Source organism: Mesorhizobium sp. B2-2-4, from assembly GCF_006442375.1.
In the GTDB taxonomy this organism is placed as follows: domain Bacteria; phylum Pseudomonadota; class Alphaproteobacteria; order Rhizobiales; family Rhizobiaceae; genus Mesorhizobium.
In genome coordinates this window covers 53,985-110,787 of the sequence record NZ_VFWB01000011.1, presented here as the reverse complement: position 1 = coordinate 110,787, position 56,803 = coordinate 53,985, and the positions used below count along the sequence as shown (strand labels likewise).

Annotated in this window: 53 protein-coding genes, 1 tRNA gene and 1 pseudogene (2 of these 55 only partly in view); 25 read left to right on the top strand and 30 right to left on the bottom strand. The window is 62.6% G+C overall.

Annotated features, from left to right (window positions below):
- On the bottom strand, positions 1–275 hold the 5' end (the start) of the coding sequence (locus FJ959_RS25445; protein WP_140632759.1) for a UbiH/UbiF family hydroxylase. 940 nt of this gene lie to the left of the window's left edge; only the first 275 of its 1,215 coding nucleotides appear in the window; the start codon lies at positions 273–275; its stop codon lies beyond the left edge, outside the window.
- A 112-nt stretch (positions 276–387) separates the two neighbouring features.
- Here FJ959_RS25445 and FJ959_RS25440 point away from each other — a divergent pair, with 112 nt between their 5' ends.
- The 8 genes from FJ959_RS25440 to FJ959_RS25405 all read left to right on the top strand — a co-directional run bounded on the left by FJ959_RS25440 (position 388) and on the right by FJ959_RS25405 (position 8,692).
- Positions 388–1,284 carry a DUF2182 domain-containing protein gene (locus tag FJ959_RS25440; RefSeq protein ID WP_181172001.1) on the top strand — a complete coding sequence of 299 codons (897 nt, stop codon included), beginning with the start codon at positions 388–390 and terminating at the stop codon, positions 1,282–1,284.
- A gap of 14 nt (positions 1,285–1,298) precedes the next feature.
- On the top strand, positions 1,299–1,913 hold the full coding sequence (locus FJ959_RS25435) for a DUF1326 domain-containing protein (protein ID WP_140515399.1): 615 nt from the start codon (positions 1,299–1,301) through the stop codon (positions 1,911–1,913).
- Entirely contained in the window at positions 1,910–2,728 is an 819-nt protein-coding gene (gene pcsA, locus FJ959_RS25430) for a phosphatidylcholine synthase (RefSeq protein ID WP_140498605.1), read from the top strand. The genes FJ959_RS25435 and pcsA overlap by 4 nt, the downstream gene beginning before the upstream one ends.
- A gap of 27 nt (positions 2,729–2,755) precedes the next feature.
- Entirely contained in the window at positions 2,756–3,733 is a 978-nt protein-coding gene (locus tag FJ959_RS25425) for a quinone oxidoreductase (RefSeq protein WP_140557210.1), read from the top strand.
- A gap of 215 nt (positions 3,734–3,948) precedes the next feature.
- The gene (locus FJ959_RS25420; RefSeq protein WP_181165345.1) at positions 3,949–5,526 is read left to right on the top strand and encodes an ABC transporter ATP-binding protein; all 1,578 of its coding nucleotides are present in this window, start codon (positions 3,949–3,951) and stop codon (positions 5,524–5,526) included.
- Positions 5,523–6,653 (top strand): ABC transporter permease, encoded by a 1,131-nt coding sequence (locus FJ959_RS25415; RefSeq protein WP_140632756.1) that lies wholly within the window; start codon positions 5,523–5,525, stop codon positions 6,651–6,653. The genes FJ959_RS25420 and FJ959_RS25415 overlap by 4 nt, the downstream gene beginning before the upstream one ends.
- Positions 6,653–7,573 carry an ABC transporter permease gene (locus FJ959_RS25410; RefSeq protein ID WP_140498601.1) on the top strand — a complete coding sequence of 307 codons (921 nt, stop codon included), beginning with the start codon at positions 6,653–6,655 and terminating at the stop codon, positions 7,571–7,573. Before FJ959_RS25415 ends, FJ959_RS25410 begins: the two co-directional genes overlap by 1 nt.
- Positions 7,574–7,624: 51 nt before the next feature.
- Complete coding sequence (locus FJ959_RS25405; protein ID WP_140498600.1) at positions 7,625–8,692, top strand: BMP family ABC transporter substrate-binding protein; 1,068 nt, start codon at positions 7,625–7,627, stop codon at positions 8,690–8,692.
- Between the two features lie 45 nt (positions 8,693–8,737).
- On the opposite strand, the gene FJ959_RS25400 is transcribed toward FJ959_RS25405, so the two are convergent.
- On the bottom strand, positions 8,738–9,844 hold the full coding sequence (locus FJ959_RS25400; RefSeq protein ID WP_140498599.1) for an acyltransferase: 1,107 nt from the start codon (positions 9,842–9,844) through the stop codon (positions 8,738–8,740).
- 98 nt (positions 9,845–9,942) lie between these two features.
- Positions 9,943–11,256 (bottom strand): 30S ribosomal protein S12 methylthiotransferase RimO, encoded by a 1,314-nt coding sequence (gene rimO / locus FJ959_RS25395; protein WP_140498598.1) that lies wholly within the window; start codon positions 11,254–11,256, stop codon positions 9,943–9,945.
- Positions 11,257–11,571: 315 nt separating this feature from the next.
- On the opposite strand from rimO, the gene FJ959_RS25390 reads away from it, so the two are divergent.
- On the top strand, positions 11,572–11,997 hold the full coding sequence (locus tag FJ959_RS25390) for a hypothetical protein (protein WP_140632753.1): 426 nt from the start codon (positions 11,572–11,574) through the stop codon (positions 11,995–11,997).
- Between the two features lie 29 nt (positions 11,998–12,026).
- On the opposite strand, the gene FJ959_RS25385 is transcribed toward FJ959_RS25390, so the two are convergent.
- From FJ959_RS25385 to FJ959_RS25370, 4 genes are all read right to left on the bottom strand, one after another.
- Entirely contained in the window at positions 12,027–12,713 is a 687-nt protein-coding gene (locus FJ959_RS25385) for a TerC family protein (protein ID WP_140498596.1), read from the bottom strand.
- A 185-nt stretch (positions 12,714–12,898) separates the two neighbouring features.
- Positions 12,899–13,306, bottom strand: a complete 408-nt coding sequence (locus FJ959_RS25380) for a DUF930 domain-containing protein (protein WP_140498595.1) — start codon at positions 13,304–13,306, stop codon at positions 12,899–12,901.
- A 45-nt stretch (positions 13,307–13,351) separates the two neighbouring features.
- Entirely contained in the window at positions 13,352–14,050 is a 699-nt protein-coding gene (locus FJ959_RS25375; RefSeq protein ID WP_140525192.1) for a DUF2161 family putative PD-(D/E)XK-type phosphodiesterase, read from the bottom strand.
- Positions 14,051–14,097: 47 nt separating this feature from the next.
- Entirely contained in the window at positions 14,098–15,654 is a 1,557-nt protein-coding gene (locus FJ959_RS25370; RefSeq protein WP_140632750.1) for an FAD-dependent monooxygenase, read from the bottom strand.
- Between the two features lie 655 nt (positions 15,655–16,309).
- On the opposite strand from FJ959_RS25370, the gene FJ959_RS25365 reads away from it, so the two are divergent.
- Together FJ959_RS25365 and FJ959_RS25355 are read left to right on the top strand one after the other, a co-directional pair.
- Positions 16,310–17,428: an acyltransferase gene (locus tag FJ959_RS25365; protein WP_140525191.1), complete on the top strand. Its 1,119-nt coding sequence runs from the start codon at positions 16,310–16,312 to the stop codon at positions 17,426–17,428.
- Positions 17,429–18,077: 649 nt separating this feature from the next.
- Entirely contained in the window at positions 18,078–18,464 is a 387-nt protein-coding gene (locus FJ959_RS25355) for a glycosyl hydrolase 108 family protein (protein WP_319023018.1), read from the top strand.
- 421 nt (positions 18,465–18,885) lie between these two features.
- On the opposite strand, the gene FJ959_RS25350 is transcribed toward FJ959_RS25355, so the two are convergent.
- Positions 18,886–18,975 (bottom strand) — tRNA-Ser (locus tag FJ959_RS25350).
- A gap of 328 nt (positions 18,976–19,303) precedes the next feature.
- On the opposite strand from FJ959_RS25350, the gene FJ959_RS25345 reads away from it, so the two are divergent.
- From FJ959_RS25345 to FJ959_RS25305, 9 genes and pseudogenes are all read left to right on the top strand, one after another.
- The gene (locus FJ959_RS25345) at positions 19,304–20,521 is read left to right on the top strand and encodes a septal ring lytic transglycosylase RlpA family protein (protein ID WP_140632747.1); all 1,218 of its coding nucleotides are present in this window, start codon (positions 19,304–19,306) and stop codon (positions 20,519–20,521) included.
- An 83-nt stretch (positions 20,522–20,604) separates the two neighbouring features.
- Positions 20,605–21,771, top strand: coding sequence for a D-alanyl-D-alanine carboxypeptidase family protein (locus FJ959_RS25340; protein WP_140557226.1), 1,167 nt, complete (start codon positions 20,605–20,607; stop codon positions 21,769–21,771).
- 183 nt (positions 21,772–21,954) lie between these two features.
- Positions 21,955–22,629: a dTMP kinase gene (gene tmk / locus FJ959_RS25335; protein WP_140561191.1), complete on the top strand. Its 675-nt coding sequence runs from the start codon at positions 21,955–21,957 to the stop codon at positions 22,627–22,629.
- A complete protein-coding gene (locus FJ959_RS25330) occupies positions 22,626–23,681 on the top strand; it encodes a DNA polymerase III subunit delta' (protein WP_140632745.1) in 1,056 nt (351 codons plus the stop codon). Before tmk ends, FJ959_RS25330 begins: the two co-directional genes overlap by 4 nt.
- An 83-nt stretch (positions 23,682–23,764) precedes the next feature.
- The gene (metG, locus tag FJ959_RS25325; RefSeq protein WP_140632743.1) at positions 23,765–25,318 is read left to right on the top strand and encodes a methionine--tRNA ligase; all 1,554 of its coding nucleotides are present in this window, start codon (positions 23,765–23,767) and stop codon (positions 25,316–25,318) included.
- Positions 25,318–26,118: a TatD family hydrolase gene (locus FJ959_RS25320; protein WP_140632740.1), complete on the top strand. Its 801-nt coding sequence runs from the start codon at positions 25,318–25,320 to the stop codon at positions 26,116–26,118. The genes metG and FJ959_RS25320 overlap by 1 nt, the downstream gene beginning before the upstream one ends.
- Positions 26,115–26,936, top strand: a complete 822-nt coding sequence (locus tag FJ959_RS25315; RefSeq protein WP_140632737.1) for an MBL fold metallo-hydrolase — start codon at positions 26,115–26,117, stop codon at positions 26,934–26,936. The genes FJ959_RS25320 and FJ959_RS25315 overlap by 4 nt, the downstream gene beginning before the upstream one ends.
- 28 nt (positions 26,937–26,964) lie before the next feature.
- Positions 26,965–27,153: pseudogene (locus FJ959_RS25310) on the top strand (heme-binding protein); the annotation flags it as partial.
- 279 nt (positions 27,154–27,432) lie between these two features.
- Positions 27,433–28,809 carry an ISNCY family transposase gene (locus FJ959_RS25305; protein ID WP_181172000.1) on the top strand — a complete coding sequence of 459 codons (1,377 nt, stop codon included), beginning with the start codon at positions 27,433–27,435 and terminating at the stop codon, positions 28,807–28,809.
- A 407-nt stretch (positions 28,810–29,216) separates the two neighbouring features.
- Here the strand turns inward: FJ959_RS25305 and FJ959_RS25300 are convergent, their stop codons facing one another.
- Positions 29,217–29,984 (bottom strand): putative nucleotide-diphospho-sugar transferase, encoded by a 768-nt coding sequence (locus FJ959_RS25300; RefSeq protein ID WP_210239544.1) that lies wholly within the window; start codon positions 29,982–29,984, stop codon positions 29,217–29,219.
- 358 nt (positions 29,985–30,342) lie between these two features.
- Entirely contained in the window at positions 30,343–30,603 is a 261-nt protein-coding gene (locus FJ959_RS25295; protein ID WP_181171999.1) for a DUF1127 domain-containing protein, read from the bottom strand.
- Positions 30,604–30,738: 135 nt separating this feature from the next.
- On the opposite strand from FJ959_RS25295, the gene FJ959_RS25290 reads away from it, so the two are divergent.
- Entirely contained in the window at positions 30,739–32,256 is a 1,518-nt protein-coding gene (locus tag FJ959_RS25290) for a winged helix-turn-helix domain-containing tetratricopeptide repeat protein (protein WP_181171998.1), read from the top strand.
- Between the two features lie 48 nt (positions 32,257–32,304).
- Here the strand turns inward: FJ959_RS25290 and FJ959_RS25285 are convergent, their stop codons facing one another.
- The 5 genes from FJ959_RS25285 to FJ959_RS25265 form a co-directional block, all read right to left on the bottom strand.
- A complete protein-coding gene (locus FJ959_RS25285; RefSeq protein ID WP_140498579.1) occupies positions 32,305–32,697 on the bottom strand; it encodes a GFA family protein in 393 nt (130 codons plus the stop codon).
- Positions 32,698–32,774: 77 nt separating this feature from the next.
- The gene (locus FJ959_RS25280) at positions 32,775–33,659 is read right to left on the bottom strand and encodes an aldose 1-epimerase family protein (protein WP_140584642.1); all 885 of its coding nucleotides are present in this window, start codon (positions 33,657–33,659) and stop codon (positions 32,775–32,777) included.
- A 205-nt stretch (positions 33,660–33,864) separates the two neighbouring features.
- Positions 33,865–34,581 carry a Bax inhibitor-1/YccA family protein gene (locus FJ959_RS25275; protein ID WP_140525179.1) on the bottom strand — a complete coding sequence of 239 codons (717 nt, stop codon included), beginning with the start codon at positions 34,579–34,581 and terminating at the stop codon, positions 33,865–33,867.
- A gap of 23 nt (positions 34,582–34,604) precedes the next feature.
- Positions 34,605–35,378, bottom strand: a complete 774-nt coding sequence (locus FJ959_RS25270; RefSeq protein ID WP_140632734.1) for an anti-sigma factor — start codon at positions 35,376–35,378, stop codon at positions 34,605–34,607.
- Positions 35,375–35,896 carry a sigma-70 family RNA polymerase sigma factor gene (locus tag FJ959_RS25265; RefSeq protein WP_246671044.1) on the bottom strand — a complete coding sequence of 174 codons (522 nt, stop codon included), beginning with the start codon at positions 35,894–35,896 and terminating at the stop codon, positions 35,375–35,377. The genes FJ959_RS25270 and FJ959_RS25265 overlap by 4 nt, the downstream gene beginning before the upstream one ends.
- Positions 35,897–36,101: 205 nt before the next feature.
- Between FJ959_RS25265 and FJ959_RS25260 the strand changes: the two genes are divergently transcribed.
- Together FJ959_RS25260 and mazG are read left to right on the top strand one after the other, a co-directional pair.
- On the top strand, positions 36,102–37,286 hold the full coding sequence (locus tag FJ959_RS25260; protein WP_140498574.1) for an amino acid aminotransferase: 1,185 nt from the start codon (positions 36,102–36,104) through the stop codon (positions 37,284–37,286).
- A gap of 89 nt (positions 37,287–37,375) precedes the next feature.
- Positions 37,376–38,200, top strand: a complete 825-nt coding sequence (mazG, locus tag FJ959_RS25255) for a nucleoside triphosphate pyrophosphohydrolase (protein ID WP_140625147.1) — start codon at positions 37,376–37,378, stop codon at positions 38,198–38,200.
- A gap of 6 nt (positions 38,201–38,206) precedes the next feature.
- Here mazG and hflX read toward each other — a convergent pair whose 3' ends face one another.
- The 8 genes from hflX to dusB all read right to left on the bottom strand — a co-directional run bounded on the left by hflX (position 38,207) and on the right by dusB (position 48,420).
- Complete coding sequence (hflX, locus tag FJ959_RS25250; RefSeq protein WP_140632731.1) at positions 38,207–39,595, bottom strand: GTPase HflX; 1,389 nt, start codon at positions 39,593–39,595, stop codon at positions 38,207–38,209.
- Entirely contained in the window at positions 39,596–39,841 is a 246-nt protein-coding gene (gene hfq, locus FJ959_RS25245; RefSeq protein ID WP_006202172.1) for an RNA chaperone Hfq, read from the bottom strand.
- Between the two features lie 145 nt (positions 39,842–39,986).
- Positions 39,987–40,850, bottom strand: a complete 864-nt coding sequence (locus FJ959_RS25240; RefSeq protein ID WP_140498570.1) for a D-amino-acid transaminase — start codon at positions 40,848–40,850, stop codon at positions 39,987–39,989.
- A gap of 184 nt (positions 40,851–41,034) precedes the next feature.
- Entirely contained in the window at positions 41,035–42,396 is a 1,362-nt protein-coding gene (locus FJ959_RS25235) for a sigma-54 dependent transcriptional regulator (RefSeq protein ID WP_140498569.1), read from the bottom strand.
- Positions 42,386–44,671 carry a PAS domain-containing sensor histidine kinase gene (locus FJ959_RS25230; RefSeq protein WP_181171997.1) on the bottom strand — a complete coding sequence of 762 codons (2,286 nt, stop codon included), beginning with the start codon at positions 44,669–44,671 and terminating at the stop codon, positions 42,386–42,388. The genes FJ959_RS25235 and FJ959_RS25230 overlap by 11 nt, the downstream gene beginning before the upstream one ends.
- Positions 44,672–44,801: 130 nt before the next feature.
- A complete protein-coding gene (gene ntrC / locus FJ959_RS25225; RefSeq protein ID WP_140515418.1) occupies positions 44,802–46,262 on the bottom strand; it encodes a nitrogen regulation protein NR(I) in 1,461 nt (486 codons plus the stop codon).
- Entirely contained in the window at positions 46,259–47,401 is a 1,143-nt protein-coding gene (locus FJ959_RS25220) for a nitrogen regulation protein NR(II) (RefSeq protein ID WP_140632728.1), read from the bottom strand. The genes ntrC and FJ959_RS25220 overlap by 4 nt, the downstream gene beginning before the upstream one ends.
- Complete coding sequence (gene dusB, locus FJ959_RS25215) at positions 47,398–48,420, bottom strand: tRNA dihydrouridine synthase DusB (RefSeq protein WP_140625150.1); 1,023 nt, start codon at positions 48,418–48,420, stop codon at positions 47,398–47,400. The genes FJ959_RS25220 and dusB overlap by 4 nt, the downstream gene beginning before the upstream one ends.
- Before the next feature lie 239 nt (positions 48,421–48,659).
- Between dusB and FJ959_RS25210 the strand changes: the two genes are divergently transcribed.
- Together FJ959_RS25210 and FJ959_RS25205 are read left to right on the top strand one after the other, a co-directional pair.
- A complete protein-coding gene (locus tag FJ959_RS25210) occupies positions 48,660–49,889 on the top strand; it encodes a bifunctional 2-C-methyl-D-erythritol 4-phosphate cytidylyltransferase/2-C-methyl-D-erythritol 2,4-cyclodiphosphate synthase (protein ID WP_140632725.1) in 1,230 nt (409 codons plus the stop codon).
- The gene (locus tag FJ959_RS25205; protein ID WP_140632722.1) at positions 49,886–50,392 is read left to right on the top strand and encodes a CinA family protein; all 507 of its coding nucleotides are present in this window, start codon (positions 49,886–49,888) and stop codon (positions 50,390–50,392) included. Before FJ959_RS25210 ends, FJ959_RS25205 begins: the two co-directional genes overlap by 4 nt.
- On the opposite strand, the gene FJ959_RS25200 is transcribed toward FJ959_RS25205, so the two are convergent.
- From FJ959_RS25200 to FJ959_RS25170, 7 genes are all read right to left on the bottom strand, one after another.
- Positions 50,371–50,826: a type II toxin-antitoxin system RatA family toxin gene (locus FJ959_RS25200; protein ID WP_140498563.1), complete on the bottom strand. Its 456-nt coding sequence runs from the start codon at positions 50,824–50,826 to the stop codon at positions 50,371–50,373. The genes FJ959_RS25205 and FJ959_RS25200 overlap by 22 nt on opposite strands.
- A 114-nt stretch (positions 50,827–50,940) precedes the next feature.
- The gene (gene lipA, locus FJ959_RS25195) at positions 50,941–51,906 is read right to left on the bottom strand and encodes a lipoyl synthase (RefSeq protein WP_140515424.1); all 966 of its coding nucleotides are present in this window, start codon (positions 51,904–51,906) and stop codon (positions 50,941–50,943) included.
- A gap of 135 nt (positions 51,907–52,041) precedes the next feature.
- Entirely contained in the window at positions 52,042–52,299 is a 258-nt protein-coding gene (locus FJ959_RS25190; protein WP_140498561.1) for a GlsB/YeaQ/YmgE family stress response membrane protein, read from the bottom strand.
- A 99-nt stretch (positions 52,300–52,398) separates the two neighbouring features.
- A complete protein-coding gene (gene lpdA / locus FJ959_RS25185; RefSeq protein WP_140625155.1) occupies positions 52,399–53,844 on the bottom strand; it encodes a dihydrolipoyl dehydrogenase in 1,446 nt (481 codons plus the stop codon).
- A gap of 15 nt (positions 53,845–53,859) precedes the next feature.
- Entirely contained in the window at positions 53,860–54,495 is a 636-nt protein-coding gene (locus tag FJ959_RS25180; RefSeq protein ID WP_140515426.1) for an SGNH/GDSL hydrolase family protein, read from the bottom strand.
- Positions 54,496–54,618: 123 nt separating this feature from the next.
- On the bottom strand, positions 54,619–56,013 hold the full coding sequence (locus FJ959_RS25175; RefSeq protein WP_140632719.1) for a pyruvate dehydrogenase complex dihydrolipoamide acetyltransferase: 1,395 nt from the start codon (positions 56,011–56,013) through the stop codon (positions 54,619–54,621).
- 18 nt (positions 56,014–56,031) lie between these two features.
- On the bottom strand, positions 56,032–56,803 hold the 3' portion of the coding sequence (locus tag FJ959_RS25170; RefSeq protein ID WP_140515428.1) for a pyruvate dehydrogenase complex E1 component subunit beta. Its footprint extends 620 nt past the window's final position; 772 of the gene's 1,392 nt are visible here — the last part of the coding sequence; the start codon falls outside the window, past its right edge — the gene reads right to left on this strand; its stop codon occupies positions 56,032–56,034.

The window sequence follows — 56,803 nt, the reverse complement described above, 5'->3', positions numbered from 1 at the left end:
GTGACGACCGGACTGCGGATCAACCGGTTGGTCGCGTCGACGATGCGCATCACCTTGAGGGGCGCGGCCTGCGGCTTGATGTCGGCGAGGACGCCCAGCCGCTCAAGCACCTTCAAGGCAGGGTTCATCAGTGCCGTCGTGCGGCCATCGGGAGCGGATGCCTCCGGCCCGACGAGCGTCACCGGAAAGCCGGCATTGGCGAAACCGAGCGCGGCGATCAGCCCTGCCGGCCCCGTGCCGGCGATGAGTATCCGTGTTGTTTTCTGATGCTCCAAGATCGGCTTCCGGCTTGCGATGCGGGGCAGCGCACGCGCCCCGCCACTCGATGAGCATATAGGTCAGGTCATACGGCTTGATCAACGGGGCGATTCGGCCCATTCGAAGGTCATGACCGGCCGCCAGGACGACTTCAGCCATCTCGACAGCGCAGGCCGTGCGACGGCCGATATCGCACGCAACCCGCGTTTGACGGTGAACCTCGTTGTCGGCGCCGGCATCCTGCTTGCCTGGCTGTCCCTGGCCGCAATGGCGGTCCGCGCCGCGGAGGGACGCGCCGCGGGTATCGGCGCGCCCGGCGACGCCTTGTTGAAAACCCTGCCGCAGCTGCCGTTGCCCGATTCGCTGGCCCGGTTCTTCGCCCTCTGCCTCTCGGCCGCGCCCCTGGACGGAGATATCGGCCCGCGCGTCGGTGCGCTGACGGCAATGTGGTTCCTGATGGCGACCGCGACGATGCTGCCCTCGGCGGCACCGATGATCCGAACCTATTGCGAGATCGCCGATACGGCCAGGATCAGGCATGAGCCGGTCGTCCATCCGCTGGTGCTGGTCGCCGGCTATCTCTCGACATGGCTGGCCGCGTCGGCTGGGTTTGCGGCGCTGACGCTCGCCATCGATGCGTTCGCCTCGTCAGGCCAGATGTTCGATCCGGTTCTGGGCATTGCCGGTACCGTCGCCTTGCTGGTCGCCGGCCTCTACCAGTTCAGCGGCCTGAAGGAGGCCTGCCTGAAGAAATGCAGGAACCCGTTCGCGATCCTGTTTGCCAACTGGAGCGCGCGGCCTGCAGCCATTTTTCGGCTCGGCGTCGCGCAAGGCATCTGGTGCCTTGGCTGTTGCTGGGCACTGATGCTGGTGATGTTCGCCGTGGGCGTGATGAACGTCTTCTGGATGGCGCTGATCGGCCTGTTCACCCTGATCGAAAAACAAGCCGCGGGCAGGCTTCCAACCCGGCTGGCCGGTGCGATACTGCTTGTCTGGGCAGCCGCGCTGCTAGTAGTCTCGCTATGAGTGGGGGAAACTCGATGACGGATCCGAGCTGGGCAATGAAGGGGGAGCTCGTACTCTCCTGCAATTGCACGGTTTTTTGCCCTTGCGTGCTGTCGCTGGGCAGCCATCCTCCGACCGAAGGCTATTGCCAGACCTGGGCAGGTTTCCGTATCGATGCCGGTCATTTCGGAGAGGTCGACCTGTCAGGGCTTAATCTCGGGCTGATCATGGAAATCCCCGGCTATATGAGCCGCGGCAACTGGACCGCCGGCCTGTTCATCGACGTCAGAGCCTCGATCTACGCCGTCAAGGCGTTGACGAAGATCTTCACCGGCAAGGCGGGCGGGACGACGTCGCTGCTTTCGATCCTCGTCGGCAAATTCCTCGGTGTCGAACAAGTGCCGATTACCTATGAGACACGCGACAAGACGCGTATCTTCCAGATACCGAAGATCATCGATGGGGCGGTCACGCCAATTGCCGGCAAGGACCGCGACAAGGACACGGTGATCAGCAATTCCGAATATTGGATCGCGCCGGAGATCATCGTGGCCAAGTCCGACAAGAGCAAGATGCGAGCCTTTGGTCGCAACTGGAATTTCGGCGGCCGTTCAGCCGAAATCTGCAAGCTGGACTGGCAGGGCCCGTGAGCAAGAACACAACGGCCAGGAAAGCCGCCAAGAAAATCGCCGACCGGATTCCGCGGCCGAAGAAGAAAGTCACCTGGCCGCAGGCGCGCGCCTTTTCGGTGCATCTCCTGACCGCCTCCGGTTCGTTCCTGGCCTTCCTGTCGCTGGTGGCGGCGAGCGAGGAGCGCTGGACGGCCATGTTCTGGTGGCTGGGGCTGGCGCTGTTCGTCGACGGCATAGACGGGCCGATCGCGCGCAAGCTCGAGGTCAAGGAGATCCTGCCAACATGGTCGGGAGAGCTCCTCGACAACATCATCGACTATGTCACCTATGTGCTGATCCCGGCCTTCGCGCTCTATCAGCGCGGCTTCATGGGCGAGGGCCTGTCGTTCCTGTCGGCGGCCATCATCGTAGTGTCCAGCGCGATCTACTATGCAGACACAGGCATGAAGACGAAGGAGAATTTCTTCAAGGGATTCCCCGTTGTCTGGAACATGGTGGTGTTCACGCTGTTCGTCATCGAGCCGGGACAATGGGTCTCGTTCGCGGTGGTCGTGGTGGCGGGCATCCTGACATTCGTTCCGATCAACTTCATCCATCCGGTTCGGGTGGTGCGGCTGCGGCGCATCAATCTCGCAATGACTCTTTTGTGGTGCGCTTTCGGCGCGCTTGCGCTTGCGCAAGCGGCACTCGCCGCCTTCTATGACCAGATCGGCGTGCTGGGCGCGCAGGTCAGCACCTTCATAAAGATTGGCATTACCGTTACCGGGCTCTATCTCGCCTGTATCGGCGGCATCATGCAGTTCTTTCCAAATCTCGGTGCCAAAAAAGCCTGATCGGCAAATTTCTCAAGGAAGCCCACCATGCCCAAAGCAGTCCGCATCCACGCCCATGGCGGTCCGGAAGTCCTGACCTATGAGGACACCGATCCCGGCCAACCGGGATCAGGGCAGATCCTGGTCAGGCACACGGCAATCGGCCTCAATTTCATCGACGTCTATCATCGCTCCGGTCTCTATCCGCCGCCCGGCGGGTTTCCGCTTATTCCCGGCAGCGAGGCCGCCGGTTTGGTCCTGACTGTGGGCGAGGGCGTTGACTGGCTGAAGCCCGGCGACCGGATCGCCTATGCCGTCACCACAGGCGCCTATGCGCAGGAGCGCGTCATCGATGCCAGCAAGGTCGTCAAGGTGCCGGACGGCATCAGCGACGAGCAGGCGGCAGCAATGATGCTGAAAGGCATGACCGCCGAATATCTCTTGCGCCGGACCTTCAAGGTCAAGGCAGGCGACACCATCCTGTTCCATGCGGCAGCCGGCGGCGTCGGGCTCATTCTCGGCCAATGGGCGAAGCATCTGGGCGCGACCGTCATCGGCACGGCAAGTTCGAGCGACAAGATCGAACTCGCAAAGGCACACGGCTTCGACCATGTCATCAACTACAAGGAGCAGGATTTCGTTGCCGGCGTCGCGGCCATCACCGGCGGCAAAAAATGCGACGTCGTCTACGACTCCGTCGGCAACGACACATTCCCGGCCTCGCTCGACTGCCTGAAGCCGCTCGGCATGTTCGTCAGCTTCGGCCAGTCGTCGGGACCGATCCCGCCATTCTCGATGTCGCTGCTGGCGCAGAAAGGCTCCTTGTTCGCTACAAGGCCGACGTTGTTCGTCTACAATGCAAAACGCGAGGATCTGGACGCCTCGGCCGCGGCCTTGTTCGAAGTCGTGCTTAGCGGCGCCGTCGAGATCAAGATCAACCAGCGTTATGCACTCAAGGACGCGGGCAAAGCCCATGCGGATCTTGAAGGCCGCCGGACCACGGGCACGACCATACTGGTTCCCTGACGGGAACTGCCCTGGTTTTGAGCTCTCTGCCGCAGGTGCGGGCACGGTTTGCGCGAAAAGGCGGCCCGCCGCGTGGTTGCGCGAAGAAGACTGATCTTTGCCCTTGAGTTTCCGCTGAAATTCTTGAAGCTCTTTCAAGTCGAGTGCTGCTTTCGCATGAGAGCTGGCCGCGCATACGATGCTTGCGGGAACACAGAACATATCCGGGAACCCGGATGGGAGGCACTGTGAGTGCAAATCATAACGGAGCGAATCTGCTTGAGGTTCGCGGCCTGACCAAGATTTTCGGCACGCTGACGGCGTGCGATCATGTCGACCTCGACATAGCCAAGGGTGAGATCCACGCGCTGCTCGGCGAGAACGGCGCCGGCAAATCGACGCTGGTCAAGATGCTGTTCGGCTCGCTGGAGCCCAATTCCGGCGAAATATTCTGGAATGGCCAGGCCGTCAGAATTACCAGCCCGGGCGTCGCGAAAAAGCTCGGCATCGGCATGGTGTTCCAGCACTTCTCGCTGTTCGAGGCGCTGACGGCGGCCGAGAACATCGCGCTTTCCCTGGATGACGGTTCGCCGATCAGCAGCATCGCGGCCAAGGCGAGGGCGCTTTCCTACAGCTACGGCCTGCCGCTCGATCCTGAATCGCTGGTAGGGGACCTGTCGGTGGGCGAGCGCCAGCGCATCGAGATCATCCGCTGCCTGCTGCAGACGCCGCAACTCATCATCCTGGACGAGCCGACCTCGGTGCTGACGCCGCAGGAGGCCGACAAGCTGTTCGAGACGCTCGAACGTCTGCGCTCGGAAGGCAAATCGATCCTGTACATCTCGCACCGGCTGGAGGAGGTCAAACGCATCTGCGACCGCGCCACCGTGCTGCGGCACGGCAAGGTGGTCGGCCACTGCAATCCGCGCGAGGAGACCGCCGCGTCCTTGGCCCGCATGATGGTCGGCAACGAAGTGCAGGCCGTGGTGCGCGCGCCGGTCGCGGGCATCGAAACGGCACAGTCCCTGCTCGAAATCCGCGGCCTCAGCCGCAAGCCGGCGACGCCGTTTTCGATCCCGCTCAAGAATATCAATCTCACCGTCCGCGCCGGCGAGGTGATCGGCATCGCCGGTGTCGCGGGCAACGGCCAGGGCGAGTTCTTCGAATCCGTTTCCGGTGAAGTCCTGCAGCCGGATGCCGCCTCGGTGCGCATTCGCGGCAAGGATGCGGGCAGCCTCAGCATCACCGGGCGCCGGCTGCTGGGTGCAGCCTTCGTGCCGGAGGAGCGCCTCGGCCATGGTGCCGCCCCGCGCATGCGGCTTTCGGAAAACCTGCTCCTGTCGCGCCATGCCACCGACGGCAAGACCTTCGTCGGGACGGGCGGAATGGTCAAGAGCGGCACCGTCTATGCCGCCGCCCAGCGCATCATCGAGGCGATGGACGTGCGCAAGAGCGCGCCCGATCCGGAGGCGGCAGCGCTGTCCGGCGGCAATCTGCAGAAATTCATCGTCGGCCGCGAACTCGACCGCAGGCCTGATGTCATGGTGGTCAACCAGCCGACCTGGGGTGTCGATGCAGGCGCAGCCGCCCATATCCGCCAGGCACTCATCGAACTGTCCCGCAGCGGATCGGCGGTGTTGGTCATCAGCCAGGATCTCGACGAGCTGTTCGAGATATCGGATGCGATCGCGGTGATGCACAATGGCGAACTGTCCAGGCCGCTGGCGATCGCCGAGGCGACCTTCGAAAAAATCGGCCTGCTGATGGGCGGCGCCGAACCAGGCCACGCCGAACACACGCTGGAGACGGCATGATGCGCCTCGAACTCGTCAAACGGCCGCAGCGCTCGGCGCTGTTTTCCATGCTGTCGCCATTCATCGCCTTCGCGCTGACGATCATCGCGGGCGGCATCATGTTCGCGCTGCTCGGGGTCAATCCGTTCAGCGCGTTCAACATCTATTTCATCGAGCCGGTCAGCCAGGTCTGGCAGTTGCACGAGCTGGCGATCAAGGCGGCGCCGCTGATCCTGATCGCGGTCGGCCTGTCGGTCTGCTACAAGGCCAACATCTGGAACATCGGCGCCGAAGGCCAGTTCATCTTCGGCGCCATCTTCGGCTCGGCCGTTCCGGTGCTGTTTCCTGGGTTCGAGGGCCCATTGGTGCTGCCGCTGATGCTTCTGCTGGGCATGGTCGGCGGTGCCGCCTACGCGGCTATCCCCGCATTTCTGAAAACCCGCTTCAGCACCAACGAGATCCTGACCAGCCTGATGCTGGTTTACGTCGCACAGCTCTTCCTCGACTGGCTGGTGCGCGGACCCTGGCGCGACCCGCAGGGCCATGGCTTCCCGCAGACCATCGAATTCGGCGATTCCGCCATCCTGCCGGAACTGATGCCGGATGCCGGCCGCGCCAATTGGGGCTTCGTGTTCGCGCTGGTCGCGGCGGTGCTGGTGTGGCTGATGATGAGCCGCATGCTCAAGGGTTTCGAGGTTCGCGTGCTCGGCTCCAGCCCGAGGGCAGGGCGCTTCGCCGGCTTCGGCCTCAACCGCATGGTCTTCTTCGCCTTCCTGTTGTCGGGCGCCTTGGCCGGGCTTGCCGGGATATCGGAAGTTTCCGGCGCCATCGGGCAACTTCAGCCCGTCATTTCGCCCGGCTACGGCTTCACCGCCATCATCGTGGCGTTCCTTGGCCGGCTCAATCCCCTCGGCATCGTCGCGGCGGGCCTGGTGCTGGCCCTGACCTATCTCGGCGGCGAGGCGGTGCAAAGCGCGCTCGGCATCTCCGACAAGGTGGCGCGCGTGTTCCAGGGCATGCTGCTGTTCTTCGTGCTCGGCTGCGACACGCTCATCCATTACCGCATCCGGTTGATCGGTCTGGCGCTGACCAAATCGGAGAGTGCCGCGAAGCTCGAGGCCGCGCCAAAGTTGAAGGAAGCCCGCTGATGGACATCACCGTCAACATCCTCCTGACCATCGCCACGGCGGCGACGCCGCTGCTCATTGCGGCGATCGGGGAACTGGTGGTCGAACGCTCCGGCGTGCTCAACCTTGGCGTCGAGGGCATGATGATCATGGGCGCCGTCGGCGGTTTCGGCGCAGGCTATCTGACCGGCTCGCCCTGGATCGGGCTCTTGGCGGCCATCGCCATGGGCGCGCTGTTCTCGCTGCTGTTTGCCGTCATGACGCTGTCGCTGGCCACCAACCAGGTGGCGACCGGCCTGTCGCTGACACTGCTCGGCCTCGGCCTCTCCGGCATGATGGGAACCAGTTTCGTCGGCCAGCCCGGCGTCAGGTTGCCCAATCTCGATATTCCCGGGCTCAGCTCCATCCCGGTGGTGGGCAGACTGCTGTTCGGCCAGGATCCGCTGTTCTACATCTCGATAGCGCTGACGGCGGCGGTGATGTGGTTCCTGTTCCGGACGCGCACCGGGCTGACGCTGCGCTCGATCGGCGACAGCCACGCCTCGGCGCATGCGCTCGGCATCAGGGTCATCCGCTACCGCTATCTCTCGGTGATCTTCGGCGGCGCCTGCGCCGGTCTTGCCGGCGGCCATCTCTCGCTGGTCTACACCCCGCAATGGGTCGAGAACATGAGCGCGGGCCGCGGCTGGATCGCGCTTGCGTTGGTGGTGTTCGCGTCCTGGCGGCCGTGGCGGGTGCTGGCGGGCGCCTATATCTTCGGCGCGGTGTGGATCGGCCAGCTTCATGCACAGGCTTTTGGCATTCCGGTGCCTTCGCAACTGCTTTCTTCGTTGCCCTATCTGGCGACGGTCGTGGTTCTCGTTCTAATCTCGCGCAACAAGCGTCTGACGATGATGAACACACCGGCTTCCTTGGGGCAGCCATTCGTTCCGGATCGTTGACAACAATAACAAGACGGGAAGCTCCAAGGCTTAACTCAGAGAGGTAACACGATGAAAAAACTGCTTATTGCCCTTATGACGACGACAGCGGCATTTTCGCTGGTCGCGTCCGCGGAGGCCGCCGACAAGCTGAAGGCATGCTGGGTCTATACCGGCCCTATCGGCGACTTCGGCTATTCCTACCAGCACGACCAGGGCCGCCTCGAAGTCGAAAAGGCGCTCGGCGACAAGGTCGAGACCGCCTATCTTGAAAACGTCTCCGAAGGCCCCGATGCCGACCGTGCTTTCGAGCGCTTGGCGCGCGAAGGCTGCAAGATCATCTTCGGCACGTCCTTCGGCTTCATGGACGCCGAAGTGAAGGTCGCCAAGAAGTTCCCCAAGGTGATGTTTGAGCACGCCACCGGCTACAAGACGGCGGACAATCTCGGCATCTACAATGCGCGCTTCTATGAAGGCCGCTATGTGCTCGGTCAGATCGCGGCCAAGGAATCGAAGTCCGGCGTCGCCGGCTACATCGTCTCCTTCCCGATCCCGGAAGTGGTGATGGGCATCAACTCCTTCATGCTCGGCGCGCAGTCGATCAATCCGAATTTCAAGGCCAAGATCGTCTGGGTGAATTCCTGGTTCGATCCGGGCAAGGAAGCCGATGCGGCCAAGGCCCTGTTCGACCAGGGAGCCGATATCATCGTCCAGCACACGGATTCGACCGCGGCCCTGCAGGTGGCCGAGGAGCGCAAGCTGCACGGCTTCGGCCAGTCCTCCGACATGATCAAGTTCGCGCCGAACGCGCAGTTGACTTCGCTGACCGACGAATGGGGACCCTATTACATCAGCCGGGTTCAGGCAGCCATCGACGGCACCTGGAAGCCCGACAATGTCTGGCTCGGCATCAAGGACGGCGCGGTGAAGCTCGCGCCCTACACCAATATGCCCGACGACGTGAAGGCGATGGCCGAGGCGACCGAGAAGAAGATCGCCGGCGGCTGGAACCCCTTCACCGGACCGATCGCCAAGCAGGACGGCTCGCCATGGCTGAAGGACGGCGAGGTCGCCGATGACGGCACGCTGCTCGGCATGAATTTCTACGTCAAGGGCGTCGACGACAAGCTGCCGCAATAAGCTCTACGTACGTTCGTCAGGGAAGGGCGCCGCGAGGCGCCCTTTTCATTCGGCGGCTTGCGCTACCGCCGGGACATGGCGAAACCGCACCAGGCCGGCGTCCACCACGAGGCTGAGCCGGATCCTGAGCCAACGCTGCACCGGCCGCTCGAAATAGCGCCAGATCGCCCACGACACCAAAACCATGAGCGCCACGCAGGTCCACGCTGCAACCCATTTGCCGGCCAGCGGCGTCAAGGCGCTGATGAAGAGATAGCCGGCATTCTGGTGAATGAGATAAAGCGGGTAAGTCAGCCCGCCGAGAGCCAGCGTGAACGCCGACGGCCTGATCCGGTGGCGCAGCAGGACAGCGCCGATCAGCGCCGCGTGCATCGCGAGGTTGGCGGCCACGAGATGGGCGGACGAGACCGCAATGCCATAATGCCCGATCATCCACTGTTGCGTCACCGATAGCGTATAGCTGGAGAGCACGAAGGCGGCCGCCAGCAACAGCAAGGCCGGCACTGAGCGACCATGCGCGTGGAGATGATGGACCAGCATGCCGGCGGCGAAGAACGGCCCGAACTCGGTGAGAAACAGAAGCCGCGCCGCGCCGCTGCCGAGGAAGAGTTCGTTGATGGCCGAGATCGCCAGCCAGCCGAGGATCAGCCCCAATTTCCATCGCTGGAAAACGCCGGCAATCAGGGCCAGCGTCACCCAGCCGTAGAAAACCACTTCAAGCACGACCGACCAGTAGACGCCGTCCATGAAAGGCTGACCGAAGGCCGGCGCGAACATTGTGAGATTGGCGAGATATTGGCTGAGAGAGGCCGGGAGCAGCGGCGTGCCGGAAAAGGCGATAACCGCGAAGCTTATCGTCATGCAGAGCAGAAAGCCCGGATATAGACGCGCGAAACGTGCGACGGCGAATTCTTCCCAGCCGCCGCCTTCCGCCGACCATGCGATGACGAAACCGCTGATCAGAAAGAAAAGATTGACGCCGAGATAGCCGTACAGAGCGAGTGGCGCGGCATGAGGATAGCCCGTCGTGAGAAAGCCGTCGGCAGCCGCGCCGCGGAAGAAATAGTGAAACAGCACAACGGCCAGCGCCGCCGCCAGCCTCAACAGGTCGAGCGTCGCGATATAATCCTGGCGGACAGGTCTGGGGTCCATCCTGAGTTCCTGCGTTTACGGTCCGGAAACCATAAGGCAGGCGGCGGCCAAACAGGGTAAATGGCCGGAACTATCGCGAAATGTGGTAAATCGCAGTCTCAGACGGCCGAGCCGTAGAGGTCATAGGCGTCGGCGCGATCGACCTTGACGGTGACGATGTCGCCGGCGCGCAGCGGGCGGCGCGACTGGATGTGGACGGAGCCATCAATCTCCGGCGCATCGTATTTGGTGCGGCCCTTGGCTGATGTGCCATGCGCTTCGTCGATCAGCACCGGCAGGCGCTTGCCGACCTTCTTGGCCAATTGCGTCGCCGAGATCTTCTGCTGGCGCTGCATGAAGCGGTGCCAGCGCGCCTCCTTGATTTCCTGCGGCACCTGCTCAAGGCCGAGTTCGTTGGAGCGCGCGCCCCGTACAGGTTCATATTTGAAGCAGCCGGCGCGATCGATCTTCGCTTCGTCCAGCCAGTCGAGCAGCATCTCGAAATCCTCGTCGGTCTCGCCGGGAAAGCCGACGATGAAGGTCGAGCGGATGGCGAGGTCGGGACACACATCGCGCCAGCCGCGAATGCGCTCGAGCGTCTTTTCGCCATGTGCCGGTCGGCGCATGTTCTTCAACACCTGCGGCGACGCATGCTGGAAGGGGATGTCGAGGTAGGGAAGGATTTTTCCCTCGGCCATCAGCGGGATGACGTCGGCCACGTGCGGGTAGGGGTAGACATAGTGCATGCGCACCCAGATGCCGAGCTTGCCCAGTTCCTCGGACAGATCGAGGAATTTCGCCCGCACTTCACGATCACCGAACATGCTGGCCTGGTATTTGATGTCGATGCCGTAGGCGCTGGTGTCCTGCGAGATGACGAGGAGTTCCTTGACGCCGGCCTTGGCCAGTTTCTCGGCTTCACGCAGCACATCGGCCGCTGGCCGCGAGACAAGGTCGCCGCGCAGCGCCGGGATGATGCAGAAGGTGCAGCGATTGTTGCAGCCTTCCGAAATCTTGAGATAGGCATAGTGGCGCGGCGTGAGCTTGACGCCTTGAGGCGGCAGCAGATCGATATAGGGATCATGGCTCGGCGGCGCAGCCTCGTGCACGGCCGCCATGACGCTCTCATAGGCCTGCGGACCGGTGATGGCGAGAACGTTGGGATGCTTCTCGCGAATGACATCGGGCTCGGCGCCCAGGCAGCCGGTGACGATGACCCTGCCGTTCTCCGAAAGCGCCGAACCAATGGCGTTGAGCGATTCATCACGGGCGGAATCGAGGAAGCCGCAGGTGTTGACCACGACGAGATCGGCACCGTCATGCTTGCGCGCGATCTCATAGCCCTCGGCGCGCAGGCGCGTGATGATGCGTTCGGAATCCACCAGGGCTTTGGGGCATCCGAGACTGACGAAGCTGACGCGCGGGGCGGACATGGGCAAGGTTCCAATGGACATGAACCGGAAACGCTGATCCGGCTCGAAGTCTCGACATATAACGGTTTGCACGGCTCTGGCGGGAGCTCAATTCGGGCGGCGCAATAGCACGGCTCGCCCGAACAGGCAAACAGGCAAGCTCTGCGACATCGGCGATCTCGTTGTGCGGATCGAAGCGAAGAAGCCGAAAGCCGTTGGTTCGCGGTTCTTACAAAAAGCGAATTGCCGGGTAATGGCAGCCAGTCAACGCGACTTTCAGCGCTATGATTAGGACTCACTAATATGCTATAGGCAGAATGGTGAGGGGCTAGTCCCATGAGACAGTTGCTAGGACATATTGCATTGGCGTGGCTTGTGCTGCCCGGCGATGCGGACGCACACGGTTGGTATACGGGCAAGACCGATCCCGTTCTTCACTATGACCGCTGCGGAAACAAGGATTGCCGCCCCATCGATTCCAACGATGTCAGGATGACCAAAGACGGCTATTTTGTCAGGCTGCACCCTACCTACTTGAATGAGCCACAAGAAGCAGAGTGGTTTATCCCGAGAGAACGTGTCCAGGCTGCGCCCGATGATCGATACCACATCTGCGAGCGTCTAATGACGTTTTATCGAACGATCATTCCCCATATGAAGTTTGATCCTTACCAGCGATATAGGTGGACGTGCTTCTTCGCGCCGATGGGCACCGGTTCAATTCCAATTAGAATGAACCACTATGCTGCAATTTCAAACTGACCAACATCGGCGGGCGCAAGGGCTCCAGCTCAGTGGCCGCTCGACCCGAACCATGGCGCCAGGAAAGCGAATTGGTCGGGAAACTGCTGCACGGCGCCATCGAGAAGCATCTTCACGGCGACGTAAAGGATGATCAGCAGGCCGATATAGGCGATCCAACGGTATTTGTGCAGCAGGCGCGCCACGAAGGACGCGGCGAAGCCCATCAGCGCAATCGACAGAGCGAGGCCGATGATCAGCACGGTCGGATGGTTCATGGCCGCTCCCGCCACGGCCAGGACATTGTCGAGCGACATGGAGACGTCGGCAATGACGATCTGCCAGGCGGCCTGCGAGAAGGTCTTGCGCGGCGACTTGCCGGCGATGGTCCCATCCTTGTCGAAATCGCCATTCGACAGCGCTTCGGTCGCGTCGCGCTCCTGCTCGTGGCTGACACCCAGCTCCCGCCACATCTTCCAGCACACCCAAAGTAGCAGCAGGCCGCCGGCGATGAGGAGCATGGGGCCAATTGTCAGCAGCCATTGCGTGATCAGGGCGAAGAAAATGCGAAGGACGGTGGCCGCGATGATGCCGACCAGAATGGCCCGTTTGCGCTGACTGGCCGGCAGGCCGGCCGCCGCAAGGCCGATGACGATGGCGTTGTCCCCAGCCAGCGCAAGATCGATCGCGATAACCTGAAAAAGGGCCGATAAGCCTGCGGCAGTAAATATTTCCATCGACCTGGAAGCCCTTGCCTGTTCGCCGAGTGTTCGTTGTCGATCACCCAGCCCGCCCTAAAGGCATGGTTCCTTGCCGTCAAGACATCGCTTCGGGCAACGCCGCAAAACCGCTTTCGTTGCAGCGGCGCCATTGAGGGGATTCGACAATCACGGGCAGACGAGCCGAAACGGCAATGAAAAACCTAATCGTAGAGATTGTATTTTGCCCAGTCGGTCTCCGGAATCTCGTCGCCGATGCGGTAGCGGAGCTGTAAGACCTCCATATGGTCCGGCGCCGTCTCGCACTTGAATTTCAGCCGGTACCATTGCCCCTTGCTGCGGAAGGCGGCTCCCGGGCTCTTAATGGCGTCGTCGCTCATGACCGGCGTGGCAAAGGCGTAAGCGACCACCCGATCCGCCTTGTACTTGCGGTCGTCATGGGTGATCCGGTCGAGGACTTCAGCATCACAGCGCTGTTCGAGGCGGGTTTGCGGGTCGAGTTTCAGGAGGCCTGCGCGCAAGGCGCTGTCCATGGCGTTGGCCGGAAAAGCCAGGGTCAAGAACGCCATGACCGTCGTGCAGAGTGTCTTCATGGGCGGGACAAGCAGCATATTTTGTCTGAAAAATCAACCAAAGGGCCGGGCGTTGTCCCGCGCTCAGGCACTCGGCGCGTTCAAAATCCCGTGTCGGGATTCATCGTGCGATGGCTGCGGCCAACGCATCAGCGAGGCACGGCCGGCGTCGGTCAGATCGTATACGCCGCGGTCGACGCGCGCGAACCAGCCATAGACATTGTGCAGCAGGATTTTCGGCGCAAGCGGCGTCAGCGCCTTGAGATCGCGCGGGCGCTTGGGCCCGTCGGCCAATGCCGCGGCGCAGGCGAGGGCGCTTTGGCGGTATGCTGTCATGATGGGATTGCGCGATCCCCCGCCCGCGACAGGATCGCCGCGGCGCCGGCGGTGCTCGTCGACCAGCCGCGAGCGGCGCCGTGGGTTCTTGCGCGGCGCGACGGTGACCGGACTCAGGAGCACCTCGACCCGGTCGCTCGCCGTCACGCCGAGCAGGCCGAAGCCAAGCCGGCGGCAAAGATTGCGGAACCGGGCGTCGCTCTCGCGTCCCTTGCCCCTGGCCGACATGCGCGCGGCCAGCCACACCTCGTCGCAGGCGGTCGCGCGGTCGACGCCTTGCAGCACCAGTTCGAGATTGAACGCCAGCTTCAACTCGCAAATGACGACGACGGGCGGCTCCCCCTCACGCAGCGCGACAATGTCGCAGCCGCCGATCTCGCCCTTAACGGCAAAATCCAGGCTTTCGAGAAACCGCTTCACCGGCGCGTAGAGTGAGGTTTCGTTCATAGGCCCAAGGCTTAGCCGATTCGGCACGAAAAGCCTCGGGAGCAGGCCTACATGCCTTTCCGGGGTTCGCCGAACCATCGTGATGCGGCTTGAGCGGCTTCCTCCGGGTTGGGGTCATCCCCAGCGGCCCAGGCCACGAAGCCATCGGGGCGCACGAGCACGGCGCTCAGGCCCAGTTGATCCCTGGCCTTACCGGCGACGTAGGTGATCCGGTCGCCCCAGCGGCCTGCAAGCGCTTCAAGCGATGGGCGAGCGTCAAAGTCAAGGAACAGGCCCTTGCCCGGGCTGAGGAGCCCGCCGATTTTTCTTCCTTGGATCAGCTCGAAATCGGGAACACTGCGCCCGACCAGCCGGTGGCCGCTGCCAGGATCGTAGCGAAGAGAAATACCCCATACCCGTTCGGCGAAGTATGTCGCGCCGTCGCGCGTGTCGATCAGGTCACGGATGATGGTTTCGAGCGCGCGCGTTGCCGGGCTTGGCCGCATGAGCGCGACCTGGGCGCGCGACCAGTCGAGGATTTGCGCCCCGACCGGATGGCGTTCGCTGACATAGCTGTCGAGCAGACCGTCCGGCGCGTCGCCGCGGATGGTGGCGGCCAGCTTCCAGCCAAGGTTCATCGCGTCGCCGAGCCCGAGGTTGAGACCCTGGCCGCCCAAGGGGGAATGGATATGCGCGGCGTCGCCGGCAAGCAGCACTCGTCCCTTGCGGTAGGTCGTTGCCTGATAGGCGCGATCCGTCCAGGTGGCGGCGAGTTTGAGGGCCGTCAGCGTGATGTCCGCGCCGGATACTCGGCGCAAAACCGCCTGCACGTGGTCGCAGGTGATTGGCCGGATTCGGTGGAAAGCCCCGCCATCGAACTCGACCATCGCGACGGTACCGGGTCTTTGATAAGTGTACATGCCGGTCGGCGTGTAGTGGCGGCCCGGCGTGAGCCTGTCCGGCTCGGCCATTTCGATCTGAACGGAATAGCCTGTGAATTCCGGATCGGTACCGACGAACGCGAAGTCGCCGGCCTTGCGCACCGTGCTGCGCCCGCCGTCACAGCCGACAAGCCAGCATCCCCGAAAAATCTCACCGCCGGCGCAAACGGTCACGCCTTTATGCGTCTGATCGAAATCCTCGACACCGAAGCCGCGCCTGATCTCGACTCCCATTGCGATTGCGCGCGCGGCCAAGACTGATTCGAGATGCGCCATTTCGACCGCGATTGCGGCGGTGGCCGAACCTGGCAGGCGGTAGGGCCATTTCGCGGCGTCGATGGCATCGTGGAAGAACTGGATACCTGCGAAATGGCCGCCCGGACGGCGCGGTTGATTCAGCCAGTGCGCGCCAGTCGCAGCGCCACCGTTGCCCGTCCCATCCCTCGCACTTTGTGGAGCGACGATGTCGTCCAGCAGACCGCGACGGTAGAGGGCTTCGATGGTGGGCACCGAGAGGCCGCGCAGCCCGAACGGAAGCTGCTTCAACGGGGAGTGCGGATCTTCGGCTTGCTCCAGCACCAGCACCGAGAGGTCGGCGAGGCGCAACTCACAAGCGAGGAACAGGCCGACAGGGCCTGCACCAGCAATTATTACGTCATGGGAATCCAGATGGCGGTTGTGCATGAACTGCTCCTTTGTCGATGTTCGACCGGAGCGTTCCTCGGATTTGAGAACCACGGACGAACGATTGGACGCGAGAGAAGCGTCCGATGTTCGTCGTGGGGATCTCCTGCAGGAGGCCAAAGACCAGAGCTTTCGTTACCGAAAGGACTTGGGCTTACCAAACCAAGTCTGCCTTTTCCGACACCGGCTCTATAGCGTTGCGGTGAGCGATCCGCAACAGACGGGGTTGCGGCCGACGCCGAACGGAATCATGGCCGCTCAGGCTAGAACCGATGAAACGCCCGATGTTGTCCGATTCGCTCGTCTCATGGCAATTTCGCCGTCGGTCGGCTTGAATGGAATGGCATTCCAGGCACCATTCCCGTGGCACAACCCTAAGGGCTTCCTGACGGCGGATGGCTTTCATCTTTGAGACGCCGGCAGAGCCGCCTGCTTTTGAACCTGGCACATCGGATACGGCAAGCTCCCACACAGGTACCGGGCGGCGTGGCTGTCGGTGCGCCTACTGGTGGCACGCCATCAGCCGGACTGATAAGCGTGTCAGCCGGGTTGCTGAAAAACAACATAGCCTACACAAACTCGTAAGAGTAGTGGCGTTTTTACTTGACCGCTTCCCAGTGCGGCGTGTCCATACTTCCAAGATTCGGGGAGCAAAATGGCAGATAGGAACGCGTCACTCGATGGGTTGCGAGGCATAGCAGCCGTTAGCGTGGTTTTCTATCATTCTATCCTGCATCATGAGGTGCTGGTTGGAACGACCCTGATCCAGCCTATACAGGGCATGACCACACTCAGGGACGTTCTGACCAAGATCATGCTTTCCATATTCAACGGGAACAACGCCGTTCTTTTGTTCTTTGTCTTGAGCGGCTTCGTCCTCTCCCTATCGCTGGAGAAGTCGACGGGGGCACCATTCGCAATCGTCTCGAAGTTCGTTGTGCGCCGGGTCTGCCGGCTCTACCCCGCTCTGTTTGGCTGCTTGGCGGCATATTACTTGCTGTCTCAGTTTTTTGCGCAAATGGGCTGGGCCGGCGTTCCCTCGCCTAATCTATGGCTGGCAACGCTGAATGCTTTGCTGGTTCAGATTACGTGGCACGGCCCGTCCACAACCATCCAAGCCGAAATGCTCGCGGTGCCGTTCGTCCTGGCGTTTTTCTTCTTCCAGAAGCGCTTCGGATCGGTGTCGGCTTTGGTTCTGTTTAGCTTGAGCGTGTTTGCCATGGCGCAGCCGGTTTTCGTCATGGGGGCTCCACACATGTCCGCGTGGATATCATCCTTTGCCATTGGCATGCTGATCGCGGACAGGCGCTTCCAGCCGTTCTTTTCCGGCGTGTCATCGCTGGCGCTTTGGCTGATAATCGCTGCGTTCGTGATCGTTCGAATGTTCGTTCCCTTCAACCCTGATGCCAGCACGCTTGGGCAAGTCATCTTGTGCGCCGCGCTCGTCGGGTCGGTCTATTACGGCGACCAGAGTTTGACAGCGACCACGATCCTCGCCAATCCGGTCTGCCGGTTCCTCGGCAAGATCAGCTACAGCTTTTACTTGATCAACGTTCTTTTCCTGCTCATCGTCTGGTCACTGGTCGACCCGCTTGGCATCTACCCGACACACGCACTTGAAACCGGGCTGCTGGTGGGGACGGTGGTCGTAACTCTGACGCTCCCTTTCGCGTATTTCTCGGAGAAGTGGCTGGAGCAGGGCGGGATCACGTTGGGGCGTCTGCTGACGACAGCGCGCACTGTACCGCAGACGATCCCCGCTCCTGCGGAGTAAATTTATCGGCCGCATCTCTGAGCGGCAGGCCTGTCGGGTTCCGAAACCGACCTAACTCGGCGTGCGCAGCACCTTTTAACGATCTGCCTCAAACCAAGTCGTCGTGATTCCGTCAGGGTGCGTTACCCTTATCCATTCGCCGGTCTGAGGTTCTTCCCGACACGATATCGTTATTGGTCCACGGCTCTTTGCGGCCTCGACAACGTTCTTGGCGCGAACCTCGATCCGCTCCGCCGCTTTGCCGTCGCGCATCAACTCGACGATGAAACACCGCATGGGCCGCGCATCAATCCAGGGTATCGAAAGGACGGCGCGGATCAGCCCTTTTCTGTGGCCTCTCTATATCGTCTCCACCAGCAAACATCAGATATGCTATCGCTAAGCCGCCTATTGCAGCGACCGTTGCGGACGCCCACACGAGCGCGCCCGTCCACCAAAACAAGCTATTCACAGTTTCTCCCCTAAGCCCGGCGGCTTTGTAGTACATTGTTCTGATTAGAGCAAATGTACCGGAAGCAGTCGGCCGAACGGAAAGTTGCTTCGGTCAGCACCCAGGCCCGCGTACTTCGTCCCTCTGGACCTTCGGGCGCGGGACATACTCAAAACCTAGAAAGCACAACCTGCCCGCTAGGGCGGAAAGGACAAACTCATGGACCGCAACTTCGCGCGGGCGCTTGCGCTCGTCTTGAAATCAGAAGGACTCTGGTCGGACAATCCGGCCGATCCGGGCGGCGCCACTATGAAGGGCGTCACCCTGGCTAACTTCCGCCGCTACGTCCAAGCCAAAGCGACCAAGGATGATCTGCGCCATATCACCGATGCGCAGGTCGCCACCGTCTTTCGCCGCTTCTACTGGGATGCCGTTGCCGGCGCCGAGCTGCCCGATGGGGTGGACTATGCCGTCTTCGATTTCGCGGTTAATTCCGGTCCCGGCCGCGCGGCCAAATACCTGCAAGGCGCTGTCGGCGTTGCGCAGGATGGGCGCATAGGCCCAGCCACGATCGCGGCAGTAAAGGCCAAGCCGGCAGGGGTGTGATCGATGCGCTGTGCGATGCCCGCATGGCCTTCCTGAAGCGCCTGCCGACATGGGGCGAGTTCGGTAAGGGCTGGACAAGCCGCGTGGCCTCTGTCCGCTCCCAAGCTCTGCTGATGAGCAAAGCGCCAGCACCCATCGTCATCCAGCCTGCCGCGCCTCCTGCTGCGCCTGCGCCTCCCAGCGTGGTCGTAGTGACCCAGCAGGGCAACCAGCCACAGGTTGTTACGCCGGTCTCTCCTGCACCATCCACGGCCCCAGCAGTGCCCAAGAGCAAGACAGGGTGGGGCTGCTCGGGATCATCATCGCCGCAATCGTTCGTTGAGCCTTTAGCTTCATCGTTTCGAAAGGTTAGGAACCAAGTTAGGAACCGAATAAGGCAAAGTCGAAAAGCACAGCTTTTTCAAGCCGATAGAAAGAAATCTGGCGGAGGGAGTGGGATTCGAACCCACGGTGAACTTGCGCCCACGCCGGTTTTCAAGACCGGTGCCTTAAACCGCTCGGCCATCCCTCCAGCGACATCTCTTCGCCCAACGTCACTCGATCAGATATTCGAGCCTGGCGGCGAATGAAGAGAGCCATCTCGCTGATGCTCTAGTGTGCCCGGCAAAGATCTGTCAACCGGCATGCGCGGACCGCATGTTTCCCGGCAGCCGACGCCGGGCAGGGTGGCGTCACAATCTTGCCCGGTTCCGGCCACAATCGATTAATAGCGTGATAAACAATTCCTGCGCACAAAGGACAGGGGTTCGAGGCGTCGTTGGTCTTAGTCAGGTAAGCTTTGGCTCCTGCGACGTTCAAGCCGCGGCGTTTTTGGTCGAGACTGTAGGGGACATCAGGAAATGCAAACTACGGCGCGCCCGCGTCTACGCCGTGCTTGCGCTTTCGCGCTATTCACCATGTCGGCAGCCTTGCTTGCCGCCTGCGCGTCGCAGCCTGAACCAAAAGGGATGGTCCACAAGAAGACCCGTTCCAAGGAATATTTCGCCGAAACCGAATATGGCGTGAAGGCCAGCCCTCGCGTCGCCTTCATGCGGCGTGGCGGCGGCCGCGATCAGCTTGGTAAACCCTACCAGGTTCGCGGCAAGTGGTACTATCCGAAGGAAGACAAGCACTATGCCAAGGTCGGCCTGGCGTCGTGGTACGGCGATGCCTTTCATGGACGGCTGACCGCCAACGGCGAAGTCTACGACATGAGCCATCTGACGGCGGCGCACCCGACCATGCCCCTGCCGAGCTACGCCCGCGTCACCAATCTCAAGACCGGCAGTTCGGTCATTGTGCGCGTCAATGATCGCGGTCCCTACCACCAGGGCCGCATCATCGATGTCTCGGAACGCGCCGCCCAGATGCTCGACTATGCCAATGTCGGCACGGCCGAGGTGAAGGTGGAATATGTTGGCCGCGCACCGCTCGACGGCAATGACGACCAGTATCTGATGGCCTCCTACCATCCAGGCAACAGGATACCGGATCCATCGGACGGCCTGCCGACCGGCGTCATGGTGGCCATGAACGGACCGTCGCCCAGCCTGCCGGTGGGTGCTGCCGCCGTGCCATTTCCGGGTCAGCTGACGAATTCCGATATGGTTCAGCAAGGGCAGGTGCCGGCACAATCGCCGGCGTTGGGTGACCTGGCGCTGCCCGACTTCGGTCCGATCGTGCCGGAGCGTCCGGATATCGGCCTGCCGCCGCAATCGCCGTTTTCGGTGGCCTCGCTCTCCTATGCCGACGAGCGCGTGCGGAGCGGCGATGTCTTTGCCGCACTTGACGACGACGGCATGTCGCCCGCCGACATCCTGCGCTCATGGAAGAGCGCCAACCCGCAGGCGCCGTCCCCGGCCTATGTCGCGGCCGGCACCTTTGATGACGCCACCGAGGCAAAACGCGTGGCCGCCGCGCTCGAGCCCTTCGGCAGGATCGAGATCCAGCGTTCCGAATTCAATGGCAAGGACTGGTATGCGGTGAACCTCTATCCGGACGGCCATGGCGGCGTCGACGATCTGCTGCAGGCGGCCTGGTCGCATGGTGCGCCGGACGCTCTGGCCGTGCGCAACTGATCTATTTTTCCCGCACGGTTGATCCTGCGGAAAAAACCCTGATAGCTTGGCTGCGCCAGAACCGGCAAACGGGTCGAGATTTCATGCAGTTGCGCGTCTTTCCGCCTTTGGCCGGATTTCTGGGATTGGCCCTGCTGCTGTTTTGCATCGCGCCCGCCAGCGCGCAGCTTTTCGAGACCAAGGCAGCCCAGGCCTTCATGATCGACGCCGACACAGGGACGGTGTTGTTTTCCAAGGACGCCGACAAGCCGATACAGCCGGCCTCGATGGCCAAGCTGATGACGATGGAAGTGGTGTTCAACGCCATCAAGTCCGGGCGCCTGACCCTCGACGACACGTTCGTGGTGAGTGAAAACGCCTGGCGCAAGGGCGGCGCCCCTTCGGGAACGTCGACGATGTTTGCCAAGCTCAAATCGGCGGTCCGGGTCGAGGACCTGATCCAGGGCGTGACGGTGCAGGCGGCCAATGACGGCTGTATCGTGCTGGCCGAAGGCTTGGCCGGGTCCGAGGACAATTTCGCCGCGCAGATGACCGAACGCGCCCGCCAGATCGGCCTGACCAAATCGACTTTCGTCAATTCGACCGGGCTGCCGGCGGAGGGCCAGCAGACGAGCGTGCGCGAGCTGGCAATGCTGGCTTTGCATCTGTGGCGCGAGTATCCGGACCTTTATCGCTACTACGGCCTGAAGGATTTTACCTGGAACAAGATTTCGCAGAGGAATCGCAACCCGCTGCTGGCGATGGACATCGGCGCCGACGGCCTGGCGGTCGGCAGCAGTGAGGTGTCCGGCTTTGGCATAGTCGGCTCGGTCGGCCACAATGGCGCGCGGGTGATCGCGGCGATGAGCGGGCTCGCCAGCGACAAGGAACGCGCCGAGGAGGCGCGCAAGCTGCTCGAATGGGGTGCCCGTTCCTTCGAGAAGACGCAAATCTTCGCCAAGGACGAGGTGGTGGGCCAAGCTCAGGTTTTCGGCGGCATTAAGGCCGGCGTGACGCTGAAGGCGAAAGGGCCGATCGCCATCTTCCTGCCGGTAGCCAACCGCGACAAACTGACGGCGAGCATCGTCTATGACGGACCGGTTGCCGCACCTGTGGAGGAGGGGCAGCCGGTAGGCGTGCTGCGGGTCTGGATCGGCGACACACTGAGCCAGGAGACGCCGCTTTTCGCCGCCGAATCGATCGGCATCGGCACGCTGCCGCAACGCGCCCTCGACGCCGTCAAGGAACTGGCCGTCGGCTGGCTCCGCTAAAGCGCGTCGCGCTGAACCGGATTCACGCTATGCGCTTTGGCGTCTTTGTTTATGCATGTCGTTCTCTCCAGCCGAGGTCACTTTTGAGCGGCATGCGATAACGCCGGCGGCATGGACGTTTCCCCGAACGCGGACTATCTAGAGCGCTAGAATCCATTCAAATAAGGGACAAAGGCCTTTCGATTGGCACGCGGATTTTTCATCACCTTCGAAGGCGGCGAAGGAGCAGGCAAGTCGACGCAGATCGAGCGGCTGGCGGGAAAGATGCGCGCCAAGAAGTACGACGTCCTCGTCACCCGGGAACCGGGCGGCTCGCCGGGCGCGGAAGCGGTCCGGCATGTGCTGCTCTCGGGCGCCGCCGAGCCGTTCGGGCCGAAGATGGAAGCGCTGCTTTTCGCGGCGGCGCGCTCCGACCATGTCGAGCAGGTCATCCGCCCGGCGGTCGAGCGCGGCTCCATTGTCCTATGCGACCGCTTCCTGGATTCCTCGCGCGTCTACCAGGGCGTCACCGGCGGCCTCGACCCGGTGTTCATGGAGACGCTGGAGCAGGTCGCCATCAATGGCATGATGCCCGACATGACGCTGATCTTCGACATCGATCCCACGGAAGGCCTGAGACGCGCAACAGTGCGTCGCGGCGCCGGCGCCGGCCCCGATCGCTTCGAAAAGGAAACGCTTGCCATCCACCAGGCGCGCCGCGAGGCGTTCCTGGCGATCGCCGCGGCCGAGCCGGAGCGCTGCGTTGTGATCGACGCATCCGCCGCTCCCGATGCGGTAGAAAATGTCGTCACCGCCACGGTGTTCGCGGCGCTGGAGGCGAGGGCGCCCATGCGCAACAGACAGACCGCACCCGCATGATCTTCGAACGCATCGCGCCGGAACAGCATGACACGCTGGACGGCGTCCCTGAACCGTCCGAAACGCCACGCCTGGTCGGGCACGGGCAGGCCGCCGCCATGCTCGCCGCCGCCTATCGCGCTGGAAAGCTGCCGCACGCGCTGATCTTCGCCGGACCGCTCGGCATCGGCAAGGCGACGCTCGCCTTCCATCTGGCGCATCACCTCCTGAAGCATCCGGCCTTCGAGCAGGCGCCGGAGACGCTCGCCGTTCCCGATCCGGCGTCCTCGCTGTTTCGCCAGATCGCCACCGGCGCGCATCCCGGCGTGCTGCATCTGACCCGTCCGCTGAACGACAAGACCAAGAACTTCAAGACGGTCGTCACCGTCGACGAGATCCGCAAGGTCAATCGCTTTCTGTCGCTGACTTCGCATGACGGCAGCTACCGGGTGGTGATCGTCGATCCGGCCGATGACATGAACACCAATGCAGCCAATGCCTTGCTGAAGAATCTCGAGGAGCCGCCGGCGCGAACGCTGTTCATCCTCATCGTCCATGCAGCGGGCAGCCTGTTGCCGACGATCCGCTCGCGCTGCCAATTGGTTCGGCTGTCGCCGCTCGATGCCGACGAGCTGATGGCGGTGCTGGAAACTGCCGAGCCGCCTCCGCCGGACGATCCGGCCGCGCGGACAGCCCTTGCCGCGCGGGCAGGGGGCAGCGCCCGCAATGCGATCCTCCTGACGCAGTATGGCGGGTTGGAGATCGCCGAAACGCTGGACGCCCTGGTGAGCGCCGGCAAGAGCGACATCGCCGGCGCCTATCGCCTTGCCGAGGTGGTGGCCGGGCGCGACCAGGCGATCCAGTTCGATATCTTCAACCGCCGCGCGCTCGACCTGTTGTCCGATGCGGCGAGCCGGGCGGCGCTGGCCGGCGATCTCGCACGAGCCAAAACGCTTTCGGACACTTGGCATGAGGCGCTGGACGCTATATCTGAGACTGACACCTACAATCTCGACAAGAAGCAGCACGCCTTGACCATGATCGACCGCCTGAAGTCTGCAATGCGAATGTGATGGTTCCCTCGGGATGGCAATCGCCACCCCGATGCGATATCCACCGCCACGCCTTCCATTCAGACATTCATGACGGTTCATTCATGTCACGCGATACATTCTACATCACGACCGCGATCTCTTACCCCAATGGCAAGCCGCATATCGGCCATGCCTACGAATTGATCGCCACCGATGCGCTGGCCCGCTTTCAGCGGCTCGACGGCAAGCAGGTCTTCTTTCTCACCGGCACCGACGAACACGGCATCAAGATGCTGCAGACGGCGAAGAAGGAAGACATTTCTGCGCGCGAACTGGCCGACCGCAATTCGGCTGAGTTCAAGCGCATGGCGACCGCGCTCAACGCCTCCAACGACGATTTCATCCGCACCACCGAAGAGCGGCACTACGCGGCCTCTCAGGCGATCTGGAAGGCGATGGCTGCCAATGGAGACATCTACAAGGGCGGCTATGCCGGCTGGTACTCGGTGCGTGACGAAGCTTATTACGGCGAGGAGGAAACCGAGGTTCGTCCCGACAATATCCGCTATGGCCCGCAAGGAACGCCGGTCGAATGGGTCGAGGAGGAAAGCTATTTCTTCCGGCTTTCGGCCTATCAGGACAAACTGCTGGCGCTCTACGAGGGCCAGCCGGATTTCATCGGCCCGGCCGAGCGGCGCAACGAAGTGATGAGCTTCGTCAGATCGGGACTGAAAGACCTGTCGATCTCGCGCACGACGTTCGACTGGGGCGTGCCGGTGCCCGGCGACGAAAAGCACGTGATGTATGTCTGGGTCGACGCGCTGACAAACTACATTACCGGCGTCGGCTATCCCGATGAAAACGCAGACAATTGGAAATTCTGGCCGGCCGATGCGCACATCATCGGCAAGGACATCGTGCGTTTCCACGCCGTCTACTGGCCGGCCTTCCTGATGTCGGCAGGCATTCCGCTGCCGAAGCGCGTCTTTGGCCACGGCTTCCTGTTCAACCGCGGCGAGAAGATGTCGAAATCGGTCGGCAACGTTATCGACCCCTTCACCATGATAGAGCATTACGGGCTCGACCAGGTGCGCTATTTCTTCCTGCGCGAGGTGCCGTTCGGCCAGGACGGCAGCTACAGCCACGAGGCGATCGTCAACCGCACCAATGCCGACCTCGCCAACGGCATCGGCAATCTGGCGCAGCGCTCGCTGTCGATGATCGCCAAGAACTGCGGCGGCGTGGTGCCGACGCGCGGCGAGCTGACGGATGCGGACAAGGCAATCCTCGATCAGGCGGCGGCCGCTCTTGCCGCCGCGCGCAAGGCAATGGCCGAGCAAGGCATCCATCTGGCGCTGGCATCGATCTTCGGCGTGGTGGCCGAAGCCGACCGGTATTTCGCCGGACAGGAACCCTGGGCGCTGAAGAAGACCAACCCCGAGCGCATGCAAACGGTATTGTGGACTACGGCCGAAGTGGTCCGGCGCGTGGCGATTCTGTGCCAGCCCTTCGCTCCAGGATCGGCCGCGAAGCTGCTTGACCTGCTGGCGGTGCCGGCAGACGAGCGCGATTTCGTGCATCTCCACGCCGACCATGCGCTTGTGCCGGGCAGAGCGTTGCCTGTGCCAGAAGGCGTATTTCCGCGTTATGTCGATCAGCCGGAAGCGAACGGCTGATGCTCGTCGACAGCCACTGCCATCTGGATTTTCCGGACTTCTCAGAGGAGCGGGCGTCCATCGTCGCTCGCGCCCTGGCCGCCGGGATCGGCCGCATGGTAACGATTTCGACGCGCGTGAAGCGATTTCAGCAAATACTTGAAATCGCAGACGCTTTCGACGAAGTATACTGCTCCGTCGGAACCCATCCGCACAATGCGGCCGAAGAGCTTGACGTGACGACGGCGGATCTCGTGCGCCTGTCCGCCCATCCCAAGGTGGTGGCGATCGGCGAAGCCGGGCTCGACTATTTCTATGACAAAGCGCCCCGCGATGCGCAGGCGCAGGGTTTGCGCAACCACATCGCCGCTGCTCGCGAGACGGGCCTGCCGCTGGTCATCCATTCGCGCGACGCCGACGACGACATGGCTCATATCCTTGAGGAAGAAACGGGGAAGGGCGCCTTCCCGTTCGTCCTGCACTGTTTTTCGTCGGGACGCAGGCTGGCCGAGGTCGGCGTCTCGCTGGGCGGCTATGTTTCGTTTTCCGGCATCCTGACCTTCAAGAATTCGGCCGAAATACGCGCCATAGCCGCCGACCTGCCGCACGACCGGCTGCTGGTGGAGACCGATGCGCCATATCTCGCGCCGATCCCATTTCGCGGCAAGCGCAACGAACCCGCTTATGTCGCGCACACGGCCAGGGTTCTGGCCGAGACGATCGGCGTCAGCGAAGGTGAAATCGCAGCTTTGACGACCGATAATTTCTTCCGGCTGTTCGGCAAGATGCCGCCCCCGCAGAGCAAAGCGCCTGAACGATGACAGACCGGCTGCGCCTCACCATTCTCGGCTGCGGCTCGTCACCGGGCACGCCGCGCATCACCGGCGACTGGGGCAATTGCGATCCGCAAAATCCGAAAAATCGGCGCATGCGCACGGCAGCCCTTGTCGAGCGGATTGCCGAGAGCGGCGCCCGCACCACCGTCGTCATCGACACAGGACCGGATTTCCGCCAGCAGATGCTGATGGCCTCGGTCAAACGCATCGATGCCGTCGTCTACACCCATCCACATGCCGACCACATCCACGGCATCGACGACCTGCGCGGCTTCGTGCTCGACCAGCGGCAGCGGATCGATATCCATGCCGATCAGCCAACGATGCTGCGGCTGCGCCAGGCCTTCGGCTACTGTTTCGAGACGCCGCCAGGCAGTTCCTATCCGCCGATCGTCGACGCCCATATCATCGATCACGCAAAGCCCGTCGTGATCGAAGGCGAGGGCGGTGCCCTCACCCTCGAGCCGCTGCCGCAGGTCCATGGCGACATCATATCGCTCGGCTTCCGTATCGGCGGACTAGCCTATTGCCCCGACATCAGCGATTTTCCGGCTGCCACTGCCGAACGGCTGCGTAATCTCGATGTCCTGATCATCGACGCGCTGCAGTACAGGACGCACCCGAGCCATCTGTCGCTTGGCGAGGCGCTTGAGTGGATCGAGCGGCTGGCCCCGAAACAGGCTGTGCTGACCCATATGCATGGGCCGCTGGACTACGCTACCGTGATGGCTGAGACTCCGGCAAATGTCGAGCCGGCATTTGATGGCATGGCGCTTGAAATTCCTTATAGATCAGACGGATAGAATATTCTCTTCATAGCTGATGGCACTGATCGCCTCCAAGCCGGCAAATGACGGCATGCGTGACATGGATCGTCGCATGGTGATCCAGGCTGGCGGCTTGCCGGTCAAGTTCGGCGATGCCTTGGTGGCCGGCATTGGCGTCGGCGGTGCTCCTTCGGGCGATATCGACGCCAAATGCGCCGCCGCCGGGCTCAAGGCGATCGGCGCCGCCGAGTAGACCTGCCTAGACCTGCCTAAGATGCCAACGCAGCCCGTCCAAGGCGGGCTGCTCTGTTGAACGGGGTTCAGTCTGTGAACCCTGTCTCCACACCGGAACCGGCGGACGTAAGATCGCATTCGACCGGCAACCGACGGCCGATCCTGAGACCCGAGCTGGAAGCTTAGTTCCATAATCTATCTTATGCGACTTTCGGCATATTGCCGCAAAATAGAAATGTCTTGATTCCGCAAAGTAGGAATGTCGCCCTGCTCGCCGATGAGCGAGGGAGACGGCGGGTTGGGACTGATCTTAATGAGCGAGCGCGAGCTGCAACGCATCGAGGTGCTGTCGAAGGTTTTGGAGCGGCGCATGACGGTTGTCTCGGCGGCGCATGTCCTGGATATGACAACGCGCCAGGTCCAGCGTCTGCTGAAGGCGTTCCGGACTGAAGGCGCCGCGGCACTTCGGCACAAGGCTCGAGGACGACCGTCGAACCATCGATATGTCGCCGGCATCGGTGAGTTGGCGGTTCGGCTGGTTCGGGAACACTATCTCGACTTCGGGCCGACCTTGGCGGCCGAGAAGTTGGCGGCGAACCACGGCCTGATCGTGTCGCGAGAGACGTTGCGCAAATGGATGGCGGAAGCCGGAATCTGGCTGTCGCGCAAGCAGCGCCGGACATTCCATCAGCCTCGTTTGCGTCGAGAATCTTATGGCGAGCTGGTGCAGATCGACGGCAGTGATCACCGTTGGTTCGAGGAGCGGGGCGATCCATGCACCCTGCTCGTCTTCATCGACGACGCCACGAGCAAGCTCCAGCAGCTTCGCTTTGTGAAGTCGGAGAGCACCTTCAGCTACTTCGAGGCGCTGGAACTCTATCTGAAGGCACACGGCTGCCCAGTCGCATTCTACTCCGATAAGCACACTGTGTTTCGTGTCGCCAAGAAGGATGCCAAGGCAGGCCGCGGCATGACCCAGTTCGGCCGCGCCTTGTCAGAACTCAACATTGAGATCCTGTGCGCCAATTCGAGCCAGGCCAAAGGCCGGGTCGAAAGGGTCAATCGGACGCTGCAGGACCGTCTTGTGAAGGAACTGCGCCTCGCCGGCATATCGGACATCGAGGCGGCCAATGCGTTCCTACCGGCGTTCATGGTCGACTTCAACGAGAGGTTCGCCAAGGTCTCTGCCCGACCGGACAATCTGCATCGCGCGTTGAATGTTGCGCCGGATCGGCTGCGTGACGTGCTGTGCAAGCGGGAGCAGCGCTATGTCGGCCAGCAATTGTCATTCTCCTACGAGCGCAGGCAAATCATGCTGGAGAAGAACGAGCTTTCGTGCGGACTGGTCGGCAAATACGTCGATATCTACGAGTTCGCCGACGGTCGGCTGGACGTTCGGTGGAGAGCGTGTTCCCTGCCCCACACCGTCTTCGACAAGGAGCAGCGCGTCACGCACACGGCGATCACCGAGAACAAGCGGCTCGGCGAAGTGCTGACCTGGATCAAGGCTCAGCAGGACGAGGCGCGGCCTCCGCCGAAGATCAAGACCAACAGCGAGCAGAGCGCCTACAAGAAGCGCGGAACGAGGCCGGGTCGCAGGACGGATTTCATGAACGATCCTGCTGTCATCGCGCGGCGAGAACAGGCACTGGCAAGGTTGGCCGCAGCCGAGTGAAGCGGCTCTCAAAGCCAAAGCCGAGGGGAACCTACTGGAACCGCACCCGATCGGGCTGCGCAACCCCGACCAGCTTACGCCCGATCGGGCGCTCCGTCGGCGCCAGGGTCCGCCTAATTGTCGCATCTCTAACTTGCTGCACCCTGCCCTTTGGAACGGCCAATGCGACATTTCTACTTTGCAGAACCGGCGACATTTCTACATCGCCGCCACATCGGCAAGGTAGGAATGTCGCTCCTGCTTGTGCGCAGCCAATCTCCCCACCTCAACTCTCCTGACACGGTTTTTGGTGCCCGTTCTGCTAAACTGGTGAATTGGAATGAACGCTTTGCAGATCACGGGCCACATGGCAGCCGCTTCGTCGCCGCCCGCGAGGGCATCGAAGCTGCAGCAATGGCTGTCGTCGGCTACCTGCGTAGCCGCTCTCTGTGTTCGTCAAGAATGCGCTCAATGGTCCGGACTCGGTCCTGCCGACGGTTGAGACCTCTGCGTGCTTTGCCGCGAGCGTGCCGCTCATAGATTTCCCGGCTCGCCTGGAGCTGCTCGATATACACCTTATCGGGCTTCCCATTCTCAAGGCGGTCGAACACCCAGCAGAACGGCGCCGGGAGCTGGCCTTCGCGATAGCGCGGGCTTGCCGAGGCCTGATCTTCGTCGAGGATTTCCTGCAGCACGACCTGATCCCAGACTTCCGGGTTTTCATCGCTGCGCTTCTTCCACAAGGCGAGGATCTCGCGAGCAGCCGGCGTATCGTTGATGAGGATGGTTCCAGCCATCAGCCGGCCACTTTCGCGATAGACCGCGATGTCGCAATCAAAACCGGCGAGCTCCGGCCAGGGATCATGATGGAAGACCGTGTCGACGTCCACATACAGCAGCGGTCCCTGAAGCCTCCTACGCATATTGACAAGGAATGTCGGCTTCAGGCTCGCGTTGCGCACCCAGGATCCAGCGTCGGCGAATGGCCGGGCTTGGACAGAAAGGCCAAGACGCCACGCTGACGCGGTCATGCGAGCGGCTTCTGTCTCATAGAAGGAGTTGATCGTAAAGAACGCCACGATTTCACCGGCCTTGTCCGGGTTGCCGGACGGCTGTGGGTTTATCGGGAAGGGAGCGAGCATTTCCCGGTGCCTGTGTTTGGTGGCCCGGAACAAATCAAGAACGTGGGTGAGCAACGCGAAGCCTTATTAGGATATGAATATTTAGACGCCAAGCATATAGCAATAAGTCCGAATAGCCTCGCAATGCGATAAAGTCATCGGTAGCGGCGCAGAAAACATTGGGCCACAACCATTTTGTTGACGAGGGGCGCCAGCTGGGCCGAGGCCGCGGTCTGGAACTCCTGTCCTTGCGCTCAACCAGATCATTTCGCCGGCCATGATGCAGCCGTAAGAATCCACCTGGTCGATGACCTCGGCGAGTTCGTGCTTTGGATCTGGCGACGCGCTGCTGGTTTGCCCCCGGCTTCTCGAGGCAACCTCCCTACCCCAGAACTTTCAATGAGCTCCGCTCGCTCTGGTTGCAGCATTCGGCCTACCGTTCCCAAAAAGGCTTTGCCAGCTCCGCCTCGACCTGTTGTCTCGTCAATCCGATGTCGTCGATCAGATGGGGATTGTCCTTCGACATTCGCTCAAGCTCCCAGCGAAAGCGTATCCGCTCGCGCCAGGTCCGATCGTGCCAGGCCGCGACAATGCTTCGCAGGGTCGCCAAGTGCCGACGCGACGCTTCCGCCAGCACTACAGGCATTCTCGGCCGCACCGTCTGACACCGCGTCGATGCAAGGGTATCGTTCATGGCAACCTCCTATGGTTTGAGGGTGGGTCCTCGACTTGGGACCTCGACCTGAAAGAGGTTGAATTGTGCCGGATGCGAACAGCGCCGTAATTAAGCCCTCCCAAATAGTTCTCAAAAGTTCCAAACGGGCTATAGATGCGCCTTATGCAGGGATCGCGCTTTGCCTTCGGTCCGTTCGTGCTTGATCCGGATGCGGGAACGCTGCTTCGGAACGATGATCCTGTTGCCGTCGGCTACCGCGGGCTGAAGCTGTTGGCGGCGCTCGTCGGGCGGCCTGGCGAAATCCTCGACAAGGCCAAGCTGATGGATGCGGCGTGGCCGGGTACGGCCGTCGAGGAAGGCAATCTCACCGTCCAGATCGCGCAGCTGCGCAAGCTGCTTGGTCCGTCCGCCGACGGCGGTGAATGGATCACCACTGTTCCGCGCGTCGGCTACCGCTTCACGGGGATCGTCGAACCCCTCGATGGCGCGAACCGAAAAGCTTTGCCGCTGCCCGACAAACCGTCGATAGCCGTGCTCCCCTTCGTCAATCTCAGCAACGACCCCGAACAAGAGCCTTTCGCCGACGGATTGACCGAAGACCTGATCACCGACCTGTCCAGGGCCTCGGGCTTGTTCGTCATCGCGCGCAATTCGACCTTCGCCTACAAGGGAAAGGCGGCGGACGTGCGCGAGATCGCCCGGGAGCTTGGCGTGCGCTACCTCCTGGAGGGCAGCGCAAGACGTGCCGCGGGGCGCGTGCGCATCAACGCCCAGCTGGTCGACGCGGCGAGCGGCGATCACCTGTGGGCGGAACGCTTCGATCGCGGCCTGGACGATATCTTTGCCGTTCAGGACGAGGTGACGGCCAAGATCGTGGAGGCGCTGCTTGGCCGGCTGCGCGCGCCGCCGCCGCGCAATCGGCCCAAGACTCTCGAGGCCTACGATCTGTGCGTGCGGGCGCGCAAGCTGATCGACGATTCGCCGCAGACCGCGCGGGAGGCGCATCTGATGCTGACGCGCGCGGTCGCGCTCGATCCGGACTATGCCGAGGCCTATCGCTGGCTTGCCATGAACCACTGGATGGGATGGGTGCATTGGGGCGAGCCGGTGGAACCCAACCGCCGTATTGCCCTGGAGCTGGCGCGCAAGGCGGTGGCGATCGATCCCAACGACGCCGGCTGCCGCTGGGTGCTCGGCAACCTGCTTGCCTATGAGCGCGACTTCGCCGAAGCGGATGCCGAGTTCGCCAGGGCGTTCGAGCTCGACCCCAACGAGGCCGATGCCTGGGCGACACTGTCTGACATCTCCGTGCTGGCCGGGCGGGTCGAGGAAGGACTCGAACAGATCCGCAAGGCGTTCCGGCTCAACCCGTTTCCGGCAAGCTGGTACTATCTGACGCTCGGCGCGGCGCAATATGCGGCGCGCGACTACGAAGCCGCCGTCAAGACACTGCGCCGGGACGAGACTTACCGCACCAGCTCACGCCGCTTCCTGGCGGCCAGCCTCGCGCAGCTCGGCCGGCTCGACGAGGCGCGCGCGGAAGTCGAACTGTTCCTCGTCGGCAATCCGCATTTCACCACCAGCCACTGGGTCTGGACGGAGCCCTTCCGCGATCCGGCGATGCTCGACCATTTCGTCGATGGCTTCCGCACGGCCGGCCTTCCGGATTGAAGCGCCGCCGGTCCCTTGGTCATGGCGCCTTCCCGCCGTTCGTGCCGCCTACTCTTCGAACCGACCCGTGGCGTCACGATCGCGCTCATATCGTCTCGTGAGCGGAAACGGCGGCAACCAGGTTTCGCGACGGACGATCCAGCTTTCGTACGTTGGCGTCAGTTGGTCCGGGGCATCCAGGGATCCCAGGTTCACTTCGATTTCGTCGGCGGTGCGACCAAAAATGGTCGAGCCGCAACGGGGACAGAAGAACCGCCCGGCGTAGTCACGGGTTTCGCCATCGATCGTCACCGCATCCTGAGGGAAAATCGCGGAAGCATGAAAAAGCGCCCCGTGATGCTTGCGGCAGTCGAGACAGTGACAAAGGCCCACCCGGTATGGGCGTCCAGTCGCCACAATTCGGACGTTGCCGCACAGGCAACCGCCGGTGAATCGGTCCATGCTGCATTCCTCCAAATCAAGCGAGTTGGATGTTTACGACAACTCCACCATCCATGAACGCGGCGCCAGCCTTTCAGCTAATGCGCCTGCGGTTGAAGTTCGATCCGATAGCCGAGTACGCGCCTTCCGGCCGGCTCGATCAGCATCACTCCTGGCTTGTCGGCGAATTCGCCATCGAAATCCACCGGGCTGGCGAGGCCGTGCCAGGGTTCGATGCAGAGGAATGGCGCGCCGCCCGGCTTTGACCAGACGCCCAATTCCCGGAATCCGTTCCAATGCATCTCGATCGCCGGACCACGATCGGCACCGTAACGCACAGCGGTGCTGGAAGGCTGGTCCAGGATCAAGGCATCCTCGTCAAACAGTCGATCCGACAAAGCGAGAATGTTGCCCTCGATGGGCGTCGGCTGCCTTGCCGCCAGCAGTAACCCGTCCTTGAGACGGCGGATCGGCGCATGCTCGGGCTTTGCAAAGGTCAGGCGGTAGGCCTCCTTGGGCAGGTCCGGCAGCAGCGGCCAGTTGAATGCCGGGTGCGCCCCGATCGACGCCGGTAGCGGCTCGTCGCCGGTGTTGGTGATCTCGAACGTGACGCCAAGCTGCCGGCCGTCGAGAGTGTAGGTTACCGCCAGACGGAAGGCGAAGGGGTAGTGCGTTCGGGTCTCCGCGTCGTCGGTGAGCACCAGCATGCAGGACCGAGAACCCCTCTCCGCCCAGGCAAACGACTTATCGCGGGCGAAGCCGTGCTGCGTCATCGGATAGGTCTGGCCGCGATGGCGCAGTTGGTCGCCCTTCAGCCGGCCGACGATCGGAAACAACACCGGGGAATGACGGCGCCAGGCCGGTCCGGCCTGCCACACAAGCTCCAGCCCATCCGCATCCCGCAGCGAGACCAGTTCGGCCCCCTGCCCGACTATAACGGCCGAGATGTCGTCGCCATGAAGTGTCTGGCTGTCCTGTGCCATATGTTCTCGCGGTTTGTCTTTGCTTGGCCGGCAGGCTAGCAAATGGCCAGGCGTGAACTCAAGGCGGCGGTTTGCATTGCGTTTCACACAGTCACGATGAACGTGCGATGGCACAAGCGGGCAAGGCGCCGTCTCAAATGAAGAGTGGCCGGAGATTTCCCTCCGGCCACGGCAAGATGCAAGGTGTTGCCTGCTACAGTTCGGACTATTCCCGCTCGCCGGTGAAGTTCAGCAACAGCTGGAAGATGTTGACGAAGTTGAGGTAGAGCGAGAAGGCGCCGAAAACGGCCAGCTTCTGCCGCGACTCCGCGTCGAAGTTCTCCGCATACTGTTCCTTGATCGACTGCGTGTCCCAGGCAGTCAGGCCGATGAACACGGCGATGCCGATCACCGAGATGGCGAACTGCAAAGCGGTCGAGCCGAGAAAGATGTTGACGATGCTGGCAATCACCACGCCGATCAGGCCCATGATCAGAAAGGACGAGAACTGGGTCAGGTCACGCCGGGTCGTGTAGCCGTAGAGGCTGGTGGCGCCGAACATGGTGGCGGCGATGAAGAAGGTGCGTGCGATGCTGGTTCCGGTGAAAACCAGGAAGACCGAGGCCAGCGACAGACCCATGACCGCACAGAAGGCCCAGAACATCGCCTGCGCGCTTGCCGCGGACATCGTCTGCATCTTGAACGAGAACAGCAGGACGAAGGCGAGCGGCGCCAGCATCACCACCCATTTCAGCGGGCTGGAAAAGATTGGCACGTAGAGCGCGGGCGTCGACGACACCATGAACGCGATGAGGCCGGTGACCACGAGGCCGAGGCCCATATAGTTGTAGACGCGCAGCATGTGCTGGCGCAGGCCCTCGTCGTAGAGGGCGCCGCTTTGGGCGCCGGTGCCGACGCGGTATCCCAGGTTGGGCGTGTTCATTTGCATTCTCCTTTGTGAACGGATCAGTAAAGCGTTCTCGCAAGGGTCTCGGCGGCGCGGTCGAGGTCGCGGACCTGGCTTTGCGCGACCACCGCATAAGCGACCTCGCCGATCTGGAAATAGGCCGAGGAAATGTCGCCCGAGGGCGCGACGGTCGGCTTGACCACGTCGAAGGTTCCCGGCCGTATCGCGAACAGCGACACCAGGCCCATCTCCTTGGTCTCGACCGCCATCTCGACGCTGGGGCCGAAGCGCGATGGATAGACCTGCACGTCGCGGACCTTCCAGTCATTGGGCAAGGACGGCATGACGATGGCCGTCGCCGCGCGGATTTCGCCGGCATTGTAATTTGGCGCCTCGGCCTGCGAAGACATGCTTTCGCGCACAAGGGTCGTCCTGTGCGCGCGCACCGCCTCGTCGACATAGGCGGGCGGCTGCGGCGAGGCGACGACCCTGGTCACAGACATCGGCCCGACAATGCCGTTGGCCAGCCAGCCGGCGGCGACGAAAGCGGCCACCGCCGCGGCACGCTGCAACACGCCGAAGATGCGGCCCCGGGCAAGTCCCCTCTCCAGGCGCCGCGCGGCATCGGTCGTCGTCGGCCTCGCCATGCCGCCCGATCCGGCCAGCGCTACGCGCAGTTCGTCCCGCATCCTGAGATCCGACATCACACGCGCGGCCGCTTCCGGCCGGGCGGAGAGGAAGGCCTCGACTTCGATACGGCGCGAGACGTCGAGCTGATCGTCGACATAGGCGTCGAGATCAGCGTCCGTCACGGGGTCGATAGTTCCTGTCATGACGGGCCTCCAACAATCCTGAGGTGATTTTTCGCCTTCGTCGGAGCCCCCTCCTCCATCTTCCGAAGCGCGGCGCGCGCCCTACCGATGCGCGACATCAGTGTTCCGAGTGGCACGCCGCTGGCATCGGCCGCCTGGCTATAGGAAAGGCCCTCAATGGCGACGAGATGCAGGGCCGAGCGCTGTTCTTCGGGCAGGCTGAAAAAAGCATCGCGCACCTGGCCCAGGCGCACCGAATGCTCCTGCGGCGCCGGCGCGCTGCCATCCGCAAGGTATCCAGCCTGTTCGATGCGCGCTGCTTCAGAGCGTCGCGAGCGCATGCGGTCGACGAACGTGTTGTGGACGATGGACAGCAGCCAGGCGCGCAAATTTCCGCCCGAGCGGAAGGTGCCGCGCCGCTCATAGGCGCGCACAAGAGCGTCATGCACGAGATCCTCGGCATCGGCACCGTCGCGCGTCAGCGAGCGCGCGTAACGCCTGAGCGAACCGAGTTGTCCGACGATATCGAAGCGTGGCATCGAGCGTTTCATGCCCTGTTTACGGAACATGTGGGGGTTTTAATCCCGGCCCTGCAGATTTTTTCGCGAAACGCCGCAGATATGCAGCCGCGGAGGTAGCTCGCAGCGATGCCAGGCCATGCGATTCAGGCTGGCGCGAGTTAAAACCGCTGGTGCAAGGGGTTCGATTTGCGTATCACTCCGCCGCGCCAACGGAACCATGCAGATGTTTGAAAACCTTCAGCCGGCTGCCGCCGACAAGATCCTTGCCCTGATCGGCCTCTATCGTGCCGATCCTCGACCCGACAAGGTCGACCTCGGTGTCGGCGTCTACAAGGATCGCGACGGCAAGACGCCGGTCATGCGGGCCGTGCGCGAGGCGGAGAAGCGGCTGCTGCAGGGTCAGGACACCAAGACTTATCTCGGCCTCGCCGGCGACACCGGGTTCAATACCGTGATGGCCAGGCTCGCCTTCGGTGCGGACGCAGACATGACGCGGATCCGTGCCGCGCAGGCGCCGGGCGGCTCCGGCGCGTTGCGGCTGGTGGCCGAGCTTTTGAAGCGAACCCGCGCCGATGCGACGGTCTGGTTGTCCGATCCCACCTGGCCGAACCACATGCCAGTGATGCGCGCCGCCGGGCTGCAAATCCGTGAATATCCCTATTTCGACGCGACATCGGGCGCCGTTCGCTTCGACGACATGCTGGCAGCACTGCGCACGGCGAAGGGCGGCGACGTGGTGCTGCTGCATGGCTGCTGCCACAACCCGACCGGCGCCAATCTGGACATCGCGCAGTGGGCCGCTGTCACCGATCTCGTCGTCGAGCGCGGCCTGCTGCCGTTTGTCGACATTGCCTATCAGGGCTTTGGCGATGGCCTCGAGGCCGATGCCGGCGGACTGCGGCTGCTGGCCGAAAAAGTTCCGGAAATGGTCGTCGCGTCCAGCTGCTCGAAGAACTTCGCCGTCTACCGCGACCGTGTCGGCGCGGCGATGATCCTGGCCAGGGACAGCGCGCAGGCCGACGTGGCGCTGGGCCAGATGCTGTCGGCGGCTCGTGCCATGTATTCGATGCCGCCGGACCACGGCGCAGCGGCAGTGCGCATCGTGCTCGAGGACGCGGTCTTGCGCGCGGACTGGGAAGCCGAGCTCGAGGAGATGCGCCTGCGCATGCTGAGACTTCGGGTGCAATTCGCTGAGGCGCTGCGCCGGCAGTCCAATTCCGACCGCTTCGATTTCGTCGCCAGCCATCGCGGCATGTTTTCCCGGCTTGGGCTCACGGAAGCGCAGGTCGAACGGCTGCGCGCGGAATATGGCGTCTACATGGTCGGCGACAGCCGCATCAATGTCGCCGGCCTGCCGGAAGACGGCATGGACAAGCTCGCCAAGGCGATCGTTTCCGTGCTCGACTGACTGGACTTGTCCGGCGCAGTTGTGGACAAGCCCGCTTCGCCCGCCGACAGCATTGGCCGCGCGGCGGACCGCGCGATAGCATCCGCCGCATGAAGCCATCGAAAGACATTTCGCGCCTGATCGAAATCATGGCGGCGCTGCGTGCGCCAAAGACCGGCTGTCCCTGGGATATCGAACAGGATTTCTCGACCATCGCGCCTTACACGATCGAGGAGGCCTATGAGGTGGCCGACGCCATCGCGCGCGGCGATCTCGACGATCTGCGCGACGAACTCGGCGATCTCCTTTTGCAGGTCGTGTACCACGCGCGGATGGCTGAGGAAGCCGGCGAGTTCGCTTTCGGCGACGTGGTCCAGGCCATCACCACGAAGATGATCCGCCGCCATCCACACGTCTTCGGCGACGAACAGGCCCGCAGTGCCGGCATGGCCAAGGGCATGTGGGAGAAGATCAAGGCACAAGAGAAGACCGAGAAGCGTAGCGCCCGTCTCGCGCGCGGACTCGACCCGGAAGACAACGGCAAGGGGTTTCTGGACAGCGTGCCGGTCGCCCTGCCCGCACTGACGCGGGCATTGAAGCTTCAGGAGAAGGCCGCCCGCGTCGGTTTCGACTGGAGCGAGGCAGCCCCCATCCTCGACAAGATCGAGGAAGAGATCCGCGAATTGCGCGAGGCGCTGGCCAAAGGCCAAACCGCGGAGATCAAGGATGAATTCGGCGATATGCTGTTTGCCGTCGTGAATCTCGGCCGTCACCTGAAGCTCGATTCGGAAGCAGCGCTAAGCGGCACCAACGAGAAATTCCGTTCGCGCTTCCACTATGTCGAGCAGGCCCTGGAGAATTCCGGCAGCTCGCTGGAAAAGGCTGATCTGGACGAAATGGAAGCGCTCTGGCAGGAAGCGAAGAGCGCGAAATAACTGGCGTTAGCCGTTATTCTTGCGACGCAATCTGCTTTCGATCTCATCGCGGGCACTTTGCGTGGCCTTGAGGGAGATGGTGGCGCTGCCGTCGTCATTGTCGGTTCGCGAAACAACATCGCCATTGCGGTAAAGCCAGTCGACAAGGCCGAACTGCGCCGGCCCGATCGTCACCGTCAGATCTTCAAGTTCGCCGGACATACGTGTCTCGATGATCGCGTTCAGCGCGTCGATGCCTTCGCCCGTGACAGCCGATATGGCGACGGGAGGCGCCTTGGCATCCGTACTCTCGGCAAGCAGCCGTGCGCGATTGCCTTCATCGAGCAGGTCGACCTTGTTCCAGACCTCGATGACCCGCTTGGTATCGCCGGCGTCGACGCCGAGATCGGCCAGGATGCGCTCGACGTCCTCGGCCTGGGCGGATGTGTCAGGATCGGAGATGTCGCGCAAATGGATGATGAGATCCGCCTCGACCACCTCTTCAAGCGTGGCGCGGAAAGCCGCGATGAGATGCGTCGGCAGGTCCGAGATGAAGCCGACCGTGTCCGAGAGGATGATCGGCGTGCCGTGCGGCAGCCGCACGCGGCGCAGCGTCGGATCGAGCGTGGCGAACAGCATGTCCTGCGCCAGCACCCCTGCCCCGGTCAGCTTGTTGAACAGCGTCGACTTGCCGGCATTGGTGTAGCCGACGATGGCCACCACCGGAAACGGCACCTTCTTGCGCTTGGCACGATGCAGGTCGCGGGTGCGGCGTACCGTCTCCAGCTCGTGCTTCAGCTTGACGATCTTGTCCTGCAGGACGCGCCGGTCCGATTCGATCTGGGTTTCACCGGGGCCGCCGAGGAAGCCGGCGCCGCCGCGCTGGCGCTCGAGGTGGGTCCAACTGCGCACCAGCCGGCCCTTCTGGTAGTTGAGATGGGCAAGCTCGACCTGCAGCGTGCCTTCCTTGGTGCGGGCGCGCTCGCCGAAGATCTCGAGGATCAGCCCGGTGCGGTCCAGCACCTTGGCGTTGAATTCCTTCTCGAGGTTGCGCTGCTGCACCGGCGTCAGCGGATGATCGACGATGACCACCTCCGCATGCCCTTCCTTGACGATCTCCGCCAACTCCTCGACCTTGCCGCTGCCGAGCAAGGTCGCCGGACGTGGATCGTTGACGGTAACCACGGCCGTGTGGATCAGATCGAGATCGATGGCGCGGGCAAGACCGACCGCCTCGTCGTGACGGGCCTCGGCTGAGCGCGTCAGCCGCGGACGGTTGGTGTCGTCCTCGCCGCGCGGCTGGCGGGTAAACACCGGCACGATGACAACTGCCCGGGTCGGACCCTCGGCCTCCGTCCCCGGCTGATGTGCTGATTTTCCGCGAACGCTGCGGTCCGGGTCCTTCTCACGTGCCAATCAGGCGCCCTGGCTTTCCTCGCCATCGAACATCTGAACCGGCTGGCTCGGCATGATCGTGGAAATGGCGTGCTTGTAGACGAGCTGGGAGTGGCCGTCGCGGCGCAGCAGGACGCAGAAATTGTCGAATGAAGTGACGACGCCGGTCAGCTTCACGCCGTTGATGAGAAAGATGGTGAGCGGGTTCTTGCTCTTGCGAACAGAGTTCAGGAACAGGTCCTGAAGGTTTTGCGATCGTTCCGCCATTGTTCTTGTCTTTCGCCGATCCCCTTCGGTTTGCAGGCCAATGCGCCAAATTAACCAGCACATGTCAAGCGCGCAAACACCGTCTTGTCGTCAGTAACGACAAGCAGAACGAGATATATTGATGTTCATTCCACCTGTGCGGTTATCAGGCTGGACTTTTTTCCGCAATGTCAAAAAAGGCTTGCCGCAACGAAAGTGTTATCGAGCCGGGGTGGCCGTTGGCGATCGGGTCGCCGTCTATGGCCACGACCGGCATGGCGATCGTGGTCGCGGAACTGATGAAAGCCTCCCTCGCCGCCTTGGCCTCGGCGACGGAAAAACCGCGTTCCTCGATCTTGAGTCCGAGCTTGGCCGCCACTTCAAACATGGTGGTGCGGGTTATGCCGCGCAGAATACCGTGCTCGGCGGGCCTGGTGACCAGAACGCCGTCCCTGGTGACGATCCAGGCATTCGACGACCCGCCTTCCTTGACGTTGCCGTCCGTATCCACGAACCAGGCTTCCTGCGCGCCAGCTTCCTTGGCCTTCTGCTTGGCTAACACATTGGCTAGCAGGCCGGTGCTCTTGATGTCGACGCGATCCCAGCGATTCTCGGGCACGGTGATGACGGCGATACCGGTCTCGGCCCGCTTGGCTCCAGCAGCGGGATCCAGCTTCCTGGCGGTGATCACCAGCGACGGCCTGGTATCAGCCGAGGGGAAGGCGAAGTCGCGGCTGGCGACGCCGCGTGTGACCTGGACGTAAACCAGGCCGTTGACGACATGGTTGCGATTGACCACTTCGCGCATGATGAGCGGCAGGACGCCTGGGGTGACCGGCCAGCCGATCGACAGCTCGCTCAGCGAACGGTTCAGCCGGGCGAGGTGACGCGGCATGTCCACGATGAAGCCGCGCGCCACTTCGCAGACCTCGTAAACGCCGTCGGCGAACTGGTAGCCACGGTCTTCGATATGCACAGCGGCATCGGCATGAGCGGTGTAGCGCCCGTTCACATAGGCAATACGCGGCATTTGTCACCTCGGGGGATCTGCTTCGGCTTGTTTAGGCGATTCCGCCTCAACAGTGATGGATAATCGCGTGGGCCACTGAAGCAACTCCAGAAAGCGTGTAACGATTTTCCGGCCGGAACTGCTTGAGCAAGGTATCGAACCGGGCCGGCAATGCATCAAACGTCGAACCGCTCAAGATATCAGGTCAGACGCCGAGCGACTTCAGCTTGCGGTGCAGCGCGGAACGCTCCATGCCGATGAACTCGGCCGTTTTCGAGATGTTGCCGCCGAACCGGTTGATCTGGGCGATCAGATAGTCCTTCTCGAATTGTTCGCGCGCCTCGCGCAGCGGCAGCGCCATGATGTGCTGGTCCGACTGGTTCGGCGTGCGGGGCATGACATCGCCGATTTCGGACGGCAACAGGTCGGCGGTGATCGGCGCATCGACATTGTCGCCGCGCGCCAGGATCATCAGCCGTTCGACATTGTTGCGCAATTGGCGAACATTGCCTGGCCAATTGTGCGCCTGCAGCACCGCCATGGCGTCATCGCCGATACGGCGCGGCTTGATGCCGGCCTGACGGGCGATCTGCTTCATGAAATTGTCAACGAGATAAGGAATGTCCTCGCGCCGCTCGGCAAGTCCCGGCACCGTGACCGGTACCACCGCAAGGCGATGGTAAAGATCCTCGCGGAAACGGCCATCGGCGATCATCGCCTCCAGATTCTGCGACGTCGAGGAGATGATGCGGACATCGACCTTGACCCGTTTGGTGCCGCCGACGCGCTCGAACTGCTGTTCGACCAGCACACGCAGGATCTTGTTCTGCGTCTCGCGCGGCATGTCGGCCACCTCATCGATGTAGAGGATGCCGCGATGGGCTTCCTCCAGGGCGCCGACCTTGCGCTCGACGCCGTTCGATTCGGTGCCGAACAGTTCGATCTCCATGCGTTCGGGCGTGATGTTGGCGGCGCTCAGCGTCACGAAAGGCGCGCTCTTGCGTGCCGACAGCGTGTGGATGGCGCGCGCGGCCAGCTCCTTGCCAGATCCGGAGGGCCCAATGATCATGACGCGGCTGTTGGTCGGCGCGACGCGCTCGATGGTCTGGCGCAACTGGCTCATCGCCGACGACATGCCGATCAGGTCGAAGGTCTCGCCGCTGCGCAGCTTGAGATCGGAAACCTCGCGCCTCAGCTTGGAGGTTTCCAGCGCACGCTCGGCAATCAGAATCAGCCTGTCCGCCTTAAAGGGCTTCTCGATGAAGTCATAGGCGCCGCGTCTGATGGCGGAGACCGCGGTCTCGATGTTGCCATGGCCCGAAATCATTACCACCGGCAGGTTGGGGTGCATGGTCTTGATCTCGTCCAGCAAAGCCAGGCCGTCCAGGCGCGAACCCTGCAACCAGATGTCGAGAAAAATCAGCCGCGGCGCTCGGTCGGCGATGGCCGCCAGCGCGGTGTCGGCATCGGATGCCGTGCGGGTTTCGTGACCTTCGTCGCTCAGTATGCCTGCGACGAGCTCACGGATGTCTTCCTCGTCATCGACGATCAGAATATCAGACGCCATTACCGACCTTTTCAGTTTCTCTTTCGTGTTCCATCCTGCTTTCGCCGCGCGCTGGCGCCACGGCCGCAGGTGGCAGGATGATGCTGATCATCGCGCCGCGCCCGCCATGGAAATCCGCAGGCGCATCGTGGAGCTCCAGCCTGCCGCCATGGTCCTCCACGATCTTCTTGACGATGGCGAGACCAAGGCCCGTGCCCTTCTCACGTGTGGTCATGTAGGGCTCCAGCAGCCGCTGACGATTCTCCCGCGGCAGGCCTTTGCCATTGTCGATGACATCGATGCGAATCGCGCCATTCTGACGTCCGGCTTGAATCCGGATTATGCCGTGCGAACCGTCCTTCTGTTCCAGCCCGTCGATCGCTTCGGCAGCGTTCTTGATCACGTTGCCGAAAGCCTGCGCCAACAGGCGGCTGTCGAAAGTACCCTTGAGCGGTTCGTTGCCGAATATGCGCTCGAACGTGATGTCGGAACGGCTCACCTCGACCAGGAAGGATGCCTCGCGCAGGGATTCACGCAGGTCTATGGACTTCATCTCGGGCTTCGGCATGCGCGCGAAAGCGGAGAATTCGTCGACCATGCGACCAATATCCTCGACCTGCCGGATGATGGTGTCGGTGCACTGGTCGAACACCTCGCGGTCCTCAGTGATGACCTTGCCGTAGCGGCGCTTGATGCGCTCGGCTGAAAGCTGGATCGGCGTCAGCGGGTTTTTGATCTCATGGGCGATGCGGCGCGCCACATCGGCCCAGGCAGAGGAGCGCTGCGCCTGGACCAGATCGGTGATGTCATCGACCGTCACGACGTAGGATTTCTCCTCCGTGCCGTTATCGCCGGCCTCGATGGTGATCTGCACGTTGAAAGTCCGCTCCGTGCCGGCGCGGAAAAACGTCACCTGCTCGCGATAGACGGGCTTGCCCGATTGGCGGCCGATCTCGAAGACGCGGCCGACATGCGGCAGAATGGCGGAAAGGTTCTGCCCGAGCGCCGCACTGGCCGAAATGGCCAGCATGGACTCGGCCGAGCGGTTCACGATGGTGACGATGCCACAAGGATCGACGCCGATGACGCCGGCGGTGACACCGGCCAGCACCGCTTCCGAAAAGCGCCGTCGCTCGTCGATCAGATCCTTGGCTGACAGGATCTCGTTGCGCTGCGATTTCAATTCCTGAAGCATCTTGTTGAAAGTGTTGCCGAGCGAGGCAACGTCGCCGTCGGACGGGCGCACCGGCACGGCGACGTCGAGATTGCCGGTCGCGACCTCGTCGGCAGCGCCGATGAGCTGACGAATCGGCCGCACCAGCCGGTCGGCCACGGCAATGCCGGTCCAGATTGCCGACAGGATGATAATCAAAGTCAACGACAGATAAGGCAACGCGAAAGCCACCTGCGAAGTGCGCCTGTTGTCTTCGAGATTGCGATATTCGTCGGTGTTCGATCTGACGATCTGGCGCGCCTTTATCACCTCGGGATCGACCAGCCGGATCGTGTAGAGGTAGAGCCCCTCGATCTCACGCAGCTTGACGATGGCGCCCATGATGTTGCGCGTGCGCGGCTCGATCAGAACCGGCTTGCCGTCGGTGGCGCTGGCGACCGCTCCCTCCGGCGGTTCCGGCATGGCGAAGTCGGCATCGGTCTTGGCGCTCATCACGAAGGAGCCGTCGGGCTTGATCAGCGCGGCATGCGCCAGCGAGCGGCCCACCGCCTCCTTGCTCATTAGATCGAGGAAGCCAGTTCGGTCGAGGCCGTAAAGCGTGCGCGACGCGTCGAGGTCATAGGCCATCGACAGCGTCGTGCCCTGCAGGTTGCGCGCGTTTTCCTGCACATAGGCATCGGCGATGGAAAGCGACGAATTGACGATCGTCTTGGTGCGAATCTCAAACCAGCGGTCGAGACCGATATCGAGCGTGATCGACGCAATGATCGCCACCATGATGGCGGGGATGGCGGCGACGAGCGCGAACATGGCCACGATGCGCACATGCAGCCGCGAGGCTGCCTTGCCATGCCGGCGCGCCATGACGATGCGATGCACCTCCCGGCCGATCAGTGCGATCAGCAACAGAACGAAGATGGCGTTGAGCGCGATCAACGCCCAGGTTGTCCTGGCGTCGGGCGCAATCGGCGTCGCGCCGACCAGGATCGCGAACGAAATGGCCGCCATGACCAGCGCACCGACGACCGCCACCACGCCGGGCAGCGCCAGCAGCCGGCGCCCGTCACGCGTGCCGGGGTCGTTGAAAAGCGGTTCGTTCGGTGTCGGAGCCTGCGAAGCCATGTCGCCGTCTAGAGCCAGTGATTGCGTCGGATCTATGCAACGCATTGTGGCGATTATGCAACAAGTGTGGCCTGGACGGAAATCTTTCGCGGACAGTCCCCCGGAAAAAGCGCTTCGGCTCTATCCCGGCTCAGGCCTGGCGTGACGATTTGTAGACGTTGACGCCGAGTTCGCGAATCTTCTTGCGCAGCGTGTTGCGGTTCAGCCCCAGCAGTTCCGCGGCTTTGATCTGGTTGCCGCGCGTCGCGGTCATCGAGGCCAGCACCAGCGGATATTCGACCTCCGAGAGAATGCGCTGGTAGAGGCCGGCAGGCGGCAATTCGCCGGCAAACGAGGTGAAATAGCGCTGCAGGAAATGCTCGACCGCCTGGCCGATGGACAGGTCGTCGGGAATGAGGTTGCCGCCGCCCGGCACCACGGGACGCTCGCCGGTCTTGAGTTCCGCCTCGATGATCTCGGCGGAAATCTCGTCCTGTGAATAGAGCGCGGCGAGCCTGCGGACCAGGTTTTCCAGTTCGCGCACATTGCCCGGCCAGGGATAGCGCTTCATCAATTCGATGCCGCCCGACGAGATACGCTTGGTCTGGAGACCCTCCATCTCGCCGAGCTTGAAGAAGTGCCGGACGAGGTCCGGCACGTCCTCGGAGCGCTCGCGCAGTGCCGGGAGCCTGAGGGGCACGACATTGAGGCGATAGAAAAGATCCTCGCGGAAGAGCCCCTGGTTGATCAGCGTGCGCAAATCCTTGTTGGTGGCGGCGACGATGCGCACGTCGGTCTTGATCGGCGTGCGGCCGCCGACGGTCGTGTATTCGCCCTGCTGAAGCACGCGCAGCAGGCGCGTCTGCGCTTCCATCGGCATGTCGCCGATCTCGTCAAGGAACAGCGTGCCACCTTCGGCCTGTTCGAAGCGGCCGGTTGAGCGGTTCTGCGCACCGGTGAAGGCGCCCTTCTCATGGCCGAACAGTTCCGACTCGATCAGGTCGCGCGGGATGGCCGCCATGTTGATGGCAACGAAAGGGCCGCCACGGCGGCGGCCATATTCGTGCAGCGCACGCGCCACCAGCTCCTTGCCGGTGCCCGATTCGCCCGAAATCATCACCGTCAGGTCGGTCTGCATCATGCGCGCCAGCATGCGATAGATGTCCTGCATGGCGGCCGAGCGGCCGACCAGCGGCATCGTCTCGGGCTGCTCTTCTGGCCGCGCGTCGATCTTGGGGCGCCGCGGCTCCGACAGCGCCCGGTTGACGATGTTGAGGAGCTCGGTGAGATCGAACGGCTTCGGCAGATATTCGTAGGCGCCGGTCTCGGAGGCACGGATCGCCGTCATGAACGTATTCTGGGCGCTCATGACGATGACGGGCAGCTCCGGCCGAGCTTTCTTGATGCGCGGCAGCATGTCGAATGCGTTCTCGTCCGGCATCACCACGTCGGTGATGACGAGATCGCCCTCGCCCGCCGCCACCCAGCGCCACAGCGTCGAGGCATTGGAGGTCACGCGCACCTCATGGCCGACACGCGAAAGGGCCTGGTTGAGGACCGTACGGATCGCCGCATCGTCGTCGGCGACGAGAATATTGCCGCGAACGGTCATTTGCGGTCTCCTTCAGCGTCTTCATCGGTGCCGAGCGCCGTTTCCTTCCAGGCCGGCATCAGGATGCGGAACATTGTCGCGCGCGGCGTCGATTCGCATTCGATGATGCCGCCATGCTCGCCGACGATCTTGGCCACCAGCGCGAGGCCCAGTCCCGAGCCGTTCGGCTTGGTGGTGATGAAGGGATCGAACAGGATCGGCAGGATATCCTCCGAGACGCCGGAACCGTTGTCTCGCACGCAGAACTCGAGCGGCAGCGACACGCGATCCTGAGTGCCTGGAACCGAAACGCGAATGCCCGGCCGGAAGGCTGTCGACAGGACGATTTCACCTTGGGGGTCGCCGCCGATCGCCTCGGCGGCGTTCTTGACCAGGTTTAGGAACACCTGGATGAGTTGGTCGCGGTTGGCGAAGACCGGAGGCAATGAAGGATCATAGTCCTCCAATATCTTGATTTTTTTCGCAAAACCGTTCTTGGCGATCGCCTTCACATGGTCGAGCACGACATGGATGTTGACGGGATAGCGGTCGATCGGCCGCTCGTCGGAAAACACCTCCATGCGATCGACCAGCGACACGATGCGATCGGTCTCGTCGGTGATCAGCCGCGTCAGCGCGCGATCTTCGTCTGAAGCGGACAGTTCAAGCAGCTGGGCAGCGCCCCTGATGCCGGAGAGCGGGTTCTTGATCTCGTGAGCCAGCATCGCCGCCAGACCGGTCACCGAGCGCGCCGCGCCGCGATGCGTCATCTGCCGGTCGATCTTGTCGGCCATCGACCGTTCCTGGAACATCACCACGACGGAGCCTGGAAACTCCGGCACCGGGGCAACATAGAGATCGACCACCTTCTCGATGCCGAGACGCGGAGACGACACGTCGACCCGGTACTCGTTGACGGGGGCCCGGCGCTCGCGCACCTGGTCGACCAGCGTCAGCAGCGGGCTGCCGAAGGGGATGAGCTTTGACAGCGTGTTGCGGGCGAGCATCGTCGCGCTCGAGCGGAAGAAGTCCTCCGCATCGGCGTTGGCGAAGGTGATGAACCCCTCCGAACTGATCATGATGACCGGACGGCGGATGGTGTTGAGCACGATCTGGGCAGCATCCGCCATTTCCGGGCCCTGGCCGACGGAGGCGTTCATGCGGCGCTCCGCATGGGTGTTTGCTCGGCGGCGGAAAACACCTCGCGAAGCAAGGTAATCGTCCGCGCGGGGTCGAAAGACGTGAGAATGGCCTTGCGCTTTTCGTCGGCAAGGGCGCCGGCATGGCGGTCCAGATACCAGCCGAGGTGCTTGCGCGCCTGGCGCAGGCCGCTCTCGACGCCGTAGAGCGCAAGCATGTCCTCGTAATGGGCAATGATGTAGTCGGTCAGTTCCGCAGCGCTTTCCGGTAGCCGGGCAAGCTCGCCTGCCGCCGCGGCCGCGATGGTTCCGGCGGTCCAGGGCGCGCCGTAGTGGGCGCGGCCCACCATCACCGCATCGGCGCCGGATTGCTCCAGAACAGCGGCTGCTTGCGCAGGCGAAGACACATCGCCATTGGCGACGACCGGGATCGACACGGCAGCCTTGACGCAGGCTATTGCGCGCCAATCAGCCTTGCCCTGATAGAACTGGCAGCGCGTGCGGCCGTGCACTGTCACCATCTTGACGCCCGCCTGCTCGGCACGGCGCGCCAGGTCAGGCGCGTTGAGCGCCGTTTCGTCCCAGCCGAGCCGCATCTTCAGCGTCACCGGCACACCGACCGCGCCGACCACGGCGTCGACCAGCGACAGTGCATGATCGAGGTCCTGCATCAGTGCCGAGCCGGCATAGCCGCCGGTCACCTTCTTGGCGGGGCAACCCATATTGATGTCGATGACGTCGGCGCCCTCGCCGACGGCGATGCGTGCGCCTTCCGCCATGTGTGCCGCCTCGCGGCCGGCAAGCTGCACCATATGGACGGGCAGGCCCGAATGACGTATGCGCAGGTCGCATCCGGCCCTGCCTTTGGCGAGCTCGCCGCTTGCCACCATTTCGGATACGACCAGGCCGGCGCCATGCGCATGGGCGCGTCGCCGGAACGGCTCGTCGGTAATTCCCGACATCGGCGCGAGGAACACGCGATTGCGGATACTCACGCCGCCGACGTCGAGAGGTGCGGTCAATTTGGTCAGGTCAAGCATGCACAAAAACCAAGCATGTTCATTTGCTGCACATTCTCTAGCCATATCGGCCGCAATGTGCAACGCGGAATGACGCCACATTACGGCGCAATTGGGAAATGCCGAGCTCGGCTGCAGTCCCGAGCAAAGCGCCGCGCCTTGCACGAACACGCAATGGACGTTTTAGGGCTTCCTGTTCGGCCTACAATCTCTCCGAAAACCGATTACACTTTTGGGGATCGTGCGCTAAGCCAATCGGCATGACTGACGCGAGCGAAAATCAGGCTTTGGAGGCCAACGGCAAGGTCGCGGTGGTTATTGTTGCGGCCGGCCGCGGCGCGCGTGCCGGACAGGCCGATGGCCCGAAGCAATATCAGCAGATCGGCGGTCGCGCCGTCATCGCCCACGTCATCGATATTTTCCTGGCGCATCCGCGTATCGGCCCGCTCGTCGTGGCAATACACGCCGAGGATCACGAACTTTTTCGACATGCCGTCGGCGCACACTCCAATCGCGTCACGGTAATTGCGGGTGGCCCCACCAGGCAAGACTCGGTTCGACTCGGACTGCAGGCGTTGAGAAGCCACGCACCGGACAAGGTTCTCATCCACGACGCGGCGCGCCCCTTCGTCGACGCGGATCTGATCGACCGTACGATCGCAGCCATCGGCGAGCGCGAGGGCGCGCTCCCGGCGTTACCCGTCGCCGACACGCTGAAACGCGAATCCACCGCCGGGATGGTCGCCGAAACGGTCTCCCGGAGCGGGCTTCACGCAGCGCAAACGCCGCAGGGTTTTCCATTCCTGGCGATTATGGGGATGCATGAGGATGCCTATAACAGCGGCAAAACCGACTTTACCGACGACGCCGCGATCGCCGAGTGGATGCAGATGCCGGTCAAACTCGTTCCCGGCTCGCCGGACAACGTCAAACTCACCTGGGCACGGGACATCGCCATGGCGGACCAACGACTTTCCAGCGGGCGCATGCGCTTTCCCGATATCAGAACCGGCAATGGCTACGACGTCCACGCGTTCGAGACCGGCGACCACGTCACGCTGTGCGGCATCGCCATCCCGCATGACAAGAAACTGTCCGGCCATTCCGATGCCGATGTCGGGCTTCATGCCCTTACCGATGCGCTGCTGGCGACCTGCGGCGCCGGCGATATCGGCACGCATTTCCCACCCTCCGACCCGCAGTGGAAGGGTACTGCCTCCCGGATATTCGTAGAACATGCGGCAAAGCTGGTGCGCGCGCGCGGCGGCCGCATCGCCAATGCCGACATCACGCTGATCTGCGAGGCGCCACGCGTCGGCCCACATCGCGAGGCGATGACGGCTGCCCTGTCGCAGATGCTGGCCATCTCTGCGGACCGCATCTCCATCAAGGCGACAACCAACGAGAAGCTCGGTTTCGTCGGCCGCGAGGAAGGCATTGCGGCGATCGCCACGGCGAGCGTGGTGTTTCCCGGCGAGGTGCCGGAATGAGCAACAGCGAACTGGCAAATGCATTGCTGCAAGCCTGCCAGAAGCGCGGCATTATGCTTGCGACGGCGGAAAGCTGCACCGGCGGCATGATCATCGCCGCGCTGACCGACATCGCCGGCTCTTCCGCCGTGGTCGATCGCGGCTTCATCACCTATTCCAATGAAGCCAAGTTGGACATGCTCGGGGTTTCCGCCGCCACGCTGGAGGCTCATGGCGCGGTTTCACGCGAGACAGCGATCGAAATGGCAACCGGCGCGCTGGCGCGCTCCCGCGCCGGGCTCAGCCTCGCCGTTACCGGCATTGCCGGACCGGGCGGTGGCTCGCCGGAAAAACCGGTCGGCCTGGTCTGGTTCGGGATTGGCCTAAGCGGCCGGCCGGTTACGGCCGATCGCGTGCTGTTCGCCGATGAAGGCCGTGCTTTCATTCGCCAGGAGACCGCCAGCCATGCACTCAAGCTGGGATTGCAGGCGCTTGGGCATGCTCACGCCGGTTTTGCACCGTAGATGACATCAGCACGCTTTTCGAAGGCTTCGGAGAACATGCGAAAGGCACGGTCGAACATCGTGCCCATCAGGGCGCCGAGGATGCGGCTTTTGAACTCGTAGTCGATGAAGAAGCAGACGGCACAGCCGCCGTCGGCAGGGTCGAATCGCCAGACATTGGTCAGATATTTGAACGGACCGTCGATGTACTTGACGTCGATCGCACGCTCGTCGGGCTTCAGCAGCACCTGCGTCGTGAAGGTCTCGCGGATCGCCTTGTAGCCGATGCTCATATCGGCGACGAGGATCGTGCGCCCGTCACGCTCCTTGCGCGAGCGCACCGTCAGTGCCTCGCAAAGCGGCAGGAATTGCGGATAAGCTTCGATGTCGGCGACCAGGGCGAACATCTGTTCCGGCGTGTGGGAAACGCGGCGGGTGGCTTCGAATTTCGGCATGAACCCGGCTCTAAAGCGCGTCGCGTCGACACAGACTCATGCGACGCACCTTAGAGTCTTTGTTTTCGTGCATGCCGTTCTCCCAAAACCCGAAGTCACTTTGGGCGACATGCATCAGAGCGATTTCTCGAGCTGCGCTTGGCGCGCGGCGCGCAGCTTGGCGAAATCGTCGCCGGCGTGGTGCGAGGAGCGGGTCAGCGGGCTCGACGCCACCAGCAGGAAGCCCTTGGTCCGGCCGATCGTCTCGAAGGACTTGAACTCCTCCGGGGTGACGAAGCGGATCACCGGGTGGTGCTTTTTCGATGGCTGCAGATACTGGCCTATGGTCATGAAGTCGACATTGGCCGAACGCAGATCGTCCATAAGCTGCAGGATTTCGTTCCGCTCCTCGCCCAGTCCAACCATGATGCCGGACTTGGTAAAGATCGAAGGGTCGAGCTCCTTGACCCGCTGCAAAAGCCTGATCGAATGGAAATAGCGGGCGCCTGGCCGGACCGTCAGGTAGTTCGACGGCACGGTTTCGAGATTGTGGTTGAAGACATCGGGCTTTGCCGCAACCACGACCTCCAGTGCGCCGTCCTTGCGCAGGAAGTCGGGCGTCAGGATCTCGATCGTGGTTGAAGGCGTCGCCGCCCGGATCGCACGGATGACCTCGGCGAAATGCTGCGCGCCGCCATCAGCGAGGTCGTCGCGGTCGACAGAGGTGATGACGACGTGGCTGAGGCCCATCTGCTTGACCGCGTGGGCGACCCGTGCCGGCTCGTCCGGGTCGAGCGCGGTCGGGATGCCGGTGGCGACGTTGCAGAAGGCGCAGGCACGTGTGCAGATCTCGCCCATGATCATGAAGGTGGCATGCTTCTTGTCCCAGCACTCGCCGATGTTCGGGCAGCCGGCCTCCTCGCAGACCGTCACCAGCTTGTGCGACTTCACGATCTCGCGGGTTTCGGCATAGCCTTTCGACACAGGCGCCTTGACGCGGATCCAGTCAGGCTTGCGCAGCACGTCCTGGTCGGGCTTGTGCGCCTTCTCCGGATGCCGCAGCCGCGGCGCATTGGCGATCGTGTCGAGGACGGTGACCATCGGAACCCTGGTTTTCTTTGCGATCGCCGCCGGCGATCGTCACTTACACGTCATCTAGGACTTTTCAGCACAAAGAAAAAGGCTGCGGCGGTACATGCCGCCACAACCGTTTTCGCATGGCGGAAACGATACCGACTAACGGCGCACCAGACGTCCGGCCCAGATCAGCAGGCAGGCGCCGATGAAACCGGTGATCAGGTAGGCGGTCCAGCCGACGCCAAACACGCCGATGTTCAAGGCACGCAAGATCGCGTTCAGCACCACTGCGCCGGCAATGCCCAAGATGATGTTCATCAAGACGCCGGTATTGCTCTTCATGACCATTTCGGCAAACCAGCCCGCCAGGCCGCCGATTATGATGGCTGCGATCCAGCCCACGCCATTCACGTCCATATGCCCTCTCCTTGCTTGAGAAAAAACGCATCCGGAAACGAACTAACTTGCCGTCGAGCTCCTGCGGCTTTCGCGTCTGAGTGTCGTGCGGCCAATCTATCATGCGTTCAACGCACGGCCATAGGCGTCGAGCACGCTTTCCTTCATCATCTCCGACAGCGTCGGGTGCGGGAAGATCGTGTGCATCAGTTCTTCCTCGGTCGTCTCGAGGTTCATCGCAACGACAAAACCCTGGATCAGTTCGGTCACTTCGGCGCCCACCATGTGGGCGCCAAGCAGTTGGCCGGTGTTCTTGTCGAAGATGGTCTTGATGAAGCCCTGGTCCTCGCCGAGCGCGATGGCCTTGCCATTGGCGGCGAACTGGAAGCGGCCGACCCTGACATCCTTGCCCTCGGCCTTGGCTTTCGCTTCCGTCAGGCCGACCGAAGCGACCTGCGGATTGCAATAGGTGCAGCCAGGGATCTTCAGCTTGTCGGTGGCGTGCACGCCGGGGAAATTGGCGATCTTCTCGACGCAGACGACGCCTTCATGCTCGGCCTTGTGGGCGAGCATCGGCGGGCCGGCGACATCGCCGATGGCGTAGATGCCGGACACATTGGTTTTACCGTAGCCGTCGACGACGACGCAGCCGCGCTCCGTCTTCACGCCAAGCGTCTCCAGGCCGAGGCCCTCGATATTGCCTTGCACGCCGACGGCCGAGATCATGCGATCGGCCGTGATCTTCTCCACCTTGCCGTCCTTCATCTCGACATGCGCGGTGATCGAGTTGGCGCCTTTCTCGACCTTGGTTACCTTGGCTTCGAGAATGATTTTCATGCCCTGCTTCTCGAACTGCTTCTGGGCGAATTTCGACACCTCGGCGTCCTCGACCGGCATCACGGCCGGCAGCAGTTCGACGACGGTCACGTCGGCGCCCATGGTGCGGTAGAACGAGGCGAATTCGATGCCGATGGCGCCCGAACCCATCACCAGCAGCGACTTCGGCATTTCCTTGGGCACCATGGCCTCGAAATAGGTCCAGATCAGCTTGCCGTCCGGCTCGATGCCCGGCAGCGCCCGCGGCCGGGCGCCGGTCGCCAGTATGATGTGCTTGGCGGTGTAGGTGCCCTCGCCCTTGACGCCTTTCGGCACAGGCGGCTGCGGCTCCATCGGCTTTTTGGCAGTCTTGGAGACGACGATCTCGCCCGGTTTTGTCAGCTTGGCCTCGCCCCAGATGACGTCGACCTTGTTCTTCTTCATCAGGAAGGCGACGCCGCCATTGAGCCGCAGCGAAACCTTGCGCGAGCGGTCGACGACGGCCGACGTGTCGACGCTGACCTTGCCGTCGAGCTTCAGTCCATAGTCCTTCAGATGATCCGAATAATGCATGATCTCGGCCGAACGCAGCAACGCCTTGGTCGGAATGCAGCCCCAGTTCAAGCAGATGCCGCCGAGATGCTCGCGCTCGACGATCGCCGTCTTGAAACCGAGCTGCGCGGAACGCACTGCCGTGACATAGCCGCCGGGACCGGAGCCGATGATGATGACGTCGTAGTTCTCAGCCACGGTTTTCTCCTTCAATCACAATTCCAGCATGACGCGCACGAGCGGCGTCAACGCCTCGCCGATGTTTCGCGTATTTTCGGCATCGAGATGGACGCCGTCGAGCGGCGTGGTCTTGGCCACAGTGCCGGCATCGAAGAAGCCGCAGCCAGCCTCATCGGCAAGCGCGGAATATTGCGGCGCAAGCTCTTTGGACGCATCGTCGCCGCCGGCAAACATCGCCTTGAACTCGGCATCTTCGGTGCGACTGACGAGAGGCGGCGAGACGATGAGGATCTGCGGCGGCGGCCAGTCGAACGGATAGTCGTGGCCGCGCACGATGTCGATCAGGCGCTGGATGCCTTGTTTGGCCGCAACGGGATTGCCGTGGATCCAGGGCTTCATGTCGTTGGCGCCGAGCATGATGACGATGACGTCGATCGGCGCATGCGTGGTCAGCACCGTCGGCAGCGTTCTTGCGCCATTGCGGTCGGCGCCTGCCAGGTGATCGTCGAACGCCGTTGTGCGGCCATTCAGCCCCTCGGCAATGACATGCACGCCGTCACCTAGTCCGGTCTGCAGCACGCTTGGCCAGCGATCCTCGAGCGCATGACGGCCACCCTCGGCATTGTAGCCCCAGGTCAGCGAGTCGCCGTAGCAAAGAACCGTCTTCATCTTGCTCAACCCGCCCTTGCGAGGGAGTATTCTTCCTCGGCGTTGGTGACGACGGCGAATTCCTGCGCCTCCAAGCCGCCGGCGAAGAGGCCGGTGAAGAATTTCCGCACCGCCTTGTTCTTCCTACACCAGCATGCCCATCGGGTTCTCGATCAGCTTCTTGAAGGCGACCAGCAGTTCGGCGCCCAGCGCTCCGTCCACGGCGCGATGGTCGGTCGACAGCGTCACCGACATCACCGTGGCGATTTTGATCTCGCCGTTCTTGACCACCGCCCGCTCCTCGCCGGCGCCCACTGCCAGGATCGTCGCATGCGGCGGGTTGATGACGGCGGCGAAATCCTTGATGCCGAACATGCCAAGGTTCGACACCGCCGTGGTGCCGCCTTGATATTCCTCCGGCTTCAGCTTGCGGCTGCGCGCGCGGCTGGCCAGGTCCTTCATCTCGTTGGAGATCACCGACAGCGTCTTTTCATCCGCCTTGCGAATGATCGGCGTGATCAGGCCGCCGGGGATCGACACCGCGACGCCGACATCGGCATGCCTGTGCTTGACCATGGCGCTTTCGGTCCACGAGGCATTGGCATCCGGCACCGCCTTCAACGCCATGGCCATCGCCTTGATCACCATGTCGTTGACCGAGAGCTTGTAGGCGGGCGCCTCGCCCTTGTCGGTCTTCTTTACCGGTGCGGCCGCATTGAGCTGCGTGCGCAGCGAAAGCAGCGCATCGAGCTCGCAGTCGAGCGTCAGGTAGAAATGCGGGATGGTGGTCTTGGCCTCGACCAGCCGGCGCGCGATGGTCTTGCGCATATTGTCATGCGGGACGAGTTCATAGGAGCCTTCCTCGAACAGGCGCAGCACCTGATCGTCCGACATCGCCTTTACCGGCGCGGGAGCAGCGGCCGGCGCGCCAGCCGGAGCTTTGGCAGCGGGTGCCGCCTTGGCGCCGCCGCCGGCTATGGCGGCATCGACATCGGCCCTCACCACCCGGCCATGCGGGCCGGTGCCGGTCACGGCAGACACATCGACGCCCGCCTCTTTGGCAATACGGCGCGCGAGCGGCGAAGCAAAGGTGCGCCCTTCACCCTCCCCCTTGTGGGGAGGGTCGGCAGGCCTTCCGGCCGGGGTGGGGGGCGCGGCGGTGGGTTCACCCGCGGCGCGACCTCCCCCATCGGACGGAGAGGTGGGAGTCTCGGTCTTCGATGTCTCAGCCTTGGGAGGCTCCGCTTTCGCCGGTGCGGCATCGCCACCGCTTTTCGCGGCGGCACTTGCGTCCTCACCCTCGGCGGCAAGCACGGCGATCAGCGCATTGACCTTGACGCCTTCGGTGCCGGCGGGAACGACCAGTTTCGCCACCGTGCCCTCATCGACGGCTTCGACTTCCATCGTCGCCTTGTCGGTCTCGATCTCGGCAATGACATCGCCGGGCGAAACCTTGTCGCCCTCCTTCACGAGCCACTTCGACAGATTGCCCTCTTCCATGGTGGGCGAGAGGGCCGGCATGGTGATGTTGATTGGCATTGTGTCCTCCCGCCCGGTTCAGCGATATGAGACGGCTTTGACGGCCTCGATGACTTCGCCGACATTCGGCAAAGCCAGCTTTTCGAGATTGGCCGCATAGGGCATCGGCACGTCCTTGCCGGCAATGGTGATGACCGGCGCGTCGAGGAAATCGAAGGCTCGCTGCGACACCTGGTTGGCGATATGGTCGCCGACCGAGTTCTGCGGGAAACCTTCTTCCACCACGACCAGCCGGTTGGTCTTCTTCACCGAGGCGATGATGGTGTCGAAGTCGAGCGGACGGATGGTCCTGAGATCGATGATCTCTGCGTCGATGCCCATGCCGCGCAGTTCCGCTTCGGCCTTGACCGCATAGGTCATGCCAATGCCGAAGGAGACGATGGTGACGTCCTTGCCTGACTTATGGATGCGCGCCTTGCCGATCGGCAACACGAAGTCGTCCAGCTTCGGCACGTCGAAGGACTGGCCGTAGAGGATTTCGTTTTCGAGGAAGATGACCGGGTTCGGATCGCGGATCGCCGCCTTGAGCAGTCCCTTGGCGTCTGCGGCGGTATAAGGCATCACCACCTTCAGGCCCGGTATGTGGCTGTACCAGGCGGCATAGCATTGCGAATGCTGGGCGGCGACGCGAGCCGCAGCACCATTCGGCCCGCGGAAGACGATCGGCGCGCCCATCTGTCCGCCGGACATGTAGAGCGTCTTGGCGGCCGAGTTGACGATCTGGTCGATCGCCTGCATGGCGAAGTTGAAGGTCATGAATTCGACGATCGGCTTCAGGCCAGCCATCGCC

Excerpts from the sequence above, each read along its gene's own strand:
- FJ959_RS25440 (WP_181172001.1), top strand. The coding sequence starts at position 388 with ATGACCGGCCGCCAGGACGACTTCAGCCATCTCGACAGCGCAGGCCGT.
- FJ959_RS25435 (WP_140515399.1), top strand. The coding sequence starts at position 1,299 with ATGACGGATCCGAGCTGGGCAATGAAGGGGGAGCTCGTACTCTCCTGC.
- FJ959_RS25425 (WP_140557210.1), top strand. The coding sequence starts at position 2,756 with ATGCCCAAAGCAGTCCGCATCCACGCCCATGGCGGTCCGGAAGTCCTG.
- FJ959_RS25420 (WP_181165345.1), top strand. The coding sequence starts at position 3,949 with ATGGGAGGCACTGTGAGTGCAAATCATAACGGAGCGAATCTGCTTGAG.
- FJ959_RS25415 (WP_140632756.1), top strand. The coding sequence starts at position 5,523 with ATGATGCGCCTCGAACTCGTCAAACGGCCGCAGCGCTCGGCGCTGTTT.
- FJ959_RS25410 (WP_140498601.1), top strand. The coding sequence starts at position 6,653 with ATGGACATCACCGTCAACATCCTCCTGACCATCGCCACGGCGGCGACG.
- FJ959_RS25405 (WP_140498600.1), top strand. The coding sequence starts at position 7,625 with ATGAAAAAACTGCTTATTGCCCTTATGACGACGACAGCGGCATTTTCG.
- FJ959_RS25400 (WP_140498599.1), bottom strand. The coding sequence starts at position 9,844 with ATGGACCCCAGACCTGTCCGCCAGGATTATATCGCGACGCTCGACCTG.
- rimO (WP_140498598.1), bottom strand. The coding sequence starts at position 11,256 with ATGTCCGCCCCGCGCGTCAGCTTCGTCAGTCTCGGATGCCCCAAAGCC.
- FJ959_RS25390 (WP_140632753.1), top strand. The coding sequence starts at position 11,572 with ATGAGACAGTTGCTAGGACATATTGCATTGGCGTGGCTTGTGCTGCCC.
- FJ959_RS25385 (WP_140498596.1), bottom strand. The coding sequence starts at position 12,713 with ATGGAAATATTTACTGCCGCAGGCTTATCGGCCCTTTTTCAGGTTATC.
- FJ959_RS25380 (WP_140498595.1), bottom strand. The coding sequence starts at position 13,306 with ATGCTGCTTGTCCCGCCCATGAAGACACTCTGCACGACGGTCATGGCG.
- FJ959_RS25375 (WP_140525192.1), bottom strand. The coding sequence starts at position 14,050 with ATGAACGAAACCTCACTCTACGCGCCGGTGAAGCGGTTTCTCGAAAGC.
- FJ959_RS25370 (WP_140632750.1), bottom strand. The coding sequence starts at position 15,654 with ATGCACAACCGCCATCTGGATTCCCATGACGTAATAATTGCTGGTGCA.
- FJ959_RS25365 (WP_140525191.1), top strand. The coding sequence starts at position 16,310 with ATGGCAGATAGGAACGCGTCACTCGATGGGTTGCGAGGCATAGCAGCC.
- FJ959_RS25355 (WP_319023018.1), top strand. The coding sequence starts at position 18,078 with ATGGACCGCAACTTCGCGCGGGCGCTTGCGCTCGTCTTGAAATCAGAA.
- FJ959_RS25345 (WP_140632747.1), top strand. The coding sequence starts at position 19,304 with ATGCAAACTACGGCGCGCCCGCGTCTACGCCGTGCTTGCGCTTTCGCG.
- FJ959_RS25340 (WP_140557226.1), top strand. The coding sequence starts at position 20,605 with ATGCAGTTGCGCGTCTTTCCGCCTTTGGCCGGATTTCTGGGATTGGCC.
- FJ959_RS25330 (WP_140632745.1), top strand. The coding sequence starts at position 22,626 with ATGATCTTCGAACGCATCGCGCCGGAACAGCATGACACGCTGGACGGC.
- metG (WP_140632743.1), top strand. The coding sequence starts at position 23,765 with ATGTCACGCGATACATTCTACATCACGACCGCGATCTCTTACCCCAAT.
- FJ959_RS25320 (WP_140632740.1), top strand. The coding sequence starts at position 25,318 with ATGCTCGTCGACAGCCACTGCCATCTGGATTTTCCGGACTTCTCAGAG.
- FJ959_RS25315 (WP_140632737.1), top strand. The coding sequence starts at position 26,115 with ATGACAGACCGGCTGCGCCTCACCATTCTCGGCTGCGGCTCGTCACCG.
- FJ959_RS25295 (WP_181171999.1), bottom strand. The coding sequence starts at position 30,603 with ATGAACGATACCCTTGCATCGACGCGGTGTCAGACGGTGCGGCCGAGA.
- FJ959_RS25290 (WP_181171998.1), top strand. The coding sequence starts at position 30,739 with ATGCGCCTTATGCAGGGATCGCGCTTTGCCTTCGGTCCGTTCGTGCTT.
- FJ959_RS25285 (WP_140498579.1), bottom strand. The coding sequence starts at position 32,697 with ATGGACCGATTCACCGGCGGTTGCCTGTGCGGCAACGTCCGAATTGTG.
- FJ959_RS25280 (WP_140584642.1), bottom strand. The coding sequence starts at position 33,659 with ATGGCACAGGACAGCCAGACACTTCATGGCGACGACATCTCGGCCGTT.
- FJ959_RS25275 (WP_140525179.1), bottom strand. The coding sequence starts at position 34,581 with ATGAACACGCCCAACCTGGGATACCGCGTCGGCACCGGCGCCCAAAGC.
- FJ959_RS25270 (WP_140632734.1), bottom strand. The coding sequence starts at position 35,378 with ATGACAGGAACTATCGACCCCGTGACGGACGCTGATCTCGACGCCTAT.
- FJ959_RS25265 (WP_246671044.1), bottom strand. The coding sequence starts at position 35,896 with ATGCCACGCTTCGATATCGTCGGACAACTCGGTTCGCTCAGGCGTTAC.
- FJ959_RS25260 (WP_140498574.1), top strand. The coding sequence starts at position 36,102 with ATGTTTGAAAACCTTCAGCCGGCTGCCGCCGACAAGATCCTTGCCCTG.
- mazG (WP_140625147.1), top strand. The coding sequence starts at position 37,376 with ATGAAGCCATCGAAAGACATTTCGCGCCTGATCGAAATCATGGCGGCG.
- hfq (WP_006202172.1), bottom strand. The coding sequence starts at position 39,841 with ATGGCGGAACGATCGCAAAACCTTCAGGACCTGTTCCTGAACTCTGTT.
- FJ959_RS25240 (WP_140498570.1), bottom strand. The coding sequence starts at position 40,850 with ATGCCGCGTATTGCCTATGTGAACGGGCGCTACACCGCTCATGCCGAT.
- FJ959_RS25235 (WP_140498569.1), bottom strand. The coding sequence starts at position 42,396 with ATGGCGTCTGATATTCTGATCGTCGATGACGAGGAAGACATCCGTGAG.
- FJ959_RS25230 (WP_181171997.1), bottom strand. The coding sequence starts at position 44,671 with ATGGCTTCGCAGGCTCCGACACCGAACGAACCGCTTTTCAACGACCCC.
- ntrC (WP_140515418.1), bottom strand. The coding sequence starts at position 46,262 with ATGACCGTTCGCGGCAATATTCTCGTCGCCGACGACGATGCGGCGATC.
- FJ959_RS25220 (WP_140632728.1), bottom strand. The coding sequence starts at position 47,401 with ATGAACGCCTCCGTCGGCCAGGGCCCGGAAATGGCGGATGCTGCCCAG.
- dusB (WP_140625150.1), bottom strand. The coding sequence starts at position 48,420 with ATGCTTGACCTGACCAAATTGACCGCACCTCTCGACGTCGGCGGCGTG.
- FJ959_RS25210 (WP_140632725.1), top strand. The coding sequence starts at position 48,660 with ATGACTGACGCGAGCGAAAATCAGGCTTTGGAGGCCAACGGCAAGGTC.
- FJ959_RS25205 (WP_140632722.1), top strand. The coding sequence starts at position 49,886 with ATGAGCAACAGCGAACTGGCAAATGCATTGCTGCAAGCCTGCCAGAAG.
- FJ959_RS25200 (WP_140498563.1), bottom strand. The coding sequence starts at position 50,826 with ATGCCGAAATTCGAAGCCACCCGCCGCGTTTCCCACACGCCGGAACAG.
- lipA (WP_140515424.1), bottom strand. The coding sequence starts at position 51,906 with ATGGTCACCGTCCTCGACACGATCGCCAATGCGCCGCGGCTGCGGCAT.
- FJ959_RS25190 (WP_140498561.1), bottom strand. The coding sequence starts at position 52,299 with ATGGACGTGAATGGCGTGGGCTGGATCGCAGCCATCATAATCGGCGGC.
- FJ959_RS25180 (WP_140515426.1), bottom strand. The coding sequence starts at position 54,495 with ATGAAGACGGTTCTTTGCTACGGCGACTCGCTGACCTGGGGCTACAAT.
- FJ959_RS25175 (WP_140632719.1), bottom strand. The coding sequence starts at position 56,013 with ATGCCAATCAACATCACCATGCCGGCCCTCTCGCCCACCATGGAAGAG.